Origin of the sequence: Anaerocolumna sp. MB42-C2 (genome assembly GCF_030913705.1) — a bacterium.
GTDB lineage: Bacteria > Bacillota > Clostridia > Lachnospirales > Lachnospiraceae > Anaerocolumna.
In genome coordinates, this window is the sequence record NZ_CP133190.1 from 6,251,346 (window position 1) to 6,309,016 (window position 57,671).

Below are 57,671 nucleotides of genomic sequence, written 5' to 3' on the forward strand. Positions count from 1 at the left end.
TCATTACAACATAAGAAGCACGAACCGAAAGGAACTGGCCATAGCGGTCAGTGAGATAATGAATAAACCGTTAGATTACAAAGGTGCACCAACCTTTAACTATGCGGTTGGTGATTTTACCATTGGCAAGTACGGAGAGCTTTCTGGGGAACTTACGCAGGAGCTGTTAGATGCTCTTGCAGAGAGAGGGTTTGTTGATCCTGAAAGTGGAAGGGCATTTATTCTTGAAGAACTTATGGAGGAGCCGGTAGAACTTTACATACCGGAGTTGGTACCGCAGAGGAATTATGACTGTGACTATTATTACGATGGTCCTTCTCCGAATGATGTTCCCGGAAGGCTTACGATTGAAATGCCAATGGAAGGGTTTAATGAACATTCTCTTATAAACCTAGAGCGGATGATTGCAAGCAAGTCAGAACTTATCAAGAAAGCTATTGGTGCTGATGAACTCCAAATCGAAAAAACAGAAACCACAATTAAGTTTCCTTGGTTTTTTGCAGAAGCAACAAGCGATGAGTTGAATGCGTATTCCCACTTTGTCAGTGCCTTATGTAAAGTGGCGAAGGAACATTCCAGAGTGACAGCAAAGGAGAAGCCCGTGGATAATGAGAAGTTTGCTTTTCGTGTATTTCTTATTCGCCTTGGATTTGTGGGCAACGAATTTAAAGCCGCTCGAAAAATTCTACTGAAAAACCTTATAGGCAACAGTGCTTTCAAAAATGGAAAGCCACAGACGGAGGTAAGTGAAGATGAATAGATACCCATCAAAGGAAACTGTAGAACAACTTCGCAGAGAATACCCCGTTGGAACTCGTGTTGAATTGGTACACATGAATGACCCTTATGCAAAGCTAAAACCAGGGGATCTTGGTACTGTTCGTACGGTTGATGATATTGGAACGATTTTTTGCAACTGGGACTGTGGCTCATCTCTTGGGGTGGTGTATGGAGAGGATATCATTAGAAAGCTATAAATGTACACACATATTAAGACTATATTTTCATTATGTTTGTGTCTTTTATTCCCCTAATATCGCTTGATAATTACCTCTTTTAGAGTGATATATGTACATGCGAAGAACAACAGCATCGCAAAAAGTACATTACTTAAGGAGGAAAACTACAGTGTTTACAAACAGATTTGGAATTGAAATTGAATTTACAGGAATTACGAGAAAGGATGCTTCGAGGGTAGCAGCAGAATTCTTGAATGGCACGGTAACTGAGATGGGCGACTATTACGACACCAAGAAGGTAACAGCTCCAGACGGTAGGGTATGGAAGCTTATGTATGACGGAAGCATTTCATGCCAGAAGAAACAGGGTGGTACCAAAGTAAGCACAGGTAAGGATTACAGCGTAGAGTTAGTTAGCCCAATATTGACTTACAAAGAAGACATTGAAACCTTGCAGGAACTGGTTAGAAAGCTTCGGCAAGTAGGTGCTTTTGCTAACTCCTCCTGCGGTATCCACATCCACCTTGACGGTTCAAACCACACGCCAAGAAGTATCCGTAACTTTATAAACATCATTGCAAGCAAGAACGACCTTTTTTACAAGGCACTACAGATAGCACCAGCGAGAATGGGTTACTGCAAAAAAATGGATAGCCTTTTGGTAGAGAAGATGAACCAAAAGAAACCTAAGACGATGCGAGCAATTGAGGAAATCTGGTATGAAGGATACAGCGAAATATGCAGTCAACACTATCACCAGAGCAGATACCATTTCCTGAACCTGCATAGCTTCTTTACTGGAAACCACACAGTAGAGCTCAGAGGATTTAATTCAGAGTTACATGCAGGCAAGATTCGAAGTTACATTGTTCTTGCTCTTGCCTTAAACAATCAGGCACTGACACAGAGAAGTGCATCGGCAAGGAAACCGCAAACGGAGAATGAAAAGTTTGCAATGCGAACCTATCTAAACCGCATCGGATTCATTGGTGAGGAATTTGCCAACTGCAGAGAGCACCTGACAGCCCATTTGGACGGATCGGCGGCGTGGCGATTTCGGGCTGCCTGAAAGAACGAAAGATTGATGGAGGAAAACGAGAATGAATAAAAATGTTAAACTATATATCGCCTACGGATCGAATTTGAATTTAGAGCAAATGGCATACCGATGCCCCACAGCAAGAGCTGTTGGGGTAAGTGAATTGAAGGACTATACGCTCTTGTTTCGAGGCGCACACGCAGGAGCGGTGGCAACGGTAGAGCCTTTTAAAGGTGGCAGTGTTCCTGTGTTAGCATGGGAAGTTACCCCTACAGATGAAGCTTCTCTTGACCGTTATGAAGGCTGGCCATTCCTTTACCGTAAGGAAAAGGTTCAGATAAAACTGAATGGAAAGAGCATCAAAGCTTTTGTTTATATCATGAATGATGGAAGACCGTTGGGACAGCCAAGCAGCTACTACTATACTACTATCTTGGAAGGATATAAGGATGCGGGCTTTGATGTGAATATTCTGCGACAGGCAACAAAGGATTCGGTGGAATCAGAGGAGGAGTTGTGTGAATGAAAAGTTAAAGGAGCAAATCCTTACCATACGAAATAGTGGGATTACCAATATGTTTGATATAGAAAGAGTACAGTCCATTGCCAATGAACTTGATTTTTATGAACTCGTGGTGTACTTATTAGATCACAGGGAAGATTATAGCCACTTTATCTTAACCGGAAAGGCAACCGAAAAATAAAATTACTGTAAACAAAAATGAGCAAAAGCAAAGAGTTTCCGTATAGGTTCTTTGCTTTTGCTCGTTTTACCTTAGGAGGTGGTGCTTTTGCGGAAATTAAAAAAGTACAAAACAACTGCCTTTATGAGTAAAGACTCGTATTATGATAAAGCGTCAGCTGACTATGCCGTGTCTTTTATAGAAGCTCTTTCCCATACCAAAGGGTCCTGGGCAGGGACATCATTTGAACTCATCGACTGGCAGGAGCAGATAATCCGAGATTTGTTTGGCGTACTCAAACCGAATGGATTCCGTCAGTTTAATACAGCCTATGTAGAAATCCCAAAGAAGATGGGAAAAAGTGAGCTTGCCGCAGCCATCGCCCTTCTGCTTACCTGTGGTGACGGAGAGGAGCGAGCCGAGGTATATGGGTGTGCTGCAGACCGTCAGCAGGCATCAATTGTATTTGAGGTGGCAGCTGATATGGTGCGGATGTGTCCAGCATTGTCAAGAAGAGTGAAGCTTTTAGCTTCCACTAAGCGTCTGGTATATCTTCCTACCAACAGCTTCTACCAAGTTCTTTCTGCAGAAGCTTACTCCAAACATGGCTTTAACATACACGGAGTAGTATTCGATGAGCTCCATACACAACCTAACCGAAAGCTGTTTGATGTTATGACAAAGGGCTCTGGGGATGCAAGAATGCAACCACTATATTTTCTGATCACCACAGCAGGAACCGATACCCAGAGCATCTGCTATGAGACCCACCAGAAGGCAGTTGATATTTTGGAAGGGCGAAAAAGGGATCCAACCTTTTACCCCGTGATTTATGGAGCAAAAGAGGAAGAGGATTGGACGGACCCTAAGGTGTGGAAGAAAGCAAATCCGTCTCTTGGAATTACAGTGGGACTTGATAAAGTTAAGGCGGCTTGTGAGTCCGCAAAACAAAACCCTGCAGAGGAGAACAGTTTCCGACAGCTTCGTCTTAATCAATGGGTAAAGCAAGCCATCCGTTGGATGCCAATGATGAAATGGGATGCCTGTTCTTTTAAAGTATCTGAAGAAGAACTAGAAGGGCGAATTTGCTATGGTGGACTTGACCTTTCCAGTACAACGGACATTACAGCCTTTGTGTTAGTATTCCCGCCAATAGACGAGAATGATAAATTTAGTATCCTGCCTTATTTTTGGATACCAGAAGAAACCATCGACCTTCGTGTAAAGCGTGACCATGTTCCTTATGATGTATGGAAAAAGCAGGACTTTCTGCAAACGACAGAAGGAAATGTAGTTCATTATGGCTTTATTGAAACATTTATTGAAAAGCTAGGTGAGAAATTTAATATCCGTGAAATTGCTTTTGACCGTTGGGGTGCTGTTCAGATGGTACAGAACCTTGAAGGTATGGGTTTTACGGTAGTTCCTTTTGGACAGGGATTTAAAGACATGAGTCCGCCAACAAAGGAACTTATGAAATTGACACTCGAGCAGAAAATTGCTCATGGAGGTCACCCGGTTCTTAGGTGGATGATGGATAACATCTTCATTAGAACTGACCCTGCTGGTAACATTAAAGCGGATAAAGAAAAATCTACGGAAAAGATAGATGGAGCAGTAGCAACGATAATGGCGCTTGATAGGGCAATCCGTTGTGGAAATGAGGCAGGGGCTTCTGTGTACAACGAAAGGGGGTTACTAATTTTATGAGTATATTTTCATCGATATTTCGCTCAAGGGACAAACCACAAAATCGTATCGGTGGTGGAGGGTCATTCCTTTTCGGTAGCACAACCAGTGGCAAAAATGTTAATGAGCACACCGCGATGCAAACCACGGCAGTGTATGCTTGTGTAAGGATACTGGCTGAAGCTATAGCAGGTTTGCCACTACATGTTTACCAATACCGATTGGATGGCAGCAAGGAACGTATTCCTCAGCATCCTTTGTATTATCTTCTTCATAATGAGCCAAACCCAGAGATGACTTCATTTGTGTTTCGAGAAACACTGATGAGTCATCTTTTATTATGGGGAAATGCTTATGCACAGATTTTGCGAAACGGTCGAGGGCAGGTTATTGCACTTTATCCTCTACTGCCATGCAAGATGGAAGTTAATCGAGCACCAAATGGAGAGTTAGTTTACAAATATTATCGTGATGCTGACGAAAGTGTACTGAACCCTAAAGGTGGTTATGTCACACTTCGCAAAGATGAGGTACTCCATATCCCTGGTCTTGGTTTTGATGGACTGGTTGGTTACAGTCCTATTGCCATGGCGAAAAATTCAATCGGTATGTCACTAGCAACTGAGGAGTACGGTGCATCCTTTTTCGCCAATGGTGCTAATCCTGGTGGTGTACTGGAACACCCTGGGGTAATTAAAGATGTTCAAAGAGTTAAGGAGAGTTGGAATAGTGCTTATCAAGGCAGCGGCAATGCTCATAAAGTTGCCGTATTGGAAGAAGGCATGAAGTTTCAAGCAATTGGAATTCCACCAGAGCAGGCACAGTTTCTTGAAACACGGAAGTTTCAAATTAATGAGATTGCAAGAATATTCCGCGTACCACCTCATATGGTGGGTGACTTAGAGAAGTCAAGTTTCTCTAACATAGAGCAGCAATCGTTGGAATTCGTAAAATATACCCTTGATCCATGGGTGGTACGTTGGGAGCAGAGCCTTCAGCAGTCGCTAATTTTACCTTCCGAGAAATCATCACTGTTTATCAAGTTCAATGTGGATGGTCTTCTTAGAGGTGATTACCAAAGTCGTATGAATGGCTATGCCGTCGGGCGGCAGAACGGTTGGATGTCAGCTAATGATATCCGGGAGCTGGAGGATATGAACCGCATCACTACTGAGGAAGGTGGAGATTTGTATCTGGTCAATGGCAATATGACAAAACTGGCTGACGCAGGAGCGTTTGCCAAAAATCAAGTAAAGGAGGTCAGCAAATGAAGAAGTTCTGGAACTGGGTGCGAAATTCTGATGAAGAACGCACTCTATATCTCAATGGGGTAATATCTGATGAAACATGGTGGGGTGATGAAGTAACACCTAAGATGTTCAAAGATGAATTGCTGGCTGGCACCGGTAATATCACGGTGTGGATTAATTCTCCTGGTGGTGATGTATTTGCAGCAGCTCAGATTTACAACATGCTCATGGAGTATAACGGAAGAGTCACTGTAAAAATCGATGGGCTTGCAGCAAGTGCGGCTTCTGTTATAGCAATGGCAGGTGGAGATGTATATATGTCCCCGGTTTCCATGCTTATGATCCATAACCCATCAACTATTGCGATAGGCGATAGTGAGGAAATGCTGCGTGCAAAGGCTCTACTAGATGAGGTCAAGGAAAGTATTATTAATGCGTATGAGTTGAAGTCGGGTCTTTCTCGAACTAAACTATCACATCTAATGGATGCGGAGACGTGGATGAATGCGAATAAAGCCATTGAACTTGGCTTCGCTGATAAGGTTATGTTTACCGAAGGAGAAAAGACTAGCACTGACAGCCTTATCTTCTCACGCATGGCAGTAACGAACTCCATTATCAAAAAGCTGCCGAAACAATCTAAACCGAAAATAGGCACCCCAATTGAGTCGCTTGATAAGCGACTTTCTTTAATTACCCACTAATTTGAAGGAGGATATTGCAATGAGTAAAATTTTAGAACTGCGCGAGAAACGTGCAAAAGCATGGGACGTAGCAAAGGCATTTCTTGATACCAAACGTGGAGGCGATGGTCTTTTATCCGTTGAGGACACCGCTACCTATGACAAGATGGAGGCTGATGTTGTAGCACTTGGTAAAGAGATTGAGCGATTGGAACGTCAGGCATCGATTGACCTGGAACTCTCGAAAGCAACAAGTAACCCTATTACCAATACACCTTACAAAGGTATGGAAGAAAAGACTGGTCGAGCATCTGCCGAGTATAAAAAGGCATTCTGGAATGCTATGCGTACCCGTGGTGGGGAAGGACTTGATCCGGTTGTGAAAAATGCACTGCAGGTTGGAACTGATACCGAAGGTGGATACCTTGTTCCCGACGAATTTGAACGGACGTTGGTAGAAGCACTTGAGGAAGAAAATATCTTTAGAAGGCTTGCAAAAGTTATAACGACTTCTTCTGGTGATAGGAAAATCCCAGTTGTTGCGTCGAAGGGTACTGCATCTTGGGTTGATGAAGAAGGTGCGATTCCAGAAAGTGATGACAGCTTCGGTCAAGCTTCCATCGGTGCTTACAAGCTTGGAACTTTGATTAAGGTTTCCGAGGAGCTTTTAAATGACAGCGTGTTCAACATTGAAGCTTATATTTCTAGAGAATTTGCTAGACGAATCGGTAATAAAGAAGAGGAAGCTTTCTTTATAGGTGATGGTACAGGCAAACCAACTGGAATACTTGCTGCAACAGGCGGTGCTCAAGTTGGAGTAACTACAGCAAGTGCAACTGCCATTACCATTGATGAGTTGCTAGATCTGTTCTACTCGTTAAAAGCACCTTATCGTAATAAGTCTGCATTCATTATGAACGACGCTACGGTAAAAGCAATCCGTAAGCTGAAAGATGGTCAAGGTCAGTATTTATGGCAGCCTTCCTTACAGGCAGGTACTCCTGATACTATTTTGAACCGCCCTCTGTATACTTCGGCATATGTACCCGCAATTGCCACAACTGCTAAGACAATTGCATTTGGTGATTTCAGTTATTACTGGGTTGCTGACCGTCAAGGTCGTATGTTTAAGCGTCTGAACGAACTTTATGCCGCAACTGGGCAGGTAGGTTTTGTTGCTACTCAGCGTGTAGATGGCAAGCTGATTCTGCCGGAAGCTATCAAGGTTCTCCAGCAACACGCATAAGGAGGTTTGATTTATGAGTTATAATTCAAAGAATTATATGCAACAAGGCGCAGAAAAGTGGGTAATCGGTGGCGCGTTGGAAGTTTTACCGGGAGCAACCGTTACTGGACTTCCTACTGCAGCATACCAAGCTGATAGTGTAGCCACAACAATTGAGGGATTGGTGACTGACTTTAATGCACTGCTTGCGAAGTTAAAAGCATCAGGGCTAATGGCAGATGAATAGCGAGTAAAGGAGGCGGTGGTATGGCAATTGCAGATAATCTTCTTCCAAAAGCCAAAGCAAATCTGATCCTGTCACATGATGAGGACGATGGTCTTCTTATTCAGTACATTACAGCTGCCATATCCTATGCAGAAAGCTATCAGCACATTCCAGTCGGTTGGTATGAAACGCATACCATGCCACCTACCACTGAGCAAGCAATTATTATGCTGTCTGGTCATTTCTACGAAAGTAGAGATGGCTCGACAGCAGGCTTTTTTGCCGATAATGTGCAAGCAGGACAACAGGTGTGGAACACAGTAAATCTTCTTTTACGACTTGACCGAGTATGGAGTGTGTAATATGAGCTATGGAAAGATGAATACACCAATTGATATTGTTCAGACCGTTATCCAAAAAGACAGTGAGGGGTTTGCGACACAGACGGATACGGTATTGGCATCCGTTCGGGCATACCGAGAGGAGCGTCATGGGAGCGAGCGATGGGCTAACCAATCAGTATTTCAAAATGCGAGTGCTCTGTTTCGATTTCGTAGGATTCCCAGTTTAATAGTAACCACGAAAATGACCATTGTCTGTATGGGAGAGAGATTTCGTATCCTAAGTGCAGAAGATGTCCGTGGCAGAAAAATGTATAGCGAGGTTCTTACAGAGAAGTTGGAACCTTCCGTGAGGTGATAAGAATGGCTAAGTTGCAAGCAAAACTACCGGAAGATTTTTTGCAAAAGGTATCTCAACTAGGTAATCAAACAGATGAGATACTTCCAAAGGCGCTAGAGGTAGGAGGAGAAGTGGTGCTAAATAAGGTTAAGGATAATCTTCGTTCTGTCATTGGTAGTGACACAAAATATCCTTCAAAAGCCACAGGAGAGCTTCAAAGATCACTTGGACTATCAAAAGCAATGATTGATAAGAACGGCAACCATAATGTGAAGGTAGGTTTTGCAGAGCCACGTTCCAATGGAGTTTCCAATGCTAAAATAGCAAGTATTATCGAATATGGGAAACATGGTCAGCCAGCAAAACCATTCCTAGCACCAGCAAAATCTGCTTCCCGGCGTGCCTGTGTAGCCGCAATCGTATCAAAACTCGAGGAGGAGATAGGGAAGATATGAGTATTCTGACAGAGCTTATTAGTTATTTTGATAATCTACCAATTCCCGTGGAAACGGGGGTATTTAGTGATACAGCGCCTGATGTCTATGTTGTAATTACACCAATTGCAAATACCTTTGGATACTTTGCGGATAACCGCCCTAATTATGATGTTCAGGAAGTACGTATCTCCTTATTTTCCAAAGAAAACTATCAACAAATCATTGCACAAATTGTGGGTGATCTGCTTGAATTAGACTTCACGTTGACAGACCGTCGCTACCTTGGGTACGAAAATGATACGGGGTATCACCATGTTGCGATAGATGTAGAAAAATATTACGGATTGGAGGAATAGTAAATGGCAACAATTGGTCTTGATAAATTATACTATGCATCAATTACAGAAGATACATTAGGAGAAGAAACGTATGGCACTCCCAAAGTATTAGCCAAAGCGATAAGTGCTGAGTTATCTGTGGAACTAGTAGAAGCAATTCTATATGCAGATGATGGTGCTGCTGAAGTAGTAAAGGATTTTAACAATGGAACACTTTCTCTAGGCATTGACGATATTGGTACGTCAGTAGCTTCGGATTTAACCGGAGCAACAGAAGATGATAACGGTGTACTAATATCTGCAAGTGAGAGTACGGGAGCACCAGTCGCAGTCGGTTTTCGCGCTAAGAAAGCCAATGGGAAGTACCGTTATTTTTGGCTTTACCGCGTGAAATTTGGTCTCCCTGCAACCAATTTACAGACGAAGGGTGAATCCATCACCTTTTCTACACCTACCATTGAGGGAACGGTGATGCGAAGAAATAAATTAGATGGTAATGGGAAACATCCTTGGAAAGCAGAAGTTACCGAAGGGGATGCAGGAGTTCCGGCACTTGTTATCACCGGTTGGTATACACAGGTTTATGAACCGGTATACACACCAGCACCTTAATAGGAGGATTATACGATGGATCAGGAAAGAAGTGCCACGATTCAGATTGGTGGCAAAGAGTTTGAACTAATATTAACCACGAGGGCTACAAAAGCAATTGCAAACCGTTATGGTGGGCTTGAAAACCTCGGAGAAAAATTGATGAAATCTGAGAACTTTGAGATGGCATTGGATGAGATTGTGTGGCTTTTAACTCTTTTAGCAAATCAGTCCATTCTGATTCACAACCTCAGGAACAAGAATACACCAGAAGATTTGTTGACTGAGGAAGAGGTGGAACTACTTACTTCGCCACTTGATTTGGCAGCTTATAAGAATGCGATTACTGAAGCTATGTTTCGAGGTACTAAGCGTAACGTGGAGAGCGAGGAAGAAGGTATTGGAACAAAAAACGTGGAAGTCGGGTAACGGACAATGAAGTCTTTACCCGGCTTTATTATTACGGAACCGTGCAGATGGGTATGAGCATAGATGAATTCTGGCTTATGCCCATCGGTTTGTTTTTGGATCTATGGGCTTGTCATAAACAGTTTCTTGGGATGGAAAAGCCAAAGAAACTTATTACGATTGATGACATTATCCCTAATGGTATATGAATTTTTAAAAGTGGAATATGCCTATATAAATCATTAGGGATAAGAGAAGAAATTTAAATTGTTAATATGTATGGAAAAATAACGTAACTTGATTTATTATATATTTATTGGAAATTGTAATCGAAGGATTTATTTTATTATAGTGACAAATTTGAAATTGTCTAATGGATTGTATAGAAGGAAAAACAGAACTTTGAGGGGTAGAAATGGAAATACTAATTTTATTCGTAGGTAGCTTTTTAGCAGCGTTGGTATCTGGAGCGGCAGGATTTGGTGGTTCATTGCTTCTTCTTCCTGTAGCAACAGCATGTGTTGGAGCAGATATGGCTGTTCCTGTATTAACCATTGCTCAGCTTATAGGTAATATAGCAAGAATGACTACAGGCTGGAAACAGATTGATTGGAAATCAGTAGGGTTATTTTCTATAACATCGCTTCCATTAGCAGCACTGGGTGCTTTTGGATTTGCACTTTTGCCGAAAGATATCGTAACAAGATGTATTGGGTTAGCGTTAATTCTTTTGGTTATATTTAAAATTTTAAGCAAAAGAGATTTACCAAGATCGAAAGGAACACTCTTAGTAGGCGGTGCGGTTACTGGTGGTTTATCAGGATTGTGCGGAAGCGGTGGACCCATTGGAGCGGCAGTTTTTTTATCTCTAGATTTAGCTCCAGTCGCATATATTGCTAGCGAGGCAGCTACAGCAACAGCTATGCATATTCTTAAAACAATTATTTATAGCAAACTAACTAATATGAATTATCGTGCTTTGTTGATTGGGCTTACAATGGGATTGTGTATGATTATAGGAACATATGTAGCAAAGCATTTTATAAAAAAAATGGAAAAGGGAAAATTCCAAAAATATGTAGCAGTTTTGTTGTGGATTGTTGGAATATACATGGCGGTTTGTGGTGCATAAGATTTCTTTTGAACTCTAATTTATAGAGATGATTTAATATATAGTTGTTAGAAAATAGGTCACAATTGTTTACAACAGCAAAATAAAAATAGATATATAAACGAATCAATACGTATCTTAGGGGCAATCAAAAGGTTGCTCTTTTTTCATGCCCTTTTTTAAGGAGGTGAGGCGGCATGCCAGATAATTTTGGATTAAAAATTGGTGTTGAAGGTGAACGTGAGTTTAAAAAAGCGCTCACTGAAATCAACCAATCCTTTAAGGTACTAGGTAGTGAGATGACACTCGTGACTAGTCAGTTTGATAAAAACGACAAATCCATACAAGCTGTCACTGCTCGTAATGCGGTTTTAAATAAAGAAATTGATGCTCAAAAAGAGAAAATCTCAACTCTTAAGGCTGCACTGGACAATGCATCTACCTCTTTTGGCGAAAACGACCGCCGCACACAGAATTGGCAGATACAACTAAACAAAGCACAGGCTGAACTTAACGGTATGGAGCGTGAACTTGCCGAAACTACTGAAGGTACTGACGATCTTGGTGATGAACTAAAAGCAACAGGTGATGAAGCTGAGAAGTCCGGTGGTAAGTTTGAAAAGATGGGTGGAGTCCTTAAAGGCATCGGTGTGGCAATGGGTGCTGTTACTGTTGCCATAGGTGCTGCTGCAATTAAACTGGGTAAAGATGTCGTTCAACAATTTGGCGAACTGGAGCAAAACCTCGGTGGCAGTGAAGCTGTATTTGGAAAGTATGCTAGCTCCATTCAGAAGTCTGGTGAGGAGGCTTATAAAAACCTAGGTGTGTCTCAGAGCCAATATCTCGCCACCGCTAACAAAATGGGTGCATTGTTTCAAGGTAGCGGCATCGAACAACAAAAATCCCTGGAACTCACAGAAAAAGCAATGCAACGAGCTGCTGATATGGCGTCTGTTATGGGTATTGATATGCAGATGGCTCTTGATTCGGTAGCGGGTGCTGCAAAGGGCAACTTTACCATGATGGATAACCTCGGAGTGTCAATGAATGCAACCAATGTTGAAGCCTATGCCCTCGCCAAAGGTCTGGACTTCACTTGGGCAACGGCTTCCAATGCTGAAAAGGCAGAAGTTGCTATGCAGATGTTCTTTGAGAACACGGAGCAATATGCAGGAAACTTCGCCCGTGAGGCAACACAAACCGTCACAGGCTCCCTTGGTCTGTTGCAAGCCGCAGTCGGTAGCTTCACAGCAGGACTTGGAAATGCAGATGCTGATATGACTAACTTGACTGAAAATCTTGTGGATGCTTTTCAGGTTGTAGTGAAAAATATCGTACCTGTGCTGGAAAACATCGTGAAAGCCCTACCACAAGCAACAGGAGCAATTTTACAAGCGGTCGGTGACCTCTTGCCAATGCTACTTGAAACCGTAACGGAACTGTTCACACAGGTATTGCAAACTATTTTAAATCTACTTCCAGAACTTATCCCTGCTGCTGTTGACGCAGTGATGACAATCGTTGGTGCTTTGATTGAAAGCCTACCTCTTCTCATTGATGCAGCGGTGCAACTAGTGACGGCTCTTGTGAGTGGCATCGGTGAGACTTTGCCCCAGCTTATACCAGTGGCAGTAGGTGCAATTACAACCATCGTACAAGGTTTGGTAGATAACCTGCCTATGCTCCTGGACGCAGCTTTACAGCTGATTCTTGGTTTGGCACAAGGACTACTAGATGCAATTCCTCAGCTTGTTTCTGCTTTGCCTGCTATTATTACAGCACTGGTAGAATTTCTGGTTGAATCAATACCTCTGATTATTGATGCAGGAATACAATTGTTAACTTCCCTAGTGACTGCACTGCCTACCATTATTGCGGCGATTGTTCCAGCCATTCCACAAATTGTGAATAGTATTATCACTGCAGTCATTAAGTCAATTCCACTCATCATTGATGCAGGCATCAAGTTATTAATCGCTCTCATTCAGGCACTTCCTACGATTATTAAAACGATTGTACCTGCCATTCCGCAAATTGTCAGTTCTTTGGTGAGTGCTATTGTAGATAATATCGATAAGATTATCTTAGCCGGAGTTCAACTCTTTGTAGCACTAATTGAAAATTTACCTACCATTATCGTGGAAATAGTCAAAGCAGTGCCACAGATTATTGCAGGTATTGTAAAAGGTTTTACGGATTCGCTTGAAGATATTAAGCAGGTAGGAACTGATTTGATTCACGGTTTATGGAATGGTATTTCGGATGCAGGAGAATGGTTACGAGAAAAAATCTCCGGCTTTTTTGGAGGTGTCGTATCAAGTATTAAAGACTTTTTTGGTATCCATTCACCATCCACTCTGTTTGCAGGACTTGGTCGTAACATGGGTGAAGGAATTGGTGTGGGATTTGAAGCTGCCATGGCAGATGTTGCGAGAGATATGCAAAATGCGATACCAACAAACCTTGATTTAAATTACAACAGTCAAGCCAGACAAGAGGGCATTGCACCTACGGGTACAAACATCACACAAAATCTTTCTGTTGTGACACCAAAAGCTCTCTCGGAAAAGGAACTGGCGAGGGAATTTAAGAACCTATCACAGAAGTTAACCATGTCATATTAGGAAGGAGGACTCATGTGGAAATAACCTATATTAATTCCAATGGGGAACGTCTTACGATAAAGCAAGCGAAGCCTTATTTTTTAGAAAAACTAGATGGTACGGGAAGTATCCGAAATATTGTCAACACCTTCAAGGCACCGGAACAAGACGGTGCTTTTTATGTATCTTCCACTCTGGATATGCGAAACATCACATTAGAGGGAACGATTGTAGCGGAGGATGCTAATAAAGCTTATGAGTTACGAAAAGAATTTCTTAAATTCTTTAGTCCAAAAATGTCTGGGATCTTACGTTATCGTGATCGGCAGATTTCTTGTATCGTGGAGGAAGCGGCTTTGATTGTATCGGTAAGAGAGAGGATACCGAAGTTTTTCTTAAGTTTACTTTGTCCCTCTCCTTTCTTTGAATTGTTAGAAGAGGTGAGACAGGAGCTTGCTTCATGGGAAGCATTATTTGAGTTTTCCTTAGAGATACCAGCAAGTGGTATGGAGTTTGGAGCAAGACAGCCAAGTCAGATTATTGCATTAGATAACATCGGTGATGTACCTTGTGGCTGTGAAATTATCTTTCGGGCACTTGGTACTGTTACGAATCCAGAGCTTTTGCATATGGATACCAATGAGTTTGTAAGAATCCATACCACCATGAGTCCTGGAGATGAATTTCACATTTATACGCACTTTGCAGGAAAACGGGTGATAAACATCATCGGGACAACACAGAGTAATGCCTTTCATCTGTTGGATACGAATTCTGATTTCTTTCAACTTGCAACGGGAATCAATAACCTTCGTTATGACGCGTCAGTCAATCTTGAACTGCTGGATGTCAGTATTTATTATCGTCCGCAGTTTCTGGGGGTATAGCTTATGGAACTCTATGTATTTAATCAGAACCGTGCCCTGATCGGAGTTGTGGAATCGTTTGAGTACCTTAGGTGGACCAGACGCTATTCTAGATGTGGCTCCTTTGAACTGAAAGCGAATGCATCTACAGCGAATGCTGTTCTACTCCAAGAAGGATATTATATTTGGAAAAACGATGATGAGGAAGTAGGGTTAATTGAATATTTGCAATTGTCACAGACCGATAGGGAGAGCATCACGGTAAGTGGGCGGTTTGCCACTGTACTACTGGGTAGGCGTATTATTTGGAATACGGAAACCCTAAGCGGTGATCTTTCAGCCTGTATCGGTCAGCTGATAAACCATAATGTCATTTCACCCACAGATACGAATCGTCAGATTGCAAACGTAAGCTTTTCGTCACCGGATTTAGGTAAACCGGTGAAAAAGCAGGTTTCCTATAATAACCTTCTGGATGAAATACAGGAACTTTGTGATGCGGCATCTGTAGGTATTAAAACCGCATTTGATCCATCATCGGGACACCTTATGGTAACGCTTTATATAGGAGAGCCTTCTCAGGCTGTATTTTCAAAGGAATATGAGAACCTACTTGATCAGACCTTTACAAAAAACACAGAAGGGTATGCAAATACCGCCAAAATTGGAGGGGAAGGGGAGAGTGATGCAGACCGTATCTTTGCATATATCACAGATGGTACTGGAGAAAATCGTAGAGAAGCCTTTGTAGATGCAAAGGATCTTCGCTCTGCAGATTTTCCTTCCGATTATACGGACGCTTTAACCTATCGGGGGCAGACAAGGCTTGCGGAACTTGCCACAGCGCAGTCTTTTAATGTTACCGTAAATAACCATGGGAATTTAATCTATAAAACAGATTATGATCTTGGTCAGACGGTACAGGTCATCTCGAAAAAGTGGGGTGTATCTATGACCACACGCATTGTGGAGATAGAAGAAAGCTATGACCGGGACGGACAGAGCATCAGCGTTACATTTGGAAAAGCAGAGCTTACGATTACACAGAAGATTAAATCTGATTTTAGTCAGGTAAGGACGGCTCTTGGTGCTCCGGCGGGAATTTCGGAATTACTGGTGGATGAAAACAGTTGGGCTGATTTACAGAGGTTTTTAGGCGGTGTCATGATCAGCTCCGCAAAGTTGGCTGTGAATACCTCAACTGCCGGAGGGAACGACCCTACTCAGGCAAAATATTTTCATGCAGCAAGGGTAGTTATTAACGGTTCCTATAACCGTATTGCTTTTAAGTTTGATTACTTTGGCACTGGTACCACTCCAAAATCGGGTATGATAGAGGGCTATGTTTATTCAACATCGTCTTTTGCAACAATGTCCATTCAGTCTTTTGTGCAGTCTTACACCAGGGATAAAAGTCCATTTTTATCGACGGATATTAAGATTGTAAAATCAGCAAGTTCCACCAAGACAATATGGGATATCTATATTTGGCTATCAGATTATGGAACTGCCTATTTAAATGGTTTGTATGCATTCAGTGAATCAGGAAATCTGATTTCTGATCCCGCAAACGGGGCACTAATTCTTGTGGCAAATCTTCCGGCGGTATCATCTACCTTCTCATATGGCGGTCAGACCTTCACAGTATCAGCTGTTGATAATGGGGTGGTAAAGACGGCTACCTATAGTGAGGATGGTGTCTTTTATAAGCTGCAACTGCCAAACCGTGATGTCAGCCTTACATCAACAGACAATCCGTTGCAGATTGGCGTTACCACCGGTGTGAATATGGTTTTCGATGCAAACGAAATACAAGCCCGTAATAATGGTTCGGCTTCCCCAATGTATCTCAACCTTGAGGGAGGGGCAGTATGTGTTAATGGTGACTCTACTACGGGCATCATTTATGGTGGGGATACAGGGTATCTAGAATTATCGGATACCGATTTGGAAAACAGTTTTACGATTTATTCTACTGCTCAACGCCCAAGATTAAGAAAAGTAGGGAAAATGGTTCATTTTCATGGAGCTTTGCTACCCGCTGCAGGAGCTGCCATAAATTCTGCAACAAACTTAAGCTTCTACACTTTGCCTAGCGCGTATAGACCAATGTCAGGGTATGTTACAGTAAGATGTCAGGGATCAGGAATTAATACCTGGCTGTTACAGATAACTAACGCAGGTGTGTGCTCCTGTAGCAGATATGGAACAAACGCCTATGCAACAAGCATTGCAGGAACAGAATGGCTGACGTTTAATGCTACATGGTTTGTAGCCTAATAAATTAGTGATGCTCGATGATTGATGAAAGGAGAGGATGATAAGTGGAAAGGAGCGGTTTTTTTAATTCTTCCAGTGGTGACAGGGTTTACGATGCCACTGACTTTGCAGCCTATTTCGGTAGTCTGGTTTCGAATGGTATCTTTTATGCAAATACCACAAATCTACAGGTAACACCAGTGACAGGAATGATCGTTAGTATTGCTACTGGAAGTGCATGGATTAATGGCTATCGTTATGAAAATACAGAGGCACTGAACAAGACACTGGCAACAGCGAATGGCTCCTACCCAAGAATTGACCGAATTATTATTCGGTGGAGCTTTCTTGAACGAAGAATTATAGCTACGATACTCACAGGAACAGCGGCAGCTACGCCGACTGCTCCTACACTGACACGTAATGCTGAGGTATATGAATTATGTCTTGCAGACGTTTTAGTACCACAGGCGGCTACGTCGATAACCACTGGAAATATCACCGACACGAGGCTGAGTTCTTCTCTTTGTGGAACCGTGAATTCGCTGGTAACAGCAGTATATGAGTGAGGTGAGACATGGCAACTTATCAAGCAATCAATGCCTGTACTTGGCGTAATGGAAAATATATTCCATCCACTACGGATAATATCAGACAAGGTGTTTACGAGCCTTATGGAGAATGTGTGGGTGTTATGATTTTTAATCTGACCACCATTCGAGATCAATATGAAGACTATTATCCAACCAGCGCGACACTTACCCTCACACGTGTAGCGGGAGGTTCTTGGGGAAGCGACCGAACGATGACGTTATATGCTGGAAATCAAACGGATATCCCGCCAGTAAGTTCATCTTCTGATGTCGTAACCTCACGACCTAGCAAAGTGACTTCTGGTTATAACCATACCGTATCGGCAGGACTTGGAGAGAAAACTTTTAATATAGCAACTGCCTTAATTAATTCTATTGGAAGTGGTGGGAGCAACTGCCTTTTTATAGATGGTGGTTACAGCACCACGAACTATATTTCCTTTACGGGAAGAAATGATCTGACCCAAGTGGTTCTAGACGTAACCTGGGCAAGTCGAACGACGGCAGCTGGTGCACCAACTGCTTGCTCGTTAAATAGTACACTTGCAGAAGGCAATGTAACCTTGTCTTGGAGTGGTGCAAAGGCGGGTACAAACAATGCAATAACCTCTTATGAAATTCAGTATAGTGATTCAACTGACAATTCCACTTGGGGAAGCTGGACGGCGTTAACGGTTGTGACTACCTCCGCTACGAGTGGAAGTTTGTCGGTTGCTCCTCCGACTACGAGAGGGAACTTTCGCAGGTTTCGCATTCGTACGCGTGGTACAGCAGGGAGCTCGTATTATTCTACTTGGAAGATTTCTACGAACTCTGTCCGAAAGAATACCCTTCCTACTGCTCCAAGTACTGCGGTAGCATCACCACAAATACACAGTAATGAAACAATCACGCTAACGTGGTCTGGAGCAGCGGGAGGAACGAGTGCAATTAAGGGATACCGGATTTCCAGACGAACTTCAACCGATAACAGTACTTGGAGTGGTTGGACAGAACTAACAACTTTTAATTTGAGTGCTAGCAGTGGCACTTATCATCCGAACGTTACCAATATATCAGGAACCTATACACAGTTTGGTATTTGGACAATTGACGTACTGAATGCTTATTCCACAGAAAAAATCAGTAACAGCATTTACTGCAACATTACTGCCTGTACAGAACCATCAACCTTTGCACTAAACGCTACGGTTGCAGAAGGAAACCTAACACTTTCTTGGAGTGGTGCGATAGCCGGAGCAGGGAATGCAATTACGGGGTATGAGATACAGTACAGTGATTCGAGTGATAACAGTACTTGGGGTGCATGGACGGCGCTTACTACTGTGTCGTCTACTTTAACTGATGGAAGCTTAAGTGTATCGCCACCATCTATAAGAGGAGATTATCGAAGATATCAGATACGTACCTTAGGATCTGCAGGAAGCACTTACTATTCCGTTTGGAAGGTTTCTTCCAATAGCGTCCGAAAGAACATCTTGCCGGCTCATCCGACCAGTTTCACAGCGTCTCCAACTTTATATGAATCACAGTCGGTAACGATATCTTGGAGTGGAACAATCGCAGGTACTAGCCCAATCAAGCATTATGTACTACAACGCAGTACCTCGATTATGGGAAACCCACCATGGTCCTCTTATGAAACCTTGGCTACTGTGGTATCTGGTGAGACTAATGGAAGCTATACAGCGCAAGCTTCACAGACACCAGGAACATCAACCAGATATCGTATTAGCGTTACAGATACATTGGATGCCGTCTCTTCCTATGTGGTCAGTAATACGGTCAGGAAAAACAGTCCACCTGCAAGTCCAGTCATAACTTGTCCAATGAATCAGTGTTTTATCTATAACACCACGCCACGTTTTATGATCACAACGGGTATGGAACCAGATGGTCAGACACAGAGGGTCGAAGTAAAGATTGACTCGGGGGAATGGTATAACAGCGTTGATCATCCAGAGATGTTTTCGACGAGTGGTTACCTTGGTGATTATGTGAAAACAGTATTTCAGGCACCGGTCTTAACGATAGGGAATCATACGGTGACGTTTCGATGTTTAGACAGTGATTTACTAGCACCAAGCCAAACGGTTACTAGGATATTTGGTGTGTTACCTTCCCTGTTTGAGACGCTGACAGCGAACGTAACCCACGTGAAGGCGATGCATATGTTGGAACTTCGTGCATCAATTAATACGGTAGGTCAATATTATGGGATTGCAGCCGTGTCATGGAACGAGGAAATCATTGCAACAAAGACTGCAATAAGAAATTGGCCGTATCACATCATAGAGTTACGTACTGCACTTGAGCCAATGATCACAATGATAAACACTTTTGATGCTTCAACAACGTTTGACATACCACCGGTGACATGGCTACCGATTGGCACTGGCAGACCGAAAGCAGATGTAATGCAACAACTTCAAGACTTGATCTTAACGCTATAAGGTCAGTCACAAACAACGCTCTCGCTGATGTGAGGGCGTTTTTCTAGTGTGCCAAGCATGGCACTAATCTAACTGGTGCAAGTCCAGTCGCGGGTATTTACCGCCAAGTGTAGCGAACCACAAGTTGGTATCAGTAATGGTATGGATGAAGGAAGTGGTGTAGCAAAGTTCTTGAGCCTACGTACAGAAACTTGATAAGGCGATTAGGTGGGTAAGGTTGCTAGACAAACCAAAGCCCAAATGGTAAACGTAAACCGAAGTTGTAAATCAAGAGGTTGTGGAACGAAAGATTAGTGTCTTACCTTGGGAGACCCTACCCACATATCATAGATGTGGTCGAAAAAGGTTTAGGGAGGGAGTCAGATGAAGTTATAGTAGGTGTAATAACCGAAGGACTGAAACGATTTATAGTACAAATCGTTATTAAGAGAATAATACGCAAGCCAGAAATCGGATGGATAAAGAAAGTAGGAACGTAACCAATGACAATTATCTATATCCAGAGGGGTGATGTGTATAAATTTAGTAATAAGCAGAGGAGTAACAACAGTGGAATTAATAGATATGATTACATCGAAAGAAAACCTAAACAGAGCCTATAAAAAGGTGGTGGCGAATAAAGGTGCAAGTGGAGTAGATGGAATGACTGTAGATGAACTTGGTGCATACATCAGAGAAAATAAAGACACAATCGTACAGTCAATTCGAAACAGAACCTATATGCCCAAGCCAGTGCGTAGAGCATACATTCCAAAGGATAATGGGAAGAAAAGACCACTGGGAATACCAACGGTTTTGGACAGAGTGATACAACAAGCCATTGCACAATCGATATCTGATATTTATGAAGAAATATTTAGTGAATTCAGTTATGGGTTCAGACCTGGAAGAAGTTGCCATAACGCTATAAAGCAAGCATTGGATTATCTTAATGAGGGATATGAATGGGTCATTGATGTTGATATAGAACAATTCTTTGATACGGTGAATCATGACAAATTAATTCAGATTCTTAGAGAACAAGTAAATGACAGTACAACATTAAATCTGATTCGCAAATATTTAAGAGCAGGAGTAATGGAAAAAGGACTGGAAAAAGCAACAATCACCGGTGTTCCACAAGGCGGACCGTTGTCGGTTGTGTTGTCGAACGTCTACCTTGATAAGCTAGATAAAGAGCTGGAACAAAGAGGTCTGCGTTTCACGAGATATGCCGACGATGCATTGATATTCACGAGAAGTGAATTGGCGGCAAACAGAGTGATGAAGTCCATAACAGAGTGGATTGAAAGAAAGCTGTTCCTAAAGGTGAATGCAACAAAGACTAAGGTAGTCAGACCGACAAGGAGTAAATATCTAGGATTTACATTTCTGAAACATGGTGGCGAATGGAAAGTGAAACCAACCACAGAGAAGAAAAAGAAACTGAAACAGAAAATGAGTGAATACCTCAAAAGAAACAAAGCGATTTCACGACCGCTTGCGGAAACAACAAAGAGAGTGAATGAAATAGTAAGAGGATGGATTAACTATTTCAGAATCGGAATGATGAAACAGTTCATGGAAGAGTTTGGAACATGGCTTAGGCATAAAATAAGAGTAATTGTTATAAAACAATGGAAAATGCCTAAGACGATATACAGAAATTTATGTTATCTAAATCGAAAAAATAAGAATGGATTCGACCATGAGGCAATCTATAAAGTTGCAAATTCAAGACTGGGTTGGTACAGAAGAAGTGGAATGAACGTAGTGAATTTTATTATCAGCCCAGATTTGCTTGAAAACAAAATAAAGGACAATGCAGGTTTGCTCAATCCTTTAAATTATTATCTAAGAAAAGTTGGAATATAAGTTGTAGAGCCGTATACGTGACCCGTATGTACGGTTCAACGGGAGGGAAATAATGTTAACCATTATTTCTCTACCCTATTGAAAGATGGGAGGTTTGGATTATGAAAGTTATATGGAATTGGATACAGACAGCTTTTGTGTCAATCGGAGCATTTATGGGATGGTTTCTCGGGGGATTGGATGGGTTTCTTTATGCACTCATTGTTTTTGTAGTAATTGATTATATCACAGGCGTGCTTTGTGCCATTATTGATAAGAATTTGTGTAGTAAAATTGGTGCAAAGGGAATCTTTAAAAAGCTACTCATCTTTATTTTGGTTGGAGTGGGGCACATATTAGACACTTATATTTTGGGCACTGCAGGTAATTCAGAGGGTAGTGTCTTACGTACTGCAGTAATTTTCTTCTACTTAAGCAATGAGGGTATTTCTATCCTTGAAAATGCAGCTCATATCGGGCTGCCTATTCCTGAAAAACTTAAGGATGTACTAAAGCAACTGCATGGGCGTGACGACAATGGTCCGGAGGGCAAAGTATGATTGACTTATCAAAAGAAGTAACGGTGCGAATTGGGCGGTGTGGAGAACACCATTACCGAAAGATAGAATTTGATGTGACCAGTTTATTGGAAGATAACTATCCAGCCGCCGCCTTGACTGCTATTTACAGAAGACCTGATGGGATTGCCTATCCTGTGGTTACAGATTATGCAGATGGTGTTCTGACATGGTCACCAAGCTCAACAGATACCTTACTTGTCGGTGTTGGGCGATTGGAGATTCGAGTTACTTATGACGAAGTGGTCGGTAAAAGCGTGCGGATATTCACTATAGTTGAGGAGGCTCTGAAAGATGATATTGCAATACCTCCTGCTCCTCCTGCTCAGGAGTGGCTGAATCAGGTGCTTTCTGCTTTGGCTGCACTCGATATTAATGATGTATATAGTCTGCTATCGCTAACCTACAATCTACTAGAGGATAATTATACGTTATTAAACACAACGCACAACCTGTTAAATGATAATTATAATCTGTTGAATACCACACATGATTTGCTTGATGATACCCGTAATATGCTGACCACAAGGACGGGAATTCTGCTTAACCATTGGCATCCAATCGAAACTGCTACCGCACCAGATATGGCAAGCCGAAGAGCATCTATTACATTCACAAACATTGCAAACGGTAATAACGTAATACTTGGTACAGTGACTTATACGTTTGTCACATCCTTGGGAAGTCCAGTTGCAAACAATGTGCAGGTGTTGATTCAAACTACCCTTCGGGGAAGCGTCAAGAAACTTGCCGAAGCTACAAGAGGTAATCAGGATGCATCAAATATTGCCTATGGGACAGGAACAAATCCAAACCCAACCTGTACAACCTACTGGACGCGCCAAGTATTTTCCATTGGTGATGCTGCTGTTGCATCTGGTGAAAGCCTTTTTGTATTGGAAAGAGCGGAGAATGTAACAACCGCATTGACATTGACATCTACCGCAACAACGACTATCAATGGATTTACCAGAACTAGTTACTTAAGATATGTCATGTCTGGAAATGTTTTAGGTGGTGGTGGGAGTAATAGCGTTCGAGGACCTTTGCATACAGTATTACCGATTGACAGTGTGGTCATAGGAGGACAGGGCGGACCACTGCATCCTGAGACTACGTATGACTGTCATTTGATAACTCTATGTCGTCAATCAGATACGAGTGAGAAAGAACTGGATTTATATATCTCGAATGACGAAGAAACGTTCATAAGAATTTCTCGTAGTACACCTGTTGGTTTTAACAGCACTGGTGATGCCGCACATGTTCATATCGAATTGCGTCAGAGCAGAATACCAACTGGTTATGGTCTCTATATCCGCATGGGTAGCAATGGAACATCGTCGAGTGCTTACTGTGATCTAAAATTTACCTATCATTTATATCCTGTTGATTTAGCAATTACTACTCCCTTTGAACAGTGAGGTGATTTGGAATGAATTTACATAAGTTGATACTTACAAACAATGCCTGTTTCAAGGCAGGCAAGACTATTAAGCCTAAAGGTATTATGGTACATTCCACCGGTGTTAATAATCCGTATCTTTCTCGTTATGTGGGACCAAATGACGGGCTACTTGGGAAGAACAGATACAACAATCATTGGAATAAGGATAAACCGGGCGGGAGACAGGTTTGTGTTCATGCTTTTATAGGAAAGCTTGCAAACGAGAAGATAGCTACTTACCAGACCTTGCCTTGGAATTATCGCGGTTGGCACTGCGGTAGTGGGAAGAAAGGTTCTGGTAATGACGCACATATCGGCTTTGAAATCTGTGAGGATAACTTGTCGGATGTAACTTATTTTATGGCTGTTTATAAGCAAGCCGTGGAATTATGCGTATATCTTTGCAAGAAATATGGTTTGAATGAAAACAATATCATATGTCACAGTGAGGGCTACAAACTAGGTATTGCCAGTAACCATGCTGATGTGATGCACTGGTTTCCTAAGCATGGTAAGTCGATGGATACATTCCGTAATGAAGTCAGAAAGCTTCTTAATGTTAAAGATGCTATCGATAAAACGGAATAACTTTATTCCAATACCGCTAAGTGATTAAGTTCATTCAGCGGTATTTTTTGCGTTAAATTTTGATTCAAAACCTCTATGTAAAAGAGCGAGTAAATTTCTTATTTCTTGATTACTCATGCTCTTTAGTTCTTCTTTGGTGAGATACGCACCTGCATTATCATTCCCCTTTGAAATAATGATTTCATATTCTTTTGATGTTTCATGTAATCCCAATTTACCAATATAACCATGCTCCAAACAAAATCTATTAAAATATTCGTTAAAACTCATGAGAATTACCTCCTTGAGTCCATTATCTAATAATCAATATTAGATTGTCAATGTGAATGTTAATATATGTTAATTAAAATATTGATTTTTCTTTAGTATTTCTAAGTTTTTCCTCTTAAGTGTTAGTTTAACTTATATAACTTGTGCTAGATCTTCCTTCATAAACCTTTTCGATTTCTTATATTTAACATTCGTTCAAAGGCTCTTATATATTAACTTCATATATCCCTCGATAATCGAATATACTGTATATAGGTAGCATTTTTCTTAATCGAGGTGACCCAATGACTTTGTTTTCAACTCTACTCTATTTAGACTTATTCTTTGCATTACTAATTCTTGGACTTGGAATTTACTTAGCTGTTCTACTGATTAAAGCATTGCAAAAATATCTAAATCGTAAAAAATAAAAATGACTCTTATGCTAACCCAATATACCATTTTCTATCTCCTTCCTTATCCATCAAAATGTTAATTTACTCTTTTATAACTATCATGCCAATTGTGAACCCATTAGTATTTTGTACTGTGGGTTCACTTTTTATGATATAGAATATTTTTTCAATAGCCCCGTCCAAATCAATGTTTTCTGTCCTTAGGTAGTTAGAGAGGTATATCCTCAACGATGGGAGGTGTATTTTTAATGACACAAGAACAGAAAGCGAAGATTACAAAGTTACGTGCTGATGGATATGGATATATCAAGATCGCACAGTTGCTTGGTATTTCAGAAAATACAGTGAAGTCCTTTTGCCGAAGAAACAATCTGACGGGAAAAGTAGCAGATGAGACACCAAAAATACAGTCACCAGCAGATGAAGGAAAACATTTATGTTTGAACTGCGGTGTTTGTGTGGAACAGAACCCAGGAAGGAAAGAAAAACGGTTTTGCTCAGATGAGTGCAGAATAAAGTGGTGGAACAGCAATCTTGATAGGGTGAAGCGTAAAGCAGTGTATGAATATATCTGTCCGCACTGTGGAAAGCCGTTCACTGTATATGGTAATTCTCGTAGGAAGTATTGCAGCCATGAATGTTATGTAGCTGATCGTTTTGGAGGTGGTCCGGATGAGTGAAGACCAACTTCAAAATGAAATGCTGTATCAGACCACAATGAGTCTAGCTAGAACGATGTTAGAGAGGGGCATGATTTCCGAGGAGGAATACCATGAATTTGATACAATTATGCTCGAGAAATACCGACCCATTTTCGGCACATTATTCTCTGATATACACTTGCTTTAATGAGCGTTTAGAGTGATATATAGTGTTGGGAAGGAGTCGATATTATGCCGAAAATCAGTAAAATAGAGGTAGGTATACCGAAAATAAAACAAATGAAAAGGGTAGCTGCTTATGCCCGAGTATCCAATGATACAGAAGTGCTTTTACATTCCTTTTCAGCGCAGATTAGTCACTATAGTACTCTAATACAGAAAAATCCAGAATGGACATATGTGGGTGTCTACGCTGATGAAGGAATAACCGGTACGAACACAGACAAGCGTGATAACTTTAAACGTCTGGTTGCAGACTGTGACGCAGGAAAAATTGATATTATACTTACAAAGTCGATTAGTCGATTCGCAAGAAACACAGTTGATCTATTGGAGACAGTTCGGCATCTGAAAGATATAGGAGTAGAGGTTCGATTTGAAAGAGAAAACATCAGTTCCATGAATGGGGATGGTGAATTATTGCTGACCATACTGGCATCCTTTGCACAGGAAGAAAGCAGAAGTATGTCGGAAAACATTAAATGGGCAATCAAAAAAGGGTTTGAAAGAGGAGAACCACATTCAGCGAGCAGAGCCTTTGGTTATGAATGGGACGGTGGGCAATATCGAATTGTTCCCAAAGAAGCAGAGACGATTAAGTATATTTTTGAACAATACCTTGCAGGTGTTTCCACTCTACAGTTACCTAAGCTGCTTATTATAAAAGGGATAGTCGGAATCAACGGAAATCCATTATCAAGGGCATCCATCAAGGACATTCTCCAAAATGAGATTTACATTGGAAACCTAGTGTTACAAAAAAGTTATTCACCAAAGATAAGAAAAAGAAAACATAATTACGGAGAGCTCCAAAAGTACCTGGTGGAAGAAGCACATGAACCGATTATCAGTAAAGAATTGTTTCAGGCAGTGCAGAATGCTCGTGTGGAGCGTGGTAAAATTGCCCCAAATAAAAATAAGCAGATTACTTGCTTTACTGGCAAAATCCAATGCGGTAAATGCGGATACAAATGCAGTCGTAGGAATATTACACATAGCAAAACAACAGAAAGAACTTCCTATAAGAGGTGGGTATGTAATGCGTGTGAAACCAAGGGAAGAAAATTCTGCGATATGCAGCCGGTTGATGAAGATATTCTCCGAATGGCTTCAACGTTTGTGTTGGGGGATAAGGAACTGGATGAAGAAAGATTTCAAAGGGAAGTCGATATGGTTTCAGTCTTTGATGACAGGATAGAGTTTTACTTAAAGAATGGAAAGACAAAGTATTGGTCGAGGGATTACTCTTCGATGCCGAGAGGAAGAACCTGTTTTACAGGAAAGGTTAAATGTGGGAAGTGCGGATCCAAATGTATTCGGAATCCAATTGTTCACAGTAAAACAATCGTCCGGGAATATTATGAAAGGTGGACTTGCAACGGGCAGAGAAAGTATAAAATGGCGTTTTGCGACTTGAAATCATTAGATGAAGATGAGTTAAGGAAAGCTACAGCAACTCTACTTGGAGATAAGAAAACTTATGAAGTTAGCGTTATCCAAGAGGTGGATGAGGTCATCCTGTTTGATGATAAAGCAATATTTATTATGAAAGATGGGAGGAAGCTAACATGGCAAAGAGAGTAACGACGATTCCGGCTACCATAAGCAGAGTTACTGCTCAGCCGATTGGAAAACCGAAGAAGCGAAGGGTGGCAGGTTATGCTAGAGTATCAACAGAATTAGAAGAACAGCAGACAAGTTATTCGGCGCAGATGGATTACTATTTGAATTATATCAAAAGTAGAGATGATTGGGAATTCGCAGGAATGTATAGTGATGAAGGAATTTCTGCAACGAATACCAAACGGCGTGAAGGATTTAAACAAATGATTGAGGATGCACTGGCAGGAAAGATAGACCTTATTATTACCAAGTCGGTTAGCCGATTTGCACGAAACACGGTGGACAGCCTCACAACAGTGAGAAAATTGAAAGAACAGGGTGTTGAAATATATTTTGAGAAAGAAAATATATGGACACTTGATGCCAAGGGGGAACTTCTTATTACAATCATGTCTTCCTTGGCACAGGAGGAAAGCCGAAGCATCTCTGAGAATACTACTTGGGGACAAAGAAAACGTTTTGCAGATGGTAGAGCATGCGTAGCATACAAAAGATTTCTTGGTTATGACAGAGGCCCGAAAGGTGGATTTGTAATAAATCTAGAACAAGCCAAAACAGTAAAGCTGATTTATAAGATGTTCCTAAGTGGCTTGTCTTACCATTCTATAGCAAAGCAACTGATGTCAATGGGGATTAGATCACCAGGTGGTAAGGATAAATGGTATCAGAAAACAGTTAATAGTATTCTTACGAACGAAAAATATAAGGGGGATGCACTTTTACAGAAATCCTACACGGTGGATTTCTTGCAGAAAAAGACCAAGAAGAATGAGGGTGAAATTCCACAGTATTATGTGGAAGGAAACCATGAGGCAATCATACCGCCTGAGACATTCGATTTGGTGCAGGCAGAAATCTTAAAGAGATATGGCGAAGGCAAGAAGTATAGTGGGGTTAGCATTTTTTCATCTAAGATTAAATGTGGTAAGTGCGGAAGTTGGTATGGTTCTAAGGTATGGCATTCCACGGATAAATACCGAAGGGTAATTTATCGCTGCAATAACAAATTCGATGGTAATAAGAAATGCAGCACACCGCACCTTACAGAGGATGAAATTAAGGCGCTCTTTATTAAAGCAGTAAATCAACTATTGGAGAAGAAAAACGATACCATAGCTGACCTAGAAATTCTGAAACGCATGGTATCTTTCACGGATGATTTGCAAAAGGAATTAGAAACTGTTACCGAAGAAATGTCAGTCTTGGTGGAAATGACACAGAGTATTATTGCAGAGAATGCTAGAACAGTACTTGATCAGGAGAATTACGAAAAACGCTATAATACCCTGGTCAAACGTTACGAAGAGAAGAAAGTCAGATACAATGAGCTGGAAGCTGCCATTGTTGAGAAGAAGGCAAAAAGCGAAATCATCGGGAGCTTCATCAAGACGATAAAACGGATGGGCGGATTGGTGGAAACCTTTGATGAGGGGCTTTGGGGTGGAATGATAGACTATGTAACAATATTTAATAAGAAGAAAGTGGTTTTTACCTTTAAAGGCAGGATTGAAATCACGGTAGAATAAGTTAAATGTTAATCGGTAAATTATATTGGTTTTTCTTTTAAAAAGAGTACTTTGACAAAAAAAGAGAATCTAGTTTAGAAGGTAACAGATTTTGGAGATGTAAAGAACCCAGTGTTTTTACTTTTCAAGGATTAACGTTTGGATATAATGTGCAATCATTATAATTTACTCACTTTACTTTTGTCATATTTAGATATATAATTTGTATGGCATTGATAAGATTAGAATTTATTATAAAGGTGGTGAGGGTAATTGGATAGTCAGAGTTATAAGGGTATGGCGGATGATTCGGATGAGCATAATATGAAAATTGGTAATCTATTTGTCATTATCTTATTTAGTGATTATAAAAATTACTTTCAGTTTCACTCTTATATGGAAGTAATTATATGATTGAAATTATGTTTAATTGATTTTATCTGTTATACCCAAAATTATTTTATTCAAAATAAAGGAGGTATAACTAATGGAATTACAAGAGTTATTGTTGCAGGTCTTTCGTGATAAAGATTATGAAAAAATTGAAAAACTATTTAATGAAAACTATGCCATTGATATTGCGTCGGAATTGAATGAGTTTTCAGAAGATGATTTTTTATCAGTTATTACTATTTTAAAGGATAATGAACTAGCTTTAATTATTGAGGAGTCTAGTGAAGAGCAACAACAAAGAATACTGGAATTATTGGACACAAGAAGAATTATTAATGTTTTTGCCCTAATGTCAACTGATGATATTGCTGACATATTGGGAATTATTAGTATTTATAAACGAAAAGAATTACTTGCTTTAATGAAAGCAAGTGATTCAAATGCAATACAAGTTATTTTAAAATATGGTGAGGATACTGCTGGTGGCATAATGACTACGCAGTATATTGCATTAAGAGAAACGTTAACGGTGAAAGATGCACTAAGTAAAATAAAGCTAATTGGTCCGAAAACAGAAGTCATTGAAACAATATTCGCTGTTGATATTCATAATGGATTATCTGGTTCTATTGATTTAAGAGATATACTGATCTCTGATGATAGCATGTTGTTAAAGGATATAATGAATACTAATGTATTGTCGGTTCATCCAGAAACAGATCAGGAAGAAGTCTCTCTTCTTGTATCCAAATACGATCTTAAGGCATTGCCTGTTGTTAACTCAAAGAATGCTATACTTGGAATTATTACGGTTGACGATGTAATTGATGTAATTGTGAAAGAGCAAACAGAAGATTTGCTTATGATTTCAGGTGTTAGCAAAGATGAAAAGGCTGGAAGCAAGCTGAGCGTTTCCATTCAAAGAAGATTACCGTGGTTATTCATCAATCTGGCTACTGCTTTTTTGGCTTCATTTACAGTAGGCCTTTTTGAAGATGTCATAGCGCAGGTTGTTGCGTTAGCCGCAGCTATGCCTATTGTTGCTGGAATGGGGGGCAATGCAGGAACACAGACTTTATCCATTGTTATACGCGGAATTGCTTTAGGAGAGATCAATGTCAAGGATGACTGGAGAATAGTTTTTAAAGAACTATCCTTAGGATTTATCAATGGTTTGGCAACAGGAATACTAACAGGTCTAATATTGTATTTTAGATATGGAAACGCTTATTTAGGATTTATTATTCTTGCAGCAATGATTGGTAATTTAATGATAGCTGGTTTTTTCGGATTTATAATCCCATTAATTTTAAAGCGACTCAAATTAGATCCTGCAATAGCTTCATCAATATTTTTAACAACAGCAACTGACGTATGTGGGTTTTTCATTTTCTTAGGACTAGCAAAGCTATTTTTGCCACACTTAATATAATGATAAATGATAGGTCTAATGATTATATGTTATAAATTAATGTTTTTTATTGCATCAGAACTAAGTTTATGATAGAATCAAATTTATTGGGAATGAAGTTCTCCCTTGGTTAAAACCTAAACCGCTTAATAAGCTGATGACTTCTGTGATTATTAATCGCAGAATCATTGGCTTTTTTTCTGCGAAAAGATTGGAGAGAAAACATATGTTACTATCACTTGCACTTTTATTTTTACTTGGAATGGTACTTGGAAAAATTTTTGAGAAACTAAAGCTTCCTAAATTACTGGGAATGCTTTTGACAGGCATTCTACTGGGACCATATTTATTAAATCTACTTGACCCAGAAATCTTAAACATATCAACTGAATTAAGACAAATAGCACTTATTATTATTTTAACTCGTGCAGGACTTAATTTGGATATTCAAGATTTAAAAAAGGTTGGGCGGCCAGCAATATTAATGTGCTTTGTTCCAGCTTGCTTTGAAATTACTGGTATGCTAATTTTTGCACCTATCTTTTTGAAAATAACGATTTTAGAAGCTGCTATAATGGGGACAGTTATTGCGGCTGTATCACCGGCAGTAGTTGTACCTAAAATGCTTAGATTGATGGAGGAGGGATATGGAGTTAATAAGAGTATTCCTCAGATGATTATGGCAGGTTCGTCGGTAGATGATGTGTTCGTAATTGTGTTATTTACTGCGTTTACAGGACTTGCAAAAAGCGGAACAATTACACCAATTCACTTTTTGACAATACCTACATCCATAATTTTTGGTTTAATTGGTGGTATTATAGTGGGTATAGCTCTATCTATCTTATTTAAAAAAGTTCATATAAGAGATAGTGGAAAAGTTATTATTATACTATCGATTTCTTTTTTACTTGTTACACTTGAACATAGTATGACAGGTGTAATCGGATTTTCTGGATTACTTGCAGTTATGGCTCTTGGAGCTACTATTCAACAAAAACGACACGAAGTTTCACAACGTCTTTCAAGCAAATTCTCCAAACTGTGGGTAGCAGCAGAATTACTTCTGTTTGTTCTAGTGGGTGCGACAGTTAATATAAGTTACGCATTAAAAGCTGGAGTATCAGCTATTGTATTGATTTTCTGTGTTCTATTGTTCCGTATGAGTGGTGTATTTGTATGCCTTTTCAAAACAAAACTTAATAGAAAAGAAAAAATATTTGCGGCATTTGCTTATATGCCTAAAGCTACAGTACAGGCAGCTATTGGTGGCTTACCATTAGCTATGGGACTTGCATGTGGCAATATTATACTAACAGTTGCAGTACTTGCAATATTGATAACTGCTCCACTTGGTGCTGCTCTTGTGGATGCAACTTATAAGAAGTTTCTTGCAAAGGATGGGGGATCTGAAGTTTAAGTACTTTAATTTGAATAAATAAGTAAAATGCAGTAATGCACACTGTGCGGTATCGTTAAACCGTGGGGTGTGCATTTTTTAGCCCCTAGGGTGTTCAGGGTTTACTTGTATCAATTTCATAACCTTAATGAAGGTTGCTCACCATGGATCAAAGTATTCTACCTATGAAGATTTTCTAAAGCTGATTAAACCGGAATATTCCATTATATCCTGTGGAAAAGATAATAAGTATGGACATCCAAACCCTGAATTAATTAATCGGTTGAAAGAAGCAGGGAGTACTATCAGGATTACCTGTGAAAGTGGAGCTGTTACAGTTAATACAGATGGAAATAATATGAAGATCAACGAATTCCTAAATAAGTCAGACAATTAGAAATAACTGATATATAATTAAATCCATTAGGTTTTCCTTTATTTTTTATATAGAAACTGCTGATATGGTAAATTAATAATAATTTTTTAGTTTTTTATAAATTTTGAAGTATTTTAATAATCTGACTCGTTTAATTATTTGGATGGTTATATAATAACTTTATCATAACGTGCACAGTGAAAAGGAGGTGGAAAAAATCAATTGCGATAGTTATTTAGAATATTTAATTGAAACATACGGAAATCTGGTTTTTTCCATATGCTATAAACTGGTGCAGAGTTATTTCGATGCAGAAGATTTGACTCAAGATACCTTTTTGTCAGCCTATAAAAATCTGACTAACTTCGACGGTAAAAACGAAAAAGCCTGGGTTTGCAGAATAGCAACGAATAAATGCCTTGACTATCTAAAACGGGCAGGCAGAAAGGTGATTCCTATGGAAGATACATATTTTAATGAAGTACAGTGTAATAAGCCATCCCCGGAGGAACATGTATTAGAAACTGATGTTAAACAAAAATTATTTGAAGTATGCAGTCAGTTAAAACCACCCTATCAGGAAGTGGCCTTGGAGTATTTCTATTATGAAAAAGACATCTCGGATATCGTGAAACAGAGTGGCAAGAATAGGAAGACGATTCAGACGCAAGTATATCGTGCGAAAATAATGCTAAGAAAATTATGGAGAAAGGAGTAATGTTATGAAAACAGAAGAGAAACAATTAAGCGGTGCAGTAACGGATCATATTATATCATTTCATAAAGATATTACCTTGAAAGAATTGGAACATATAGCTGCCTGTGATTTCTGTACGAAAGAGTATGCTAAAGTAATAGAAGAACAGGCTATGTTAGAAGCACCTCATTATCTGAAAAATAATATCTTAGATAAAACCAGGGCTTTATCTAAAGCTCAGGAAAAAGATAACTCAATGTTATATAGACTGTCCCGGAAAAAACTTCATCTGATTACGTTTAGCATGAAGATTGGTTTGGCAATGTGCGGTGCATTAGCATTATTATTGTTTACTCCTCAGGAAAATGTAGCCCATAGAGAGCCGCCTCATATAGAGAGCTTTATGATTAAGATAAATGATGAACTGAATGAATTCTCTATTAATATTACAAATTATACGGACCGATTGGTTTTGTCAAATAAAATAAATAGCAGGGAGGAAATTAGATATGACAAGAAAGAAAAATAAGTTCTTTACCTTTGTATTTTCAACCATGTTTGGAGCAGGGCAGATGTATATGGGGTTTATGAAGCAGGGTATTTCAATTATGACATTAACAGTTTTTATTATAGCGCTAGGAAGCTGGACCGGAATAGGTACAATATTCTTAATACTTCCTGTCTTATGGTTTTATAGCTTTTTTGATTCTATAAATAAAATGTCAATGCCGAACAGAGAATTTGAGTCGCTGGAAGACAATTATATCTTTTTACCGAAACAGGAGGGAGTTCAGTTAAAATCCTTAATTACCAAATATGAGAATGCAATCGCAATTACTCTTATCCTTTTAGGCGGAATTGTTTTATTTGAGAATATATTGGATTTTATTGCCGATTGGGCATCCAACATGAACTACGATGTTTTGGAGAATTTTATTTATACTTTGCGCTGGAATGGATCCAAAGTACTGTTTTCTATTATCATCATTCTAATTGGAGTAAAAATGATTCTTGGTAAGAAGAAAGAATTAGACAGGGAAGAACCGGAATTATTTGGTGATAAGACGGAGTTTCACGATTCAGAAATAAAAAAAGATTTTTATATTAACCCTTTCATTGAATCAGAAAATGCAGCAGATTTGGAGAAAACAATAACTGGTAGTATAGAACAGGTTTCAAATGTTTTACCTATCGATACAGCCGATAACTCGAATCAGGATAGAAACAATCATTAATATTGGAGGAGTCTCAATGAAAATGCACAGAGTGGGTACATTTACCCTTGGGTCTGGTTTAATACTCTTTGGGGTTTTATTTATCATACGAGTATTTACCGGTATAATTACTTATCAGATGGTATTTAAATTATGGCCGCTGTTATTAATTATTTTGGGCAGCGAAATACTAGCCGGACATTATAAAGAAAAGGAAGCCGGTATACTTTATGATCGGGCAGCAATATTTTTAATTATCCTATTGACCTTTTTCTCTATGGGTATGGCATGTATGCAGTATATTTTTGAAAATGGAGGATATATATCTTTTTAAATAGGTAAGTTTATTCAGATAATAAGAGTATAGAATATATAATTTTAGTAATCTGTTTTTTTAAATAGTCTAAACATAATGGGTATCAAAGTTTTTATATCTTAAAAATAAAACTGTTGATACCTTTGCCATATTTTAAAAAATTAGGATACTAGAGGAAGAAAATCTGTGATATAATAATGTAGTGCGGTTTTAATACCGTAAAAAAGCATTAGGAAGGCAAGGTAAGAATGAATGGATTTTTTAGAAATTTTAAAAGTAATATTTTTGGGAATTGTTGAGGGTATTACTGAATGGCTGCCAATCAGCAGCACAGGTCATATGATATTGGTGGATGAGTTTATAAAGTTAAATGTAAGCGCCGAGTTTAAAGAAGTGTTTTTTATCGTAATACAGTTTGGGGCTATATTAGCGGTTATATTTTTATTTTGGAATAAAATATTTCCTTTTAATTTTAAAAAAGGTCCTTTTATTAAAATGGATATTATGACCTTATGGTTTAAGATTATCGTAGCATGTTTACCGGCAACAGTAGCTGTTTTACTGTTCGATGATTTTATTGATGCACATTTTTATAATTATATAACAGTTGCAGTTACTTTAATTATATATGGTATTTTATTTATAGTCATTGAGAACAGAAATAAACATAGAAGTCCGCAGATTAGGACATTATCGGATATTACTTATCAAACAGCTTTCATTATCGGATTGTTTCAGCTCCTATCTATGATTCCGGGAACTTCAAGATCCGGATCTACCATATTAGGTGCAATTATTATCGGAACCTCCAGATATGTAGCTGCTGAATTTACATTTTATCTGGCAATCCCTGCCATGTTTGGTTACAGTTTATTGAAGATGGTCAAATTTGGTTTCGATTATACTCCAAATGAAATACTGATTTTAATTTTAGGAATGTTAACTGCTTTTGTAGTTTCAATATTTGCAATTAAGTTTTTAATTGGATATATTAAGAAGAATGATTTTAAAGTATTTGGATACTATAGAATTGTGTTAGGTATCCTGGTAATTGTTTATTTTTTGGTAAGAGGAGCAGTAGCTTAATAAAGGAATAAGAGTTTTATGAGATTTAAAATATATAATTGATTATATATTCGATTAGAAAAATGGTGGGAACTCAGGTTAGCTATAAATAATTTCTATATTTTAGCCGATTGCAGAAGATTTCCACCATTTTCTTATTTTTTATTCTTAATTATTGTTATACTATTCTTATAATAAACTTAAAAGGATCAAACTTATTAAATAAATTATACTTGACAAATTCAATTATTAAGCATATTGTTATTAATACATATACCCCACCCGGGTATAGTAATATATAATTTTAAACGCTAAGGAGATAGATAATAATGAAAAAAATAATAAAAATTGAGGGTATGACATGCAGTCATTGTCAGGCCAGAGTTGAAAAAGCTTTAAATTCAATTCCGGGGGTAGAGGCCAAGGTAGACCTTAAGAAAAAGACGGCTGTTGTAAATTTTGATTCCGATATAAGTGATTCCGTATTTCAAGATACAGTTAGTGAAGCTGGATATGAAGTGGTATCTATTGAAGAGAAAAAAGGGCTTTTTGGCAGATAGTTGGGAGAATTATATGAAAGCGGATAAGACTATGGTTACACGCCTGTTAAAAACTGCAAGAGGTCAGATTGACGGTTTATTAAAAATGGTGGAAGAAGACCGCTACTGTATCGATATTTCTAATCAATTAATGGCAACTCAGGCAATTTTAAGGAAAGTTAATAATGAAGTCATAAAAACCCACTTAGGCGCATGTGTTAAAGAAAGCTTTAAACAAGGTAATGAAGATGAAAAAATTGAAGAAATAATAAAACTTCTGGAAAAGCTCTCGTAATGAGAGCTTTTCTTTTTGAACGGAAATGTTATTAAATTCTGAATCATACATTTATAAATAGTGTAGGATTTATATTAATGAGTCTAGAATAACTTCTTTTAATTGTATGAATACTCAGATTAAGACACATGATAGGAAAAAGGTATTCTTGATCCGAAAGGAAAGGTCATTTTAACTGTTACCTGATATGATAAGCAATTTCCCGATTAAAATTTATAAAGATATTCTTAGGATAGTTTAATTTTTCTTAATTTTAAAAAAAATGATTTTATTTTTAACTGGACATGTGTTATAATTGTTCGGGATTTAATTTATTTCCAATTATAAGATAATTCGACACATAACCTGAATTATATACTAGTAACAGTAGGAGAGAATGGGATGGATAAAGATAATTATCGCAATACAAATGAGAAGAAGGATAGTTCATCAAGTAATTTAAATAAAGGGAATAGTCTGGATCAGTATTCCAAAAATATTAATAATGTTGCTGGTTATGAGGATGAGGATGAATTTTTAGATGAAGTCAATTCTTCTCTGGCAAAGCAAATCAGTATGGAATTGGAGGATAAGGATACGAGTACTAAGGATAATGGACCAAAGAAAAAGGGGAAAATACCGAAAGGTGTGAAGATTTTTGCTATTGTTTTTTCTGTAATTATGCTGTTAGGATGCTTATTAGTGTTCACTCCCGCCGGAAAAAAAATTATAATTAATTTGGCGGGTAATTATATCTATGGAAAACTTAATTATGAAGATTCCAATACACAGGAAACAACAGATACTGTTGAGAATACGACGGATCAAAACAATAAACCAGTGAAACCTGTTGAACATGTAGTTAATATTCTTTTACTTGGTGTTGAGGAAATCGGGGGTGCTTCCAATACTGACACAATGATTGTTGCTACGATGAATACTAAGAATCATACGATGAAGCTGACATCCTTAATGAGAGATATCTATGTTGAAATTCCCGGTCATGACAATAACAAATTGAACGCTGCTTATGCTAGAGGAGGAATCGAAACATTATATCAAACCATTCAAAATAATTTTGGAGTACATTTAGATGGATATGTATTAGTTAATTTTAATGCTTTTGAAAAAATTGTAGACCTTCTGGATGGAGTTGAAGTTACCTTAACCAGGACGGAAGCAAATTACCTGAACAGAACGAATTATATCTCCAATCCGTCCTACCGCACCGTAAAAGAGGGAACACAGATTATGAACGGTAATCAGGCATTAGGTTATTGCAGGGTACGTAAAGTTCCAACTGAAACAGAACATGATGATTTTGGCAGAACCCAAAGACAGAGAGCTGTGTTAAACTCTATTTTTGAGAAAGTAAAGAAGAAAAATATCGTGCAGCTGGGACTATTGATGAACGACGTTTTAAATGATGTGGATATTCAAACTGACATTACTAATTCGGAATTCAATAATTATCTGGAAGAAGCGGCAAGTTTAAATGTCGGCGAATTAGAACAGCTTAGAATACCTACTGACGGTAATTTCGGCTTTGACAGTGTACAGATCGGTAAATACAAGCAATCAGTAGTTGTTCCGACAAGTTGGGATGCAACACGCCAGGAAATCCATCAGTTTATATACGGAAACGGTTCTGATGATGAAAATAGTTCAGATGATACTACAGATATAGAATAATATAAAAAAGGAATGTTTCGTTATTTTAACATTCCTTTTTTATTTACATAAAAGCAAGACGGGTAAATCATCCTAGAAGATACAAAATATATTTCTTCAGAGTTAATCTAAAATTATTTTTATATCATAAATCCAAAGTTATTTTGAATATAGTATTGACTTTTATTATAATTAGTTTTATATTGACTGTAAGATAGTTAGATAATTATCTAAATATCTATATAAACTTATAATCTGGAGGTAATACTATGCTTAGCATAAAAAATTTCAGTAAAAGTTATAGAGGCGGCAAAAGAGCCGTAAATAATATATCCATAGAAGTAAAAGCAGGTGATATTTATGGTTTTATCGGACATAATGGAGCAGGTAAAACAACGACATTAAGAGCTGTCTCCGGTGTGCTGGATTTTGAGGAGGGGGATATATTAATTAATGGTATATCCATAAAAAAGGATCCTGTAGCCTGTAAAAAAGTGACCGCCTATATTCCGGATAATCCTGATTTGTACGAACATTTAACTGGGATTCAGTATTTGAATTTTATAAGTGACATCTATTCCGTTACCAGAACCGACAGGGAGATCCGTATGAAAAAATACGCTGATTTATTTGAATTAACACCTAACTTAGGTGACTTAATATCATCTTATTCACACGGAATGAAACAGAAACTGGCAATTATAGCGGCTTTTATTCATAATCCTAAATTACTCATATTGGATGAACCTTTTGTTGGACTTGATCCCAAAGCTTCCCATACATTAAAGACTATAATGGCTGAATCATGTGCAGAAGGAAGTGCTATATTCTTTTCCACCCATGTCCTTGAGGTAGCAGAAAAACTTTGTAATAAAATTGCAATAATCAAAGGTGGAAATTTAATAGCATGCGGTACTACAGAATCGGTTAAGGGAAATCAAAGTCTGGAAGATGTCTTTATGGAACTGATTGATGAATAGGGGGCCGGAGAATGAAACAAATATGGTTATTAACGAAGATACAGTTAAGAACAGCTTTTGATTTTGCTATGATAACAAGTAAAAAGAGCCGGGAAAGAAAGAGTAAAGGTTATACTTCTTTAGTGGCATTTTTGCTAATCATCGGTATCATTTCCGTTACCTCATTTTCTTATAGTTATGCCATCGGTATGACACTTAATGCGATTGGAATGTTAAAACTATTACCGGAAATGATGATGGCTGTTACCTGCGTAATTACTATTATTACTACAGTTAATAAAGTAAAGGGAACTTTGTTTGGATTTAAAGATTATGATCAGATTATGTCATTGCCGGTGAAAACCAGTAAAATAGTTGCAAGCCGTTTGTTATTACTTTATATCATTAATATAACGTTTACTTTAGTTATTATGATTCCGGCGGCTATCGCATATGGAATGTTAGCAGAAGCATCCCAGTATTTTTATGTTTCCAGTCTGGTTACAGTTATTTTTATCCCGGTTATCCCAATGATAACAGCAGCTTTACTGGGAACAGTTATTACTATGATCGCTGCTAAGTTTCGTCATTCTAACTTGATAAACTTAATTTTTACCTTTACTTTATTAATCGGAATTATGGGGGCTTCTTTATTTACAGGAGATTCCGAAGAAAAATTAGGTCAGATGAGTGCCGTATTAATAAAACAGGTGGATGGTATCTACCCATTAGCCGGAATGTATAGGAGAGCAGTATGTGAGTTTGATGTCAGCGCACTTATATTATTTATATTTGTCTCCATACTGGCTTTTCTTGTATTTGCATCGATTGTTGGTTATAAATTTAAAGCAATAAATACCAGTCTGTTTGCTGCGAAAACAAGAGTAGATTATAAGATTGGATCATTAAAACAAGCCAGTCCTTTTAAAGCATTATTTCATAAAGAATTGAGAAGATATTTTTCTTCCAGCATATATATATTGAATACCGCTTTTGGTGTTGTAATGATGACGATTGGAGCCGTGGTAACCATATTTTTAAGTCCGGAAACCCTGGCGAACATTGTGGAGGTACCTGAGGCGGCAGGTTTAATAGGAGCATTAGCACCCGTACTGGTATCCATGTGTATCGCTATGACTTTTATCACAGCCTGCTCCATTTCACTGGAAGGGAAAAATCTATGGATTTTAAAAATATCGCCTGTATCAGCTAAAACCATATTCCAAAGTAAGATTGCCGTGAGTTTAACCATAACTTTACCTGCTATAATTCTTGATGGTTTTTTACTTACTTTCGGACTTAAATTATCCTTTGCAGAATCCGTATTATTGATTGTTATGCCGGCAGCTTATGCTTTTTTTACTGCCATATCGGGGTTGATTATAAATCTTTCCCTGCCTAATTTAAACTGGACTACAGAAGTTTCTGTTATTAAGCAAAGTGCAGCCTCTATGGTCGCAACTTTTGGGGGAATATTTGCTGTTGCTTTCCCTGCGCTTTTATTATACGTCTTAAGAGATTACCCCTCTGCTTATGTTAATGCATTCTCCACATTGGTTATTATTATTATTACAATTATTCTTTATCATTATCTCAATACAAAAGGTGAAAAGAAGTTTCTTGAATTGCAATAAATTACGAATGAATAAATAGAAAGATAATTGCGAACAAGGTATAACATGATAGATTCGAATAACATGGTTTATTCAACGATATGTTTCGTAATTATCCTAAGGGAAGGAGGAGTACTTTTGAATGATGCCTTTAAAGCATTAGCAGATCCTACAAGACGAAAGATATTGGAACTCTTATCAGAAAATGATAAAAACGCAGGTGAGATAGCAGATTATTTTAATATAAGTAAACCCTCTATCAGCCATCATTTAAATATATTAAAAAATGCTGATTTAATAAGTGATGAAAGACAGGGGCAGAATATAGTGTACTCCTTAAATACAACAGTATTTGAAGACCTGGTGAAATGGTTCTTTGATTTTACAAAAAAAAATAACAGCGGAGGCGGAACTGATGAATAAAATCAGGAAATATTTTATGTGGATAGTATCCATTCTTTCTTACATTGGATGTATCATCCTTTACCCCGGTTTGCCAAAGCAAATACCGATACATTGGAACGTGTCGTGGAAAATCGATAACTGGGCTGATCGAAAATATATTTTTTTAATCGGTTTACTGCCTTTTATCATACTTTTTATCTTTGATGATTATGTCAGATATAAGCATAATATGGATAATAGTAATAAGCAGAGGAAAGTCAAAAACATATTAAAATCTACAACAGCACTTCTAATGATTATATTAACCTGGATTACGATTGCGGCTGCCTACAAAATAGAAGTTAATATGAAATTGCTAATATCGGTTGCAATTGGTATTATCTTTGTATTCATTGGCAATTATATGCCGGCATTAAAAAGCAATTATTTTATGGGAATCCGAAATCCATGGACCTTATCAAATGATATTGTATGGCGGAAAACTCATAAAATAGGCGGTTATCTGTTTATTGTTATTGGATTATTAATGATAATTATGGGTTTCGTACAAAATTATATAGTAAATATAGGAATATTTACCGTGTTGCTGCTTTGTATTATTGGTATCAATATTTATTCTTATTTTATTTATCGAAATAGCAGATAGTTATTTTATTTCATAGGAAAGTTCTCCGAACTTCCCTGTGAAATAAAAAGCCCTCCGGGCAGGATGGACATGACGCGCCAGAAGTAGATTGTCACTGTCGTGACAGCGCGTCAGCGCTAGAGTCTGGCAAGCCAGACTCTTTCTTATATAAAAACAGGAGCTGTTGCAAAAATAAATTTACTGAACTAAGGGAGTTAATAGTCAGATAGATTTGCAATAGCTCCTTACTATTTTATTGGTTACAGGTTTTTTAAATATTCTTCATTGAAAGAAATTACTTTGTCCATAGCTATTATGCCCGGAGCTCCTATGGTATTGCGCTTTTCAACACAGGTTTTAAGGCTGATGGCTTCATAAATATCTTTCTCAAAAACCGGACTGATCGTCTTAAATTCTTCCAAAGTCATATCCTCCAAGGCAATGCCTTTTTCTATGCAGTATAAAACAAGCTGGCCGATAATTCCGTGTGCATCCCGGAATGGAACGCCATGGTTAACCAGATAATCTGCAGCGTCCGTTGCATTGGTAAACCCTTTTTTGGCACTGACAGCCATAACGGCTTTATTAAATTTTATAGTAGATAACATCCCTGTAAAAAGCCCCAAGCATCCTTTCACAGTATCCATAGCGTCGAAAGTAAGTTCCTTATCCTCCTGCATATCTTTATTGTAAGCGAGGGGAAGACCCTTCATGGTTGTAAGCAGAGAAATTAAGGAACCGTAAACCCGTCCGGTTTTTCCTCTTATTAATTCTGCTATATCCGGATTTTTCTTCTGCGGCATAATACTGCTTCCGGTTGAATATGCATCATCTATCTCGACAAACTGGTATTCATTAGTATTCCATATAATAATTTCTTCACAAAAACGGCTTAAATGCATCATTATAATAGATAACGCGCTTAAAAACTCAATCAAATAGTCACGGTCGGCTACGGAATCCATGCTGTTTAAGGTAGGTCCGTCAAATCCTAATAGACTGGCAGTATATTCTCTGTCAAGAGGGTAGGTAGTACCGGCAAGGGCTCCTGAGCCTATAGGCGAATAATTCATACGTTTATAAATATCAGTAAGTCTTTCATTATCCCTTTTAAACATCTCAAAATAAGCTCCCATATGATGAGCTAAGGTGATTGGCTGAGCTTTCTGTAAATGAGTAAAACCAGGCATGTAAGTGTCAAGATTTTCTTTCATAGTCGTATGCAGTACCAATAATAAATCTTTAAGCAGCTCCTTGACTTGAAGCAGTTCTTCGCGTGTATATAACTTCATATCTAAAGCGACCTGATCATTCCGGCTTCTGCCGGTATGAAGTTTTTTACCTGCTTCCCCAATACGTTCAATTAAAACAGTTTCGACAAAGCTATGAATGTCCTCCTGTTTCGGATCAATGGGCAGAATACCATTTATAATATCTTTTTTAATACTGTTTAATCCTGATATGATACTTTCTTTTTCTTCATTATTTAAAATACCTTGTTTTGCCAGCATTGTAACATGAGCTATACTTCCCACTATATCCTGTTTAAAGAATTTTTGATCAAAAGATATGGAAGCATTAAAGTTAAAAACTAACTGATTGGTTTCTTTTGTAAATCGTCCGCCCCATAATTTCATATAGGATACCTCTTTTCTTATAATGTTTAATTATACGTAATTTAGATTAATTATACAATAAGATATATGAAATATCAATATGGAACCATAATATAATTTATATTAATTCAATTCATATAATTTATTATACTTTTTAGTCAGATATTTAACATAATAATCCGCGTTTAATTCTTCGCCCATCAAATCTTTCAACAGTTCGTTAGTATTTTTTGTTTTACCAAATCGATGAATATGATTATTTAAATATTCACGTATGGGAGTAAGATTGCTATTTAATAAATATTCTTCTACAGGCATAATGGATACCATATGATGATAAATCTGGGCGGAGATAGCACTTCCGATAGCATAGGACGGGAAATAGCCAAAACTACCGCCTGCCCAGTGAATATCCTGTAGAACCCCCTCACCGTCATCCTGTGGTTCCAATCCTAAATATTCTTTGTATTTTTCATTCCATACTTTTGGTAAATCTTCTACTTCAATTTCATCGGCAAAGATCATTTTCTCAATTTCATAGCGGATGATGATATGAAGAGAATAGGATAATTCATCTGCTTCGGTACGGATTAAACCGGGTGCTGCCTTATTGATCCCTTTAATAAATTGCTCCAGGGATACTTCTTTTAACTGTTCCGGAAATGTCTCTTTTAATTTGGGAAACAACGGTTTCCAGAAGGCCTCGCTTCTTCCGATTACATTCTCAAAAAAGCGGGACTGGGATTCATGCATTCCCATGGAAGTTCCGGTTCCAACCGGTGTCTGGGTAATAGCATCATCTATATGCATTTCGTAGATACCGTGTCCGCTTTCGTGAATAATGGAGAAGATAGCACTTTCCAGATTGTTTTCATGAAAATGATTCGTAATACGTACATCGTGATTGTGCAGATTGGTAGTAAAGGGGTGGGCGCTTTCTGCTATAACACCGCGGTTAAAGTCAAAACCTACATATCCGCTGATATATTTGCAGAACTCTTTCTGTTTGGTGGTATCAAAGTACTGATGATTATAAGATTTATCAATTTTGTCATTTTTCTTTGAGACTTCTTTTAATAATGGAATCAAAGATTCTTTTAATGTATTGAAGAATTCGTCCAGTTTTTCCATATTAAAGCCTTCTTCAAAGTCATTTAATAAAATGTCATATGGTTTTTCGCCTTTTTTTGCACGATATCCAGCGAACTTTTTCTGATAATTTATGATTTCTTTTAATGTGGGCGAGAAATCTGCAAAATTTTTCTTTTGCTTAGCTTTAGCCCAGATACCGGATGCCTTAGCAGTTAATTCACTGTATGCCTGATATTCTTCCGGTGGGATATGTTCCAGCTCCTCAATGGTTTTTCTCACTTCCTTTACGATTGCTTTCTGATTAAAATCCAGGTCCTCCTGTTCCTTTTCATCACTAAGCTTATGGATTAATTTTTTAACATCATCATTTATTAAATTTGTAAAATATTCGTTCGACAAGATACCGATCGTTTTGGAGTTATATTCCATGGATTCTTCCGGAGCCTGAGTTTCAGCATCCCATTCGAATAAAGTAAGTGCTGCCTGAAAAGCCATTGTTTTTTCAATGTACTTTTTCAGCTGTTCAAAATTTTTATTCATAAGTTATTAATTCCTTTCAATAGTATTTGCCTTATAGTATATCATAGTATTTCTTAAAATATCAATAAATAGTCCGGGTTTATTGATAAAAAATTACCATTTACTAGAAAAATATCTGGAAAAATGTGTACACAAAGTTATGCAGTTTGTGTTATAATAATTTTAGAAGATGTACAACTTCTTCTATAAAAGGAAAGAGCAGCGAAGTCAGAAATAAAGTATAATATCTCGTAATATGAATACATTTAATATGATTGTTTATACTATTAATTGTTATTTTGAGCGATACAACATAGCACTTTGTAAATAATCTATATACCGGCGGGCAGCAAAATTATTATATTGGATAAGTAAATAATGGAAAGAAGGAGAAAATTATGAGAATGAATTTAGCGATTGAAAAAGTTGTTGGCAGAGAGATATTGGATTCCAGAGGTAATCCGACAGTAGAAGTGGAAGTAGTTCTTTTTGATGGCAGCATTGGAAGAGCAGCGGTTCCCTCAGGTGCTTCAACAGGTGCTTTTGAGGCAGTGGAACTCAGGGATAATGATAAAAAAAGGTATTTAGGGAACGGAGTTTTAAATGCTGTTAAGAATGTTAATACAGAAATTGCAAATGCTATAACAGGAATGAATGCACTGAATCAGGTTGAAATCGATAAAAAGATGATTGCATTAGACGGAACAGATAATAAAGGAAGATTAGGTGCCAATGCAATCCTGGGTGTTTCTTTGGCCGTTGCCAAAGCTGCGGCAGAATCTCTTAACTTACCTCTCTATCAGTACATCGGTGGTGTAAACGCCAAGGTATTGCCTGTCCCGATGATGAATATAATCAATGGCGGTAAACATGCAGATTCCAGTTTAAATATACAGGAATTTATGATTATGCCGGCAGGGGCTGCAACTTTTTCGGAAGGTCTTGAGTGGAGTACTACGGTTTTCCATACCCTTAAGAAACTGCTAAAGGCTGATGGGTATGTAACAGCTGTTGGTGATGAGGGTGGATTTGCACCAAAGTTTAAAAGTGATGACGAAGCGTTGGATTACATTGTGAAAGCAATTAGTGAAGCTGGCTATGAACCTGGTAAGGACTTCTACATTGCTATGGACGTGGCTTCTACGGAAATGTATGACGAAGCGAAAAAAGCCGGAAGAGAAGGAGAGTATCTGTTCTGGAAAGCCGGAGAATATAAAACGGTTGATACAATGATTGATTATCTGGAAGACTTATGCAACCGTTATCCGATTATATCCATAGAGGACGGATTGGCGGAAGAAGACTTTGCAGGCTGGAAGAAACTTACTGATCGCTTAGGCAACAGAATCCAGCTAGTTGGAGATGACTTATTCGTTACGAATACAAGACGGATTAAAGAGGGAATGGACCTTGGAATATCAAATTCTGTTCTGATCAAATTTAATCAGATCGGCACTCTGACGGAGACCTTAGAAGCAATAGAAATGGCTAAGAATAATGGATGGACAGCTATTGTTTCCCACAGATCAGGTGAAACAGAAGATGTAACGTTAGCAGATATTGCCGTTGCAACCAATGCCGGACAGATTAAAACAGGTGCACCAAGCAGAAGTGACCGAGTAGCTAAATACAATCGTCTTCTTCGTATTGAACATCAGTTGGGAGAGGTAGCCGAATATCCCGGAAAGAATGCATTTAAAATAACCAGGAATTAATAAATATTAAAAAGAACAGGAATTACCGCGTTAAGTAAAAGATGCCGGTTGTTCCTGTTCGTATTATATAATTAATTAAATCATATGATTATATTGTATCAGCAGACTGCTGAGTTTTCGGTATAATATTAAATGGTTCAACAACTTTGTAGCTATAGTATTTAAGAATGTTTCCACTTATAAGTACTAATGTTTCCGGACCGCATATTGATATATCGCGTATATATGGAAATTTATCATACATAGTAATATTATAGTCTGTTATATGCTCATAAGGGCCTTTATCTTTCATTTGTCTGAGTTCATCACTGGTCATTCTGTATTATTCCCCCTATTTATCATTGATATGAATAAATCATTTCCTTAATAATACTATAGCTCGTTTTAAAAATATAATCAATCTGTATATTTAAACTTTTATATGTATTTTTGTAAATTTTATTTGAATATAATTGTATTTTAATGTATTTTTATTTACTTTAAAACACTGTATTTATAGGTTCAATATTAACGCATACAAAAATACATTGCTGAATATTATTAATGTAAAAGTATTCATTTCCTTTATTTTAGCACTAAAAGTACGTGTATACAATTAATAAAGTTATTAAAATTACTTGACATTTCATGATTTTTTGAGTATTATTTTACATTGTAAAGATGATATGTATTCCTTATACTTAAATATGTAGTCACTTATATATATCGTTGTATATAGGACTGAAATTGCACAAAGATGTGTGTGTTCTAACATGTTGGGTGTGCATTTTTTTATTATATTGGGAAAAATACCTCTCAGTAAAATCTTGTGCAATTCAGAATATAATTATCATCAAGTCAATATTAAAGATAAAAGGTAGGTTATCGTATGGGTAAATACATTCTTAAAAGAGTGAGTGCAGCTATAGTGACTATATTTATAGTTACGACTATTACTTTTTTCCTGATGAATCTGGTGCCTGGTGGTCCGTTCGTTGCAGAAAAGTCCATCAGCGTACAGGCACAAAAGGCACTTGCAGAGAAATTCGGTTTAGACAAACCTCTGATTGTGCAATATAAAAATTACTTGGTTAACGCCCTAAAGGGTGACTTTGGCCTCAGTCTGAAACAACGCGGACGTGATGTTACCGGTATCATATTCAGTAAATTTCCTGTTTCTGCTAGATTGGGTGGTATCTCGGTATTGGTTGCGCTTATAATTGGAATTCCTTTGGGCAGTATAGCAGCTATTAACAGAGGTAAGTGGTTAGATAATTTTATTATTGTAATTGCCACCGGCGGTATTGCCGTACCAAGTTTTGTTTTGTGTACTGTCGGGATGTATGTTTTTGGTGTTCATCTGGGGTTGTTGCCAACGTTTGGTCTGACTTCACCGCTTCACTATGTTTTACCGGTTTTTGCACTATCTTTTTATCCGACAGCATATATTACACGTCTGATGCGTTCTTCCATGCTGGACGTTATCGGTCAGGACTACATACGTACGGCCAGAGCCAAGGGTGTGTCACAGTTTCTATCCCTTTTCAAACATGCTCTTCGTAATGCAATCCTGCCGGTAGTTACTTACGTAGGTCCTTTGCTGGCTTACACTCTTACAGGAAGCTTTATTGTAGAAAAGATTTTCGTTATCCCTGGTCTTGGCGGTCAATTTGTCAGCTCAATTATGAACCGTGATTATACTGTTATTATGGGAACTACGATTTTCCTGGCTACACTTGTTATCGTGATGAATACAATAGTGGATATCGTATATAAGCTTATTGATCCACGCATTCAGCTGAATTAGGAGGAACAAATAATGAAACAGAATACACTCAGTTTTCAGTTAAAGGTGGATGATTTTCTGCCTGCTTCTGACGATGAAAAACTAAGCCTGGTACAGATGCGTCCTAGTGTCAGCTTTTGGAAAGATGCGCTTAATCGTTTGAAGAAAAATAAAGTAGCGATGGTAAGCCTCACCGTTATATTAATTGTTATGGTACTTGCATTTATTGTGCCAAGTTTTTACCCATATAAATATGATCAGCAGATACAGGGTTCCGAATATCTGAAACCCATGGTCTATTCTACACAGGAACAGGCTAGTATTGATGCAGGAGAGAACGTTTTTCCGCATATTTTAGGAACGGACAATCTTGGTCGTGATTATGCTGTCCGCTTAATGGTTGGAAGCCGTATTTCCCTGCTTGTAGGATTAATTGCTTCAGCCTTAATTTTAATCATTGGCTCAACATTTGGAGCCGTAGCCGGTTTCTTTGGCGGATGGACAGATATGATTATGATGCGTATTGCCGATATTGTATATACGGTACCGGATATATTATTGATTGTATTAATATCCTTTGCTATTAAGGACCCTATGGATGCTTTGGCTAATCAGCCGGGATTTCATTGGATTCAGATAATTGGTGTCAATCTTATCAGTATCTTTTTGGTATTTGCGTTACTTTATTGGGTAGGTATGGCTCGTATTGTCAGAAGCCAGGTGCTTACTTTAAAGCAGAGTGAATATGTAACAGCGGCTAGGGCATTAGGTGCTTCTAACGGCAGAATTATCCGCAAACACCTTTTGACTAATTGTATCGGTACGCTGATTGTTACTACAACTTTACAGATTCCATCATCCATTTTTACAGAAAGTTTTTTAAGTTTCCTTGGACTGGGTGTTGCCATTCCGCTGCCATCGCTGGGATCACTGGCAAGTGATGCTGTTAACGGACTAAATACTTATCCATATTTGCTTATAGCACCAGCCATCATGATCAGTCTTATTATCCTCAGTTTCAATTTATTCGGTGACGGACTGAGGGATGCGTTTGATCCTAAAATGAAGAGCTAAGAAATGGAGAGGAGTAAATTATATGAGTGAATATTTGGTAGATATACAAAACGAGCGCCTCTCTTTCTTCACCCCGGCCGGTGAAGTCAAGTCGCTCAATGATGTTTCGCTGACTGTCCGTGAAGGCGAAGTACTGGGTATCGTAGGAGAAAGTGGTTCCGGTAAATCGGTTACTGCTTACAGTCTTATGGGCTTAACCGCACACCCCGGCCGTCTGATCGGCGGAGATTTATATTTTAACGGTCATCATATTAATGTAATGACAGAACGTGAAATGCGTAAAATGAGAGGTAATGAGGTATCAATTATTTTTCAGGATCCTATGACTAGTCTCAATCCTGTATATACAGTTGGAAATCAAATTATGGAGGCGATTCTCCTTCACACAGATAAGAACAAAAAGCAAGCTCATGAGCGTGCAAAAGAACTTCTGCAGCTTGTTGGTATTAATGAACCTGAGAAACGTCTGAAACAGTATCCGCATGAATTATCCGGCGGTATGAGGCAACGTGTTATGATAGCCATTGCTTTGGCGTGCGAACCGAAACTGCTTATTGCCGACGAACCAACCACTGCACTTGATGTTACTATCCAGGCTCAGATTCTGGAATTGATGACTGAACTTAAGAAGAAGCTTGGAATGGCAATTATACTTATTACACATGACTTGGGAGTGGTAGCAGGTATGTGTGACCGCATCGCTGTTATGTATGCAGGTAAAGTAGTAGAGACAGGAACTACAGATGATATTTTCTACCACCCGTCACATGAGTATACGAAAGGTTTACTTCTAAGTGTTCCCGTTCTTAATGATCAGGAACACAAGAAATTAGTACCAATTGAGGGTCAGCCTGTGGATATGCTTAATCCGCCGGCCGGTTGTCCGTTTGCTCCGCGTTGCCACGCCTGTATGAAAGTTTGTCTTAAGGCTATGCCGGAATATACCGATCTGGGTAATGACCATCATAGCGCATGCTGGTTGCTAGATAAGGCTAAATTCGAAAAGGAGGTGCAGACACATGCCGGAAAATAAAAAACTTCTTGAAGTAGAGCACCTTAAACAATACTTCCCGGTACAGGGCGGAGGTATGAATAAAAAGTTTGTAAAAGCGGTAGATGATGTTTCTTTTTATGTCAATAAAGGGGAAACTCTGGGACTTGTAGGCGAATCCGGCTGTGGTAAAACGACTACCGGCCGTACACTGCTTCGTCTTCATGAACCTACCGGAGGTAAGATAATTTACGATGGTAAGGATATTACTCATGTTAATATGCTGCCTTACCGCAGAAAGATGCAGATTGTATTCCAAGATCCCTATGCCAGTCTTGACCCTCGTATGACGGTCGGCGATATCGTAGGAGAAGCAATTGATATACACAAACTCGCTGCCAATACGAAAGAACGACGTGACCGTATTGTTGAATTACTAAGTCTGGTTGGATTAAACACCGAACATGCCAACCGTTATCCCCATGAATTTTCCGGCGGACAAAGACAACGTGTTGGTATTGCCCGTGCGTTGGCAGTTAATCCGGAGTTCATTGTATGTGATGAACCTATCTCAGCTTTGGATGTATCCATTCAGGCACAGGTAGTTAATATGTTTGAAGAGCTTCAGGATAAGATGGGGTTAACTTATTTATTTATCTCTCATAATTTAAGCGTTGTAAAACATATCTCTAACCGTATTGGTGTAATGTACCTCGGTAAATTAGTGGAACTGGCTGACAGCCGAGAGCTGACTTTCCACAGTGTTCATCCTTACACACGCAGTTTAATATCGGCTATCCCCGTAGCTGAGCCTGTGACTTCCCGCGATACCAAACGTATTGTGCTAAAGGGAGATGTCCCAAGTCCGGTAAATCCACCATCCGGATGCCGTTTCCGTACACGATGTCCCTATGCGGATGAGCAATGCGCGGCAAAAGAACCGGAGTGGAAAGAAGTTTCAACTGGTCATTATGCGGCTTGCTTTCATCTTGACCGCGTGAAATAGTGTTATTAAATTTCTGCCCAATTTCACCTTAGATAATTCTATGGTGAATTGAATAAACCAAAAAAATAAGGAGGGAATTTATGAAAAGAAAAATTTCATTTTTCTTAGTGCTAGTTATGCTGGTTACTATGGTTCTTAGTGCCTGCGGTAAGAAAGAAAACAATACCGGCAATACCGGTAACACCGGCAGTGATACTAGCAGTAGTACTACTGATGCCAACACAAGTACCGACACCGGTACAGCAAGCGGAGAAGCAAAACAGCTTGTTGCTCAAATTGGACCTAACCCTGAAACAATTGACCCTGCACTCAACAGTGCGGTAGACGGCGGTAATATGCTTTTATTTGCTTTTGACTGTCTGCTCAATGTTGACAAGGATAACAAGATTATTCCTGGTGCAGCTGAATCTTATGAAACAAGTGAAGATGGTCTTACCTGGAAGTTCCATCTGCGTAAAGACCTTAAGTGGTCCGATGGTTCTCCTTTAACAGCGAAAGATTTTGTTTACAGCTGGAAACGTGTTGCTGATCCTAATACAGCTGCACCTTATGCAGAGACCGTACTTGGAATGGTTAAAGGATATGAAGAAGCAGCCGGCGGCAATCCGGATGCACTTGGTGTATCCGCACCGGATGATACAACTTTTGTAGTTGAACTTTCACATCCTTGTGTATATTTTGACAAGTTAGCTGCTTTCGCTACACTTAGTCCTGTAAATCAGGCTACTATTGAAAAGAATGGTGATGCTTGGGCAACAGCTCCTGAATCCTATATCTGTAATGGTCCTTTCTATATCAGTGAATGGGTACCAAGTTCCTACATTCTTTTTAAGAAAAACCCTAACTATCGTGATGCAGCATCCATTAAACTGGATTCCATTAAATTACTCCTGATGGAAGATCCTAATGCAGCTTATGGTGCTTATCAAAGCAGTCAAGCAATGATGATTAAAGATGTTCCTACAGCTGAAATTCCGTCACTTCAAGGAAATCCAGAGTTCCATATCGACCCTCTTTTAGGAACTTATTATCTGGACATTAACAATACTTTGCCTCAGTTCTCTGATCCTAAGGTACGTCAGGCCTTAAGCCTTGCAATTGACAGAAAATATGTTGCTGAAACATTAATGCAAGGTACTTATACTGCAGCTCCTAACTTTATCGGTACGGCTGTTGTGGATTGGGATGGCAGTCAATTTATGGATAATGCTAATGGTGGTAAGCCTTATATTGATGTTAATGATTATGAAGGTAACCTTGCCAAAGCAAAACAGCTGTTGGCAGAAGCAGGATATCCAGACGGTAAAGATTTCCCGGTAATTAAATATTCTATCAATGATGCAGGTTACCACAAGGTAGTTGCACAATATTTACAAAAGGCATGGAAAGAGCTTGGTATTACTGTAAATGTAGACGTAGTTGAATGGGCTTCCTTTACACCTATGCGTCGTGCTGGTGATTATGAATCAAGCCGTGACGGTTGGGTATTTGATTATAATGATCCATCCAACATGCTGGATCTTATGGTTAGCACCAATGGTAATAACAATGCTAAATATAACAATCCTGACTATGATGCCTTAATGCAAAAAGCTGCTGGTGAGAAAGATCCTAAGACACGTTCCGGTTTACTTCATCAGGCAGAAGATATGATTATGGCAGATGCAGGTATTATTCCTGTGGCTTATTACAATGAATTCTATTTACAGAGCCCTAAGATTACCGGTTCCTGGCATTCACCTTACGGATACTGGTACTTCCAGTATGCTGATATTACTGAATAATTAATTTTTAGAATGTCCGAGATTATAATAGCGAAATGCTAAGGTAAATCAGAATAAAAATGTAATAAATTATGTGTTATAGATAATTGAGAGTTGGTAATTTACTATCACTATGATAGTAAATTACCAACGCTCTTATTTTTTTGATTTTATAGAATTATCATTTTGCTGATGTACATATCTTTTTCTCTAAACCAGGTAAATATAATCAGTTTTTCTAAATTCCTTGAATGCAGCCTATTATGCAATATTAGGATAACATAATCAGCTGGTAATCTATTTCTTCCCTTTCTGTAATTCTACTACAACGATTGGCATAAAGGATAAAACTAATACAACGGACCATTGGGCGGGAGTTAAAGGTACAACTTTAAAAATCTCAGCTAAAGGTTTCATTGAAATAACAATTATCTGCAGGAAAGCACAAACTATAAAAGAGAGCAAAAGTTTTATGTTGGAAAAGAAACCAATCTTAGTTAAAGAATGTTCACTTCTCATATTAAAGGAATGAAACAGCTGAGATAAACTTAATACGGCAAACGCCATGGTCCGGCCTATATAAGGAGTAATATTAGAAGCTATCTGAACAGTACTTCCATGGTGTAATACAGTATCCTTAATGCTTTCTGCATCATAAACCCGTATACCGATGATAAATGCTAACAGTGCTAAGGAACCGATTAAAATACCTTCGAAAACTATCTTAAATACCAGTCCATCTGCAAACATTCCTTTATCGGGAGGAATTGGTTTTTTCTTCATAATATCTTTAGCAGCCGGTTCCACACCTAATGAGATTGCGGGCAGGGAATCGGTTACCAGATTAACCCAAAGAAGCTGTACTGCTAATAATGGTGATGGCAGGCCAAGAAGGATTGCAACAAAAATAGTCATGATCTCACCAATATTACAGGATAATAGAAAGTGTATTGCTTTTTTAATATTATCGTAAATACCTCGGCCCTCTTTAACGGCAGCTACGATTGTAGCGAAATTATCATCGGTAAGTATCATGTCGGCTGCATTTTTAGCCACATCTGTACCTGTTATTCCCATAGCGCAGCCAATATCAGCAGCCTTTAGCGCAGGCGCATCATTGACACCGTCACCGGTCATGGCAACTACTTCACCCCTGGCCTGAAAAGCTTTCACTATCCTTACTTTATGTTCCGGAGATACCCTTGCGAATACCCTGTAACGGGGTATTTTATCAATTAAAGTATTCTGATCCATTAGAGATAATTCCTGGCCGGTCATTGCAAGGTCATCTGATGTCATAATTCCTAATTCTTTTGCAATAGCACAAGCGGTGGATATATGGTCTCCGGTTATCATGACCGGCTTAATTCCGGCCATCTGACAGGTTAGTACGGCATTTGCTACCTCTTGTCTTGGCGGATCTATCATACCTATTAATCCCACTAAAGTTAAGGCTGTCTCTAGATAATCGGACATTTCTTCAGTGGATTTAGAGGTGTTTTTATGTAATACAGTTTCGGTGGGAAGATCTTTATAGGCTACAGCGATTACTCTCAGTGCTCGTTCTGCCATATTTTGATTTAGTTTATTTATGGATTGTAGATGTACATTTGTCATTGGGACTTGTTTCCCGTTTTGATAAATATGGGTGCATTTATTAACTAAAACATCAAAGGCACCTTTTGTAATACTGCGTATCGTTCCGGAGGGATAATTATGTACGGTGGTCATTAGTTTTCTTGTAGAATCGAAAGGAATTTCAAATATTCTGGGATTGGTAGAATCTAATTTAGGCTTTAGAAGATCAACATGAAAAGCCGCCATAATTAAAGCTTTTTCAGTGGGTTCTCCCGTAGCAGTAACAGTGGAATGTTTTCCTTTTCCAGTAACCTGAAGAATAGAATCGTTACACAAAGCAGCAAGTGATAACAGATAATGGCTGAATAGTGTGTCCGGATGTTCTTTTCCATGAATGGATGCCAATTCGGTTACGGTCATTTTATTTTGTGTTAGTGTTCCTGTCTTATCTGAGCAGATTACAGTTGCACTTCCAAGCGTTTCAACTGCAGGCAGCTTTCGGATTACAGCATTTTTCTTAGCCATACGTTGGACACCCAGGGAAAGCATAATAGTTACAATTGCCGGAAGTCCTTCGGGAATCGCTGCAACAGCTAAACTAACTGAGGTCATAAACATATCGAAAATAGGGCGGTTTTTTAAAATTCCTAACAAAAAAATTATGATACAGATCAGTAAAGCTGCAATTCCAAGTGCTTTACCCGTACTTGCCAGCCTTTTCTGAAGTGGTGTCATAGGAGTTTCATCATCCATAATAAGTCTGGCAATATGCCCAACTTCCGTATGCATTCCTGTAGCAGTAATAACAGCAATGCCCCTTCCGTAGGTGACAATTCCGGTTGCCATAACCATGTTGGTACGATCAGCTAAAAGAGTATCTTCTTTTAAAATGAGATCTGCATTTTTTTCAACGGGATGTGATTCACCTGTTAAAGAAGCTTCATCGATACGAAGATTAACAGCAGTCAAAAGTCTTGCATCAGCCGGTACAAAATATCCGGTCTCCAGAAATATAATATCTCCGGGGACTAAATCTTTGGCATCGACGGAAATGATTTCATGATCTCGCAGAGCAAGTGCAGTAGGTGCTGACATTTTCTGGAGTGCTACTAATGATTTTTCAGCCTTTGTCTCCTGTAATACCCCCAGGATTGCGTTTAAGGTAATAATTAATAATATTATGACAGGATCAACAAAATCCAGTCTGCCGTGTAATAAAGATACAAAAAATGATATAAAAGCAGCACAGATTAAGGTAATTATCATAAAGTCAGTAAATTGACTTAAAAATTTTATGATTATACTTTTTTTCTTTTTAGATTCAAGAATATTTAATCCATATTTTTTTTGCCTTTTTATTACCTCTTTTTTTGATAATCCATTATCATACGAACTCTCCAGTGTTTTTAAAACTTCCTCTTTGGTTATATTATGCCAGTTCATCATAGTAACCCCCATGTAAAGTCAATTTGTTTTCCAGTATGTCTTAAATAATTATATGAGTTAGGATTAAAAACAATTCACTGTTACAGCAACTGGATATATTACATTTGAAAGTTAACATAAACCATTTACATATAATCAGTAACATTTATAATGGAAAAGAAACTCCATGATACAGAAAAATGGAGTTTAAACATTAGATGATTTGTCTTTCCTTACATGAACAAGTACAAGCATGCCCAGAAAAACAACAAGAGGCAGAATGATATCCTTATAACGTGTATAATAACCACCAACGATATCCCAATTTTCCCGTAATAAATATCCAAAACCAATTAATATGGCATTCCAGACGGTAATTCCAATAAGAGATGAAACCAGGTAGGTAAAAAGGTTTTGGCCGGCGGCACCTGCAATAAATGCAATATAAGTTCTGCAAATAGGAATTAATCTGCCAAAACATACAGCTAAATTTCCATATTGATTAAATTTCATTTGAGAGGTATGGATACCCTTTTCAGCCTTGGGAAATTTGGTAATTAGTTTGTTTAACAAAGCACCGCCGCCAAGTCTGCCTATGGTATAACAGAAACTGGTTCCAAGCAGACCGGCTAAAACGCTGAAAAAGAGAATGGTGAAATAATTGATATGCTGTAAGGAAGCAACCGCTCCCGAAAATGGAAGAACAATTTCGCTGGATATGGGAAAACAAGCATATTCTATTAGGATTATTAAAAACATAGCTAACAACCCATATTCATAAATTAAATTGGTAAAATAATTCATTTATTCTCCTAAAGCTGATTTATTATTACAATATATTAAGACTAAAGTTGAAACATGATTAACTTTAGTCTTAACAAATCTATAAAAGAATGTTATAATTTAGAGCAATTGGGTTTTTATTATACCTTATATCATAGCCAATTTGCAGTTTA

General features: G+C 38.4%; 58 protein-coding genes and 1 riboswitch (1 of these 59 only partly in view). Of the genes, 52 read left to right on the forward strand and 6 right to left on the reverse strand.

All coding sequences use genetic code 11. The features are described 5' to 3' along the window. The 27 genes from RBU59_RS27740 to RBU59_RS27870 all read left to right on the forward strand — a co-directional run. A protein-coding gene (locus RBU59_RS27740; protein WP_308145699.1) for a virulence protein crosses the window boundary here: on the forward strand, positions 1-760 show its 3' portion. It extends 8 nt beyond the left edge of the window; only the last 760 of its 768 coding nucleotides appear in the window; the start codon falls outside the window, past its left edge; the stop codon is at positions 758-760. Then, positions 753-977 (forward strand): DUF4314 domain-containing protein, encoded by a 225-nt coding sequence (locus tag RBU59_RS27745; protein ID WP_308145700.1) that lies wholly within the window; start codon positions 753-755, stop codon positions 975-977. The genes RBU59_RS27740 and RBU59_RS27745 overlap by 8 nt, the downstream gene beginning before the upstream one ends. 151 nt (positions 978-1,128) lie before the next feature. Next, positions 1,129-2,028, forward strand: a complete 900-nt coding sequence (locus RBU59_RS27750; RefSeq protein WP_308145701.1) for an amidoligase family protein — start codon at positions 1,129-1,131, stop codon at positions 2,026-2,028. A gap of 31 nt (positions 2,029-2,059) precedes the next feature. Then, complete coding sequence (locus RBU59_RS27755; RefSeq protein WP_308145702.1) at positions 2,060-2,524, forward strand: gamma-glutamylcyclotransferase family protein; 465 nt, start codon at positions 2,060-2,062, stop codon at positions 2,522-2,524. Continuing rightward, the gene (locus RBU59_RS27760; RefSeq protein ID WP_308145703.1) at positions 2,517-2,702 is read left to right on the forward strand and encodes a DUF5049 domain-containing protein; all 186 of its coding nucleotides are present in this window, start codon (positions 2,517-2,519) and stop codon (positions 2,700-2,702) included. The genes RBU59_RS27755 and RBU59_RS27760 overlap by 8 nt, the downstream gene beginning before the upstream one ends. An 81-nt stretch (positions 2,703-2,783) precedes the next feature. Then, complete coding sequence (locus RBU59_RS27765) at positions 2,784-4,391, forward strand: terminase large subunit (RefSeq protein ID WP_442871696.1); 1,608 nt, start codon at positions 2,784-2,786, stop codon at positions 4,389-4,391. Beyond that, positions 4,388-5,641, forward strand: a complete 1,254-nt coding sequence (locus RBU59_RS27770) for a phage portal protein (protein WP_308145705.1) — start codon at positions 4,388-4,390, stop codon at positions 5,639-5,641. Before RBU59_RS27765 ends, RBU59_RS27770 begins: the two co-directional genes overlap by 4 nt. After that, entirely contained in the window at positions 5,638-6,324 is a 687-nt protein-coding gene (locus tag RBU59_RS27775; protein WP_308145706.1) for a head maturation protease, ClpP-related, read from the forward strand. The genes RBU59_RS27770 and RBU59_RS27775 overlap by 4 nt, the downstream gene beginning before the upstream one ends. A gap of 19 nt (positions 6,325-6,343) precedes the next feature. After that, positions 6,344-7,549: a phage major capsid protein gene (locus tag RBU59_RS27780; protein ID WP_308145707.1), complete on the forward strand. Its 1,206-nt coding sequence runs from the start codon at positions 6,344-6,346 to the stop codon at positions 7,547-7,549. A gap of 13 nt (positions 7,550-7,562) precedes the next feature. After that, a complete protein-coding gene (locus RBU59_RS27785) occupies positions 7,563-7,775 on the forward strand; it encodes a Head fiber protein (RefSeq protein WP_308145708.1) in 213 nt (70 codons plus the stop codon). A 20-nt stretch (positions 7,776-7,795) separates the two neighbouring features. Next, positions 7,796-8,116 carry a head-tail connector protein gene (locus RBU59_RS27790; protein ID WP_308145709.1) on the forward strand — a complete coding sequence of 107 codons (321 nt, stop codon included), beginning with the start codon at positions 7,796-7,798 and terminating at the stop codon, positions 8,114-8,116. A 1-nt stretch (position 8,117) separates the two neighbouring features. Beyond that, positions 8,118-8,453: a head-tail adaptor protein gene (locus tag RBU59_RS27795; RefSeq protein WP_308145710.1), complete on the forward strand. Its 336-nt coding sequence runs from the start codon at positions 8,118-8,120 to the stop codon at positions 8,451-8,453. 5 nt (positions 8,454-8,458) lie between these two features. Beyond that, complete coding sequence (locus tag RBU59_RS27800) at positions 8,459-8,890, forward strand: HK97 gp10 family phage protein (protein ID WP_308145711.1); 432 nt, start codon at positions 8,459-8,461, stop codon at positions 8,888-8,890. Beyond that, on the forward strand, positions 8,887-9,228 hold the full coding sequence (locus RBU59_RS27805) for a hypothetical protein (RefSeq protein ID WP_308145712.1): 342 nt from the start codon (positions 8,887-8,889) through the stop codon (positions 9,226-9,228). The genes RBU59_RS27800 and RBU59_RS27805 overlap by 4 nt, the downstream gene beginning before the upstream one ends. A 3-nt stretch (positions 9,229-9,231) precedes the next feature. Continuing rightward, complete coding sequence (locus RBU59_RS27810; protein WP_308145713.1) at positions 9,232-9,822, forward strand: major tail protein; 591 nt, start codon at positions 9,232-9,234, stop codon at positions 9,820-9,822. A gap of 15 nt (positions 9,823-9,837) precedes the next feature. After that, the gene (locus tag RBU59_RS27815) at positions 9,838-10,230 is read left to right on the forward strand and encodes a hypothetical protein (protein ID WP_308145714.1); all 393 of its coding nucleotides are present in this window, start codon (positions 9,838-9,840) and stop codon (positions 10,228-10,230) included. A 53-nt stretch (positions 10,231-10,283) separates the two neighbouring features. Further along, positions 10,284-10,418 (forward strand): hypothetical protein, encoded by a 135-nt coding sequence (locus tag RBU59_RS27820; protein ID WP_308148671.1) that lies wholly within the window; start codon positions 10,284-10,286, stop codon positions 10,416-10,418. A gap of 206 nt (positions 10,419-10,624) precedes the next feature. Then, positions 10,625-11,341, forward strand: coding sequence for a sulfite exporter TauE/SafE family protein (locus tag RBU59_RS27825; RefSeq protein WP_308145715.1), 717 nt, complete (start codon positions 10,625-10,627; stop codon positions 11,339-11,341). Between the two features lie 176 nt (positions 11,342-11,517). Next, positions 11,518-13,944 carry a phage tail protein gene (locus RBU59_RS27830; protein WP_308145716.1) on the forward strand — a complete coding sequence of 809 codons (2,427 nt, stop codon included), beginning with the start codon at positions 11,518-11,520 and terminating at the stop codon, positions 13,942-13,944. 14 nt (positions 13,945-13,958) lie between these two features. After that, on the forward strand, positions 13,959-14,810 hold the full coding sequence (locus tag RBU59_RS27835) for a phage tail family protein (RefSeq protein WP_308145717.1): 852 nt from the start codon (positions 13,959-13,961) through the stop codon (positions 14,808-14,810). 3 nt (positions 14,811-14,813) lie between these two features. Beyond that, entirely contained in the window at positions 14,814-17,069 is a 2,256-nt protein-coding gene (locus RBU59_RS27840; protein WP_308145718.1) for a siphovirus ReqiPepy6 Gp37-like family protein, read from the forward strand. A gap of 44 nt (positions 17,070-17,113) precedes the next feature. Then, on the forward strand, positions 17,114-17,617 hold the full coding sequence (locus RBU59_RS27845) for a hypothetical protein (protein WP_308145719.1): 504 nt from the start codon (positions 17,114-17,116) through the stop codon (positions 17,615-17,617). An 8-nt stretch (positions 17,618-17,625) separates the two neighbouring features. Then, complete coding sequence (locus tag RBU59_RS27850; RefSeq protein ID WP_308145720.1) at positions 17,626-20,094, forward strand: hypothetical protein; 2,469 nt, start codon at positions 17,626-17,628, stop codon at positions 20,092-20,094. A gap of 549 nt (positions 20,095-20,643) precedes the next feature. Beyond that, a complete protein-coding gene (gene ltrA, locus RBU59_RS27855) occupies positions 20,644-21,948 on the forward strand; it encodes a group II intron reverse transcriptase/maturase (RefSeq protein ID WP_308144086.1) in 1,305 nt (434 codons plus the stop codon). Between the two features lie 101 nt (positions 21,949-22,049). After that, positions 22,050-22,487 carry a phage holin family protein gene (locus RBU59_RS27860; protein ID WP_308145721.1) on the forward strand — a complete coding sequence of 146 codons (438 nt, stop codon included), beginning with the start codon at positions 22,050-22,052 and terminating at the stop codon, positions 22,485-22,487. A gap of 275 nt (positions 22,488-22,762) precedes the next feature. Continuing rightward, positions 22,763-23,929 carry a hypothetical protein gene (locus RBU59_RS27865; protein WP_308145722.1) on the forward strand — a complete coding sequence of 389 codons (1,167 nt, stop codon included), beginning with the start codon at positions 22,763-22,765 and terminating at the stop codon, positions 23,927-23,929. An 11-nt stretch (positions 23,930-23,940) separates the two neighbouring features. Then, positions 23,941-24,540, forward strand: a complete 600-nt coding sequence (locus tag RBU59_RS27870; RefSeq protein ID WP_308145723.1) for a peptidoglycan recognition protein family protein — start codon at positions 23,941-23,943, stop codon at positions 24,538-24,540. 30 nt (positions 24,541-24,570) lie between these two features. On the opposite strand, the gene RBU59_RS27875 is transcribed toward RBU59_RS27870, so the two are convergent. Beyond that, the gene (locus tag RBU59_RS27875; RefSeq protein WP_308145724.1) at positions 24,571-24,810 is read right to left on the reverse strand and encodes a hypothetical protein; all 240 of its coding nucleotides are present in this window, start codon (positions 24,808-24,810) and stop codon (positions 24,571-24,573) included. A 643-nt stretch (positions 24,811-25,453) separates the two neighbouring features. On the opposite strand from RBU59_RS27875, the gene RBU59_RS27880 reads away from it, so the two are divergent. From RBU59_RS27880 to RBU59_RS27970, 19 genes are all read left to right on the forward strand, one after another. Beyond that, entirely contained in the window at positions 25,454-25,885 is a 432-nt protein-coding gene (locus RBU59_RS27880) for a helix-turn-helix domain-containing protein (RefSeq protein WP_308145725.1), read from the forward strand. After that, positions 25,878-26,054 carry an SHOCT domain-containing protein gene (locus RBU59_RS27885; protein WP_308145726.1) on the forward strand — a complete coding sequence of 59 codons (177 nt, stop codon included), beginning with the start codon at positions 25,878-25,880 and terminating at the stop codon, positions 26,052-26,054. The genes RBU59_RS27880 and RBU59_RS27885 overlap by 8 nt, the downstream gene beginning before the upstream one ends. A 44-nt stretch (positions 26,055-26,098) precedes the next feature. Further along, complete coding sequence (locus RBU59_RS27890; protein WP_308145727.1) at positions 26,099-27,670, forward strand: recombinase family protein; 1,572 nt, start codon at positions 26,099-26,101, stop codon at positions 27,668-27,670. Then, complete coding sequence (locus RBU59_RS27895; protein ID WP_308145728.1) at positions 27,655-29,235, forward strand: recombinase family protein; 1,581 nt, start codon at positions 27,655-27,657, stop codon at positions 29,233-29,235. The genes RBU59_RS27890 and RBU59_RS27895 overlap by 16 nt, the downstream gene beginning before the upstream one ends. 252 nt (positions 29,236-29,487) lie before the next feature. Further along, positions 29,488-29,628, forward strand: coding sequence for a hypothetical protein (locus RBU59_RS27900; RefSeq protein ID WP_308145729.1), 141 nt, complete (start codon positions 29,488-29,490; stop codon positions 29,626-29,628). Positions 29,629-29,701: 73 nt separating this feature from the next. Continuing rightward, positions 29,702-31,039, forward strand: coding sequence for a magnesium transporter (gene mgtE / locus RBU59_RS27905; RefSeq protein ID WP_308145730.1), 1,338 nt, complete (start codon positions 29,702-29,704; stop codon positions 31,037-31,039). A gap of 79 nt (positions 31,040-31,118) precedes the next feature. Continuing rightward, positions 31,119-31,192: riboswitch (Fluoride riboswitch) on the forward strand. Positions 31,193-31,244: 52 nt separating this feature from the next. Then, on the forward strand, positions 31,245-32,438 hold the full coding sequence (locus tag RBU59_RS27910) for a cation:proton antiporter (protein WP_308145731.1): 1,194 nt from the start codon (positions 31,245-31,247) through the stop codon (positions 32,436-32,438). A 563-nt stretch (positions 32,439-33,001) separates the two neighbouring features. Next, entirely contained in the window at positions 33,002-33,511 is a 510-nt protein-coding gene (locus RBU59_RS27915) for an RNA polymerase sigma factor (RefSeq protein WP_308145732.1), read from the forward strand. Between the two features lie 4 nt (positions 33,512-33,515). Continuing rightward, entirely contained in the window at positions 33,516-34,019 is a 504-nt protein-coding gene (locus RBU59_RS27920; protein WP_308145733.1) for a hypothetical protein, read from the forward strand. Further along, complete coding sequence (locus tag RBU59_RS27925) at positions 34,000-34,725, forward strand: hypothetical protein (RefSeq protein ID WP_308145734.1); 726 nt, start codon at positions 34,000-34,002, stop codon at positions 34,723-34,725. Before RBU59_RS27920 ends, RBU59_RS27925 begins: the two co-directional genes overlap by 20 nt. Before the next feature lie 16 nt (positions 34,726-34,741). Further along, positions 34,742-35,038, forward strand: coding sequence for a LiaF transmembrane domain-containing protein (locus RBU59_RS27930; protein WP_308145735.1), 297 nt, complete (start codon positions 34,742-34,744; stop codon positions 35,036-35,038). A 234-nt stretch (positions 35,039-35,272) separates the two neighbouring features. After that, positions 35,273-36,106: an undecaprenyl-diphosphate phosphatase gene (locus tag RBU59_RS27935; protein WP_308145736.1), complete on the forward strand. Its 834-nt coding sequence runs from the start codon at positions 35,273-35,275 to the stop codon at positions 36,104-36,106. Between the two features lie 308 nt (positions 36,107-36,414). Continuing rightward, positions 36,415-36,645, forward strand: coding sequence for a heavy-metal-associated domain-containing protein (locus RBU59_RS27940; protein WP_308145737.1), 231 nt, complete (start codon positions 36,415-36,417; stop codon positions 36,643-36,645). Positions 36,646-36,658: 13 nt separating this feature from the next. Beyond that, positions 36,659-36,919: a metal-sensing transcriptional repressor gene (locus RBU59_RS27945; protein ID WP_308145738.1), complete on the forward strand. Its 261-nt coding sequence runs from the start codon at positions 36,659-36,661 to the stop codon at positions 36,917-36,919. Between the two features lie 381 nt (positions 36,920-37,300). Next, entirely contained in the window at positions 37,301-38,590 is a 1,290-nt protein-coding gene (locus tag RBU59_RS27950) for an LCP family protein (RefSeq protein ID WP_308145739.1), read from the forward strand. Positions 38,591-38,838: 248 nt separating this feature from the next. Further along, a complete protein-coding gene (locus RBU59_RS27955; protein ID WP_308145740.1) occupies positions 38,839-39,549 on the forward strand; it encodes an ABC transporter ATP-binding protein in 711 nt (236 codons plus the stop codon). A gap of 11 nt (positions 39,550-39,560) precedes the next feature. Beyond that, the gene (locus RBU59_RS27960) at positions 39,561-41,162 is read left to right on the forward strand and encodes a hypothetical protein (RefSeq protein WP_308145741.1); all 1,602 of its coding nucleotides are present in this window, start codon (positions 39,561-39,563) and stop codon (positions 41,160-41,162) included. A 117-nt stretch (positions 41,163-41,279) separates the two neighbouring features. Continuing rightward, complete coding sequence (locus tag RBU59_RS27965; RefSeq protein WP_330698434.1) at positions 41,280-41,564, forward strand: autorepressor SdpR family transcription factor; 285 nt, start codon at positions 41,280-41,282, stop codon at positions 41,562-41,564. Next, a complete protein-coding gene (locus RBU59_RS27970) occupies positions 41,557-42,192 on the forward strand; it encodes an SdpI family protein (protein WP_308145742.1) in 636 nt (211 codons plus the stop codon). The genes RBU59_RS27965 and RBU59_RS27970 overlap by 8 nt, the downstream gene beginning before the upstream one ends. Before the next feature lie 239 nt (positions 42,193-42,431). Here RBU59_RS27970 and argH read toward each other — a convergent pair whose 3' ends face one another. Beyond that, a complete protein-coding gene (gene argH / locus RBU59_RS27975; RefSeq protein ID WP_308145743.1) occupies positions 42,432-43,808 on the reverse strand; it encodes an argininosuccinate lyase in 1,377 nt (458 codons plus the stop codon). A 102-nt stretch (positions 43,809-43,910) separates the two neighbouring features. Next, positions 43,911-45,419, reverse strand: a complete 1,509-nt coding sequence (locus RBU59_RS27980; protein WP_308145744.1) for a carboxypeptidase M32 — start codon at positions 45,417-45,419, stop codon at positions 43,911-43,913. A 377-nt stretch (positions 45,420-45,796) separates the two neighbouring features. Between RBU59_RS27980 and eno the strand changes: the two genes are divergently transcribed. Continuing rightward, on the forward strand, positions 45,797-47,113 hold the full coding sequence (gene eno / locus RBU59_RS27985; protein WP_308145745.1) for a phosphopyruvate hydratase: 1,317 nt from the start codon (positions 45,797-45,799) through the stop codon (positions 47,111-47,113). A gap of 88 nt (positions 47,114-47,201) precedes the next feature. Here eno and RBU59_RS27990 read toward each other — a convergent pair whose 3' ends face one another. Further along, positions 47,202-47,429, reverse strand: coding sequence for a hypothetical protein (locus RBU59_RS27990; RefSeq protein ID WP_308145746.1), 228 nt, complete (start codon positions 47,427-47,429; stop codon positions 47,202-47,204). A gap of 552 nt (positions 47,430-47,981) precedes the next feature. Between RBU59_RS27990 and RBU59_RS27995 the strand changes: the two genes are divergently transcribed. From RBU59_RS27995 to RBU59_RS28015, 5 genes are all read left to right on the forward strand, one after another. After that, positions 47,982-48,899, forward strand: a complete 918-nt coding sequence (locus RBU59_RS27995; protein ID WP_308145747.1) for an ABC transporter permease — start codon at positions 47,982-47,984, stop codon at positions 48,897-48,899. 12 nt (positions 48,900-48,911) lie between these two features. Next, on the forward strand, positions 48,912-49,952 hold the full coding sequence (locus RBU59_RS28000; RefSeq protein WP_308145748.1) for an ABC transporter permease: 1,041 nt from the start codon (positions 48,912-48,914) through the stop codon (positions 49,950-49,952). 22 nt (positions 49,953-49,974) lie between these two features. After that, complete coding sequence (locus tag RBU59_RS28005) at positions 49,975-50,985, forward strand: ABC transporter ATP-binding protein (protein WP_308145749.1); 1,011 nt, start codon at positions 49,975-49,977, stop codon at positions 50,983-50,985. Continuing rightward, entirely contained in the window at positions 50,972-51,949 is a 978-nt protein-coding gene (locus RBU59_RS28010; RefSeq protein WP_308145750.1) for an ABC transporter ATP-binding protein, read from the forward strand. The genes RBU59_RS28005 and RBU59_RS28010 overlap by 14 nt, the downstream gene beginning before the upstream one ends. 80 nt (positions 51,950-52,029) lie before the next feature. Next, positions 52,030-53,733: a peptide ABC transporter substrate-binding protein gene (locus RBU59_RS28015; protein WP_308145751.1), complete on the forward strand. Its 1,704-nt coding sequence runs from the start codon at positions 52,030-52,032 to the stop codon at positions 53,731-53,733. 276 nt (positions 53,734-54,009) lie between these two features. On the opposite strand, the gene RBU59_RS28020 is transcribed toward RBU59_RS28015, so the two are convergent. Together RBU59_RS28020 and RBU59_RS28025 are read right to left on the reverse strand one after the other, a co-directional pair. After that, positions 54,010-56,736: a calcium-translocating P-type ATPase, PMCA-type gene (locus RBU59_RS28020; RefSeq protein WP_330698435.1), complete on the reverse strand. Its 2,727-nt coding sequence runs from the start codon at positions 56,734-56,736 to the stop codon at positions 54,010-54,012. Positions 56,737-56,922: 186 nt separating this feature from the next. Beyond that, positions 56,923-57,519, reverse strand: a complete 597-nt coding sequence (locus RBU59_RS28025; RefSeq protein ID WP_308145752.1) for a DedA family protein — start codon at positions 57,517-57,519, stop codon at positions 56,923-56,925. Positions 57,520-57,671: the final 152 nt, after the last annotated feature.

Coding starts and splice junctions, on each gene's coding strand:
- RBU59_RS27880 (WP_308145725.1), top strand. CDS start 25,454: ATGACACAAGAACAGAAAGCGAAGATTACAAAGTTACGTGCTGATGGA.
- RBU59_RS27950 (WP_308145739.1), top strand. CDS start 37,301: ATGGATAAAGATAATTATCGCAATACAAATGAGAAGAAGGATAGTTCA.
- RBU59_RS27955 (WP_308145740.1), top strand. CDS start 38,839: ATGCTTAGCATAAAAAATTTCAGTAAAAGTTATAGAGGCGGCAAAAGA.
- argH (WP_308145743.1), bottom strand. CDS start 43,808: ATGAAATTATGGGGCGGACGATTTACAAAAGAAACCAATCAGTTAGTT.
- RBU59_RS27800 (WP_308145711.1), top strand. CDS start 8,459: ATGGCTAAGTTGCAAGCAAAACTACCGGAAGATTTTTTGCAAAAGGTA.
- RBU59_RS27755 (WP_308145702.1), top strand. CDS start 2,060: ATGAATAAAAATGTTAAACTATATATCGCCTACGGATCGAATTTGAAT.
- RBU59_RS27930 (WP_308145735.1), top strand. CDS start 34,742: ATGAAAATGCACAGAGTGGGTACATTTACCCTTGGGTCTGGTTTAATA.
- RBU59_RS27860 (WP_308145721.1), top strand. CDS start 22,050: ATGAAAGTTATATGGAATTGGATACAGACAGCTTTTGTGTCAATCGGA.
- eno (WP_308145745.1), top strand. CDS start 45,797: ATGAGAATGAATTTAGCGATTGAAAAAGTTGTTGGCAGAGAGATATTG.
- RBU59_RS28005 (WP_308145749.1), top strand. CDS start 49,975: ATGAGTGAATATTTGGTAGATATACAAAACGAGCGCCTCTCTTTCTTC.
- RBU59_RS27885 (WP_308145726.1), top strand. CDS start 25,878: ATGAGTGAAGACCAACTTCAAAATGAAATGCTGTATCAGACCACAATG.
- RBU59_RS27820 (WP_308148671.1), top strand. CDS start 10,284: ATGAGCATAGATGAATTCTGGCTTATGCCCATCGGTTTGTTTTTGGAT.
- RBU59_RS27935 (WP_308145736.1), top strand. CDS start 35,273: ATGGATTTTTTAGAAATTTTAAAAGTAATATTTTTGGGAATTGTTGAG.
- RBU59_RS27990 (WP_308145746.1), bottom strand. CDS start 47,429: ATGACCAGTGATGAACTCAGACAAATGAAAGATAAAGGCCCTTATGAG.
- RBU59_RS27945 (WP_308145738.1), top strand. CDS start 36,659: ATGAAAGCGGATAAGACTATGGTTACACGCCTGTTAAAAACTGCAAGA.
- RBU59_RS28010 (WP_308145750.1), top strand. CDS start 50,972: ATGCCGGAAAATAAAAAACTTCTTGAAGTAGAGCACCTTAAACAATAC.
- RBU59_RS27840 (WP_308145718.1), top strand. CDS start 14,814: ATGGAACTCTATGTATTTAATCAGAACCGTGCCCTGATCGGAGTTGTG.
- RBU59_RS28000 (WP_308145748.1), top strand. CDS start 48,912: ATGAAACAGAATACACTCAGTTTTCAGTTAAAGGTGGATGATTTTCTG.
- RBU59_RS27825 (WP_308145715.1), top strand. CDS start 10,625: ATGGAAATACTAATTTTATTCGTAGGTAGCTTTTTAGCAGCGTTGGTA.
- RBU59_RS27805 (WP_308145712.1), top strand. CDS start 8,887: ATGAGTATTCTGACAGAGCTTATTAGTTATTTTGATAATCTACCAATT.
- RBU59_RS27770 (WP_308145705.1), top strand. CDS start 4,388: ATGAGTATATTTTCATCGATATTTCGCTCAAGGGACAAACCACAAAAT.
- RBU59_RS27745 (WP_308145700.1), top strand. CDS start 753: ATGAATAGATACCCATCAAAGGAAACTGTAGAACAACTTCGCAGAGAA.
- RBU59_RS27780 (WP_308145707.1), top strand. CDS start 6,344: ATGAGTAAAATTTTAGAACTGCGCGAGAAACGTGCAAAAGCATGGGAC.
- RBU59_RS27940 (WP_308145737.1), top strand. CDS start 36,415: ATGAAAAAAATAATAAAAATTGAGGGTATGACATGCAGTCATTGTCAG.
- RBU59_RS27790 (WP_308145709.1), top strand. CDS start 7,796: ATGGCAATTGCAGATAATCTTCTTCCAAAAGCCAAAGCAAATCTGATC.
- RBU59_RS27960 (WP_308145741.1), top strand. CDS start 39,561: ATGAAACAAATATGGTTATTAACGAAGATACAGTTAAGAACAGCTTTT.
- RBU59_RS27890 (WP_308145727.1), top strand. CDS start 26,099: ATGCCGAAAATCAGTAAAATAGAGGTAGGTATACCGAAAATAAAACAA.
- RBU59_RS27875 (WP_308145724.1), bottom strand. CDS start 24,810: ATGAGTTTTAACGAATATTTTAATAGATTTTGTTTGGAGCATGGTTAT.
- RBU59_RS28015 (WP_308145751.1), top strand. CDS start 52,030: ATGAAAAGAAAAATTTCATTTTTCTTAGTGCTAGTTATGCTGGTTACT.
- mgtE (WP_308145730.1), top strand. CDS start 29,702: ATGGAATTACAAGAGTTATTGTTGCAGGTCTTTCGTGATAAAGATTAT.
- RBU59_RS27980 (WP_308145744.1), bottom strand. CDS start 45,419: ATGAATAAAAATTTTGAACAGCTGAAAAAGTACATTGAAAAAACAATG.
- RBU59_RS27910 (WP_308145731.1), top strand. CDS start 31,245: ATGTTACTATCACTTGCACTTTTATTTTTACTTGGAATGGTACTTGGA.
- RBU59_RS27925 (WP_308145734.1), top strand. CDS start 34,000: ATGACAAGAAAGAAAAATAAGTTCTTTACCTTTGTATTTTCAACCATG.
- RBU59_RS27895 (WP_308145728.1), top strand. CDS start 27,655: ATGGCAAAGAGAGTAACGACGATTCCGGCTACCATAAGCAGAGTTACT.
- RBU59_RS27775 (WP_308145706.1), top strand. CDS start 5,638: ATGAAGAAGTTCTGGAACTGGGTGCGAAATTCTGATGAAGAACGCACT.
- RBU59_RS28025 (WP_308145752.1), bottom strand. CDS start 57,519: ATGAATTATTTTACCAATTTAATTTATGAATATGGGTTGTTAGCTATG.
- RBU59_RS27995 (WP_308145747.1), top strand. CDS start 47,982: ATGGGTAAATACATTCTTAAAAGAGTGAGTGCAGCTATAGTGACTATA.
- RBU59_RS27830 (WP_308145716.1), top strand. CDS start 11,518: ATGCCAGATAATTTTGGATTAAAAATTGGTGTTGAAGGTGAACGTGAG.
- RBU59_RS27920 (WP_308145733.1), top strand. CDS start 33,516: ATGAAAACAGAAGAGAAACAATTAAGCGGTGCAGTAACGGATCATATT.
- RBU59_RS27795 (WP_308145710.1), top strand. CDS start 8,118: ATGAGCTATGGAAAGATGAATACACCAATTGATATTGTTCAGACCGTT.
- RBU59_RS27850 (WP_308145720.1), top strand. CDS start 17,626: ATGGCAACTTATCAAGCAATCAATGCCTGTACTTGGCGTAATGGAAAA.
- RBU59_RS28020 (WP_330698435.1), bottom strand. CDS start 56,736: ATGATGAACTGGCATAATATAACCAAAGAGGAAGTTTTAAAAACACTG.
- RBU59_RS27870 (WP_308145723.1), top strand. CDS start 23,941: ATGAATTTACATAAGTTGATACTTACAAACAATGCCTGTTTCAAGGCA.
- RBU59_RS27970 (WP_308145742.1), top strand. CDS start 41,557: ATGAATAAAATCAGGAAATATTTTATGTGGATAGTATCCATTCTTTCT.
- RBU59_RS27810 (WP_308145713.1), top strand. CDS start 9,232: ATGGCAACAATTGGTCTTGATAAATTATACTATGCATCAATTACAGAA.
- RBU59_RS27815 (WP_308145714.1), top strand. CDS start 9,838: ATGGATCAGGAAAGAAGTGCCACGATTCAGATTGGTGGCAAAGAGTTT.
- RBU59_RS27785 (WP_308145708.1), top strand. CDS start 7,563: ATGAGTTATAATTCAAAGAATTATATGCAACAAGGCGCAGAAAAGTGG.